Here is a 55,538-nt window from a genome sequence, read left to right as displayed (position 1 = left end):
GGTATGGGCCTGCAAATGCAGGAATATGCGGTTAGTCAGGTGCTGCACTGGTTTCGTCGCTTTGATGATTATCAGGCATTGAAAAATCAGGCGAAATGGCAACCGTTGCCAGAATATACTCGTGAGGAGTTTACCGTCGGGATCATGGGGGCAGGTGTATTGGGCGCAAAAGTTGCCGAAAGCCTGCAAGCATGGGGATTCCCACTGCGCTGCTGGAGCCGTTCGCGTAAATCCTGGTCTGGCGTGGAAAGCTTCGCCGGTACTGAGGAACTGGGCGCGTTTTTGAGCCAAACTCGTGTGCTTATCAACCTCCTGCCTAATACGGCAGAAACCATAGGTATTATTAACGCTGATTTACTTAGCCAATTGCTGGATGGCGCCTACGTACTGAACCTGGCGCGTGGCGTTCATCTCAATGAAGACGATCTTCTGGCATCGCTGGACAGCGGCAAGGTGAAAGGTGCCATGCTGGATGTCTATAGCCGTGAACCGCTGCCGGAAACCAGTCCTCTGTGGAAACATCCGCGTGTGGCAATGACGCCGCATATTGCCGCGGTAACGCGCCCGGCGGAGGCGGTGGACTATATCTCCCGCACGATTTTGGATCTTGAGAGCGGGAAATCCGTTACGGGTCAGGTCGATCGCGTTCGGGGATACTAATGCTAACCCGGCGGATGCCGGGTTTCAGCTAATAAATAGCGGCGATACCTGCTATCCTTGACGAAAAATGACTACAGGAGAGAGTTATGTATCCCGTTGACCTGCATATGCATACCGTCGCCAGCACCCACGCCTACAGCACCTTAAGTGATTACATCGCTGAAGCCCGTCGCAAAGGCATCAAGCTGTTTGCTATTACCGATCATGGACCGGACATGGCGGACGCGCCTCACCACTGGCACTTTATCAATATGCGTATTTGGCCACGTGTTGTAGATGGCGTAGGGATCCTGCGCGGCATTGAGGCGAATATTAAGAATATTGAAGGCGAAATTGACTGTTCAGGTCCGATGTTTACCTCTCTGGACCTCATTATTGCGGGCTTCCATGAGCCAGTTTTTGCACCTCACGATAAAGAAACCAATACCCAGGCAATGATAGCCACGATGGCCAGCGGTAATGTGCACATCATTAGCCATCCGGGAAATCCCAAGTATCCGGTTGATATTACTGCAATTGCCCAAGCGGCGGCAAAGTACCAGGTTGCACTGGAAATCAATAACTCTTCGTTTTTGCATTCGCGTAAGGGCAGTGAGGATAATTGTCGTGCGGTTGCTGCGGCTGTGCGCGATGCTGGCGGCTGGGTGGCGTTAGGGTCGGATTCACATACTGCTTTCACGCTGGGAGAATTTGGCGAATGCCGTAAAATCCTGGATGATGTTAATTTCCCTGAAGACAGAATTTTAAACGTCACACCTAAACGCCTGTTGGCGTTTCTGGAATCGCGAGGCATGGAGCCGATCGCGGAATTTGCTGAACTGTAATTGTTACTAACTGGAATATATCAATGAACGAGTTTTCTATCCTGTGTCGTGTACTGGGCTCGCTGTTTTATCGCCAACCGCAGGACCCTTTACTGGTTCCCCTGTTTACCTTAATTAGTGAAGGTAAACTGTCCGCCAACTGGCCGTTGGAACAGGACGAACTGCTCACTCGTCTGCAGAAGAGCTGCGATATGCCCCAACTGGCTGCAGATTACAACGCGCTGTTTGTCGGTGAAGAGTGTGCTGTGCCGCCTTATCGTAGCGCCTGGGTAGAAGGGGCGAAAGAATCGGATGTTCGTGCATTTCTTTCTGCCCGCGGCATGCCGCTGGCAGATACGCCGGCAGATCACATTGGTACGCTGTTGCTGGCGGCTTCATGGCTTGAAGACCAGTCTGCGGAAGATGAAAGTGAGGCGCTTGATACCTTGTTTGTAGACTACCTGCTGCCCTGGTGTGGTACGTTCCTTGGCAAAGTTGAAGCGCACGCAAACACGCCGTTCTGGCGTACCATGGCGCCGCTAACACGTGATGCTATTAGTGCAATGTGGGACGAATTGCAGGAAGATACTGACGAATAAATGTGATTTAAATCACTTTAAACTGCAACGCAAATTATATGCTTGCATAAATTGTGTGCACGATCTCATTCCTATGCCGTTTTTCTGCTAAGATACGCGGCATGAACATACTTCTCTCAATTGCAATCACAACGGGCATTCTCTCTGGGATCTGGGGATGGGTGGCCGTTTCTCTTGGCTTACTCAGTTGGGCTGGCTTTCTGGGGTGCACGGCCTATTTCGCCTGCCCGCAAGGTGGGCTAAAAGGACTATGGATCTCGGCGTGTACGCTGCTAAGCGGTGTGGTGTGGGCGTTGGTGATTATTAACGGTAGCGCGCTTGCCCCGCATATGGACATTATTGGTTATGTCATGACGGGAATTGTCGCGTTTCTGATGTGTATCCAGGCAAAGCAATGGTTGCTTTCATTTGTACCGGGCACCTTTATTGGCGCATGTGCAACATTTGCAGGGCAGGGCGACTGGCGACTGGTTGTACCGTCACTGGTACTGGGCCTGGTATTCGGCTATGCGATGAAAAACAGTGGTCTGTGGCTGGCGTCTCGCCGTGAAAATCGAATATCGCCGACGCTGACCAGTAAATAAAAAAGCGTGAGGGTTTTCCTCACGCTTTTTATGCAGTAAAGATCCATCAGGATTCTGGCGGTACCGACATATGGCGGTATTTAACCAGAATGTCATTATCAACTTGTTTCTTATCCTGCAAATCCCACAATCCGCGATCGATGCCGTCATTAATTAAGAAGATAACGCCTGTTTCAATCGCTGACATCAGACAAAGCATAACCGGTTCGTTAGAGGTGTAGCCAATTTCACCTTCCAACAGACGCTGGTAGTCAATAAAGCGGAACACTCCAGCCTGTACTTCATAAGACAAAATGGTTTTACTGGTGTTCACTGACGACAGGATCTCACCGGTGCTGACGTTAACTACGCGCAGGTTTACCGCTATCTGGTCGAGCTGGTATTGCGTATCGGCGCCAATACCGAAATAACGCGCACCGACACCACCCGATTTAACGTTGCTTTCATAACCGATAATTGACCCTTCCACCATGACGTTTGCCGCGGTCAGGGACTGTAGCGGGATCCGGTTATTAATCGCAACCGTACCGTTTTCCTGAGCCGCACGAATGATTTTACGTTCGTTCAGCAAGTTCTGTAGCCCCTGACGTTCCAGAGGGACGAACCAACGAGAATCTTTCAATGCGGTGACAAGCATAGCCGTGGCGCTTTGCGGGACGGCGGTAGAGAAGTTACTTGCCGGGTAAGGTTTAAATTGCCCAGTCTCATCCTGAATGTTGTATACCGACACAAAGATCTTACCTGTAGGCATAGGCAGATGCGTCAAATCTTTATAGCTTTGGGCTCGGGGCATTAATGTCGGCTTAGCGGCTTCTTGAGGCGGAGCTGTTAAACATCCGCTGAGTAAAATTACTGCCACCATGATAAGTAAGCGCTGCATGATTTTTTCCTTTCGTGGCTATAATTTAGAAATCGGTCGACTGATTTTGTAAACCCGACACTTCAATAGTCGACGTTCTCCCCGTTTTCCTGTCCGTGACATTCAGTTGCAGTTGCCCATCCCGGTTGGCGATATCAACGATAAAATCGCTGGTTACCATCCTCCCCGGTTTACCGGTATTGATATTGGTGAGCAAGCCACCGAGTATTTGCGACTGTATTGCCTGGGTAAAGTTATCCAGTGCTGATGGGGTTTCAATCCCGTAATCGCCAGCACTCGGATCCTTATACGAGTTTTGCGCCTGAGCGCTGTTCAGTAAAAAAGAGCCGTTATTTGGGTTGCCACCAAAGTTAGGGTTGCGGAACTGGAACGTCATATTTCCGGCCCAACTTAATGGTGAAATCAGCATGAGCAAAACCACTGCATGTTTGACACGCATGAAAGCCTCCGGACAAAATCATGTTTTAGAATTCATCGCGCGCTAAATCGCTCGTACTTAATAGCGTTTGATCTATTTGCCGACGATTTAATGCTTCCTCAGTTTCTGCCAATGCGAAGACCACAATTTTGTCGAAGTCTCTTTTCGTCGGGAATAAAAAAGTCTGGAAGATAACGTCCTGATTGACAGTTATGGTGATCCAACTTCCCCAACGTGCACTGGGTCTTTCATTAATGGTTAAGTTTCCTGTGTACTTACTTTCCCACTTGTCACTAAAGGCACGATAAAAATCATGGCCAATGGAAGAGACAGTGTGGTCAGTCAACAGTCCGGGAACCTCCACCTCTACAGCAGCGTGTAGATTCCCGGCAGCAAGGAACAAATTTGCTGCCACAATCCAGGACAAATAGCTTTTCATGGCTTTATCGCCTGAGGTTATCATTGGCCCACGAGACCGCCTGCGTACGATTTTTGACAGCTATCTTTTTGAAAAGATTATAAAGATGTGTTTTAACCGTATTTTCACTAATAAATAGTGAACGCGCGATTTCAATATTTGAGGCGCCAATACGCAGTTTATTAAGGATCTCTTTTTCACGGTGCGTAAGTAATGCCGACTCCGTGCTGTTATAGCGGTAGTTCCCGGAATGCGTGATCAGGTAGCTGGCGAGCTTTTGTGAAAAGTAGCATTCGCCACGCAACACACCTTGCAATCCGCTGACGACACGCTGCTCATCTTCTGTTGCGTAGAATACGCCATTGATATGCGGCCAGTTTTCAATATCCCGATAAGGATAATCATCTGGGGTATTCAACAATAACGTCTTTATATTGTTGTTTTTTCTGCTCAAATTATCTTGCCAGTAATGGATCAGTTTTTTGTCTGCCTCCATCATGTCCAGTAGAACAATGCAGCTGGAGGAAATATCATCCAGAGAACGTTGAATATTATGTAGTTTTCCGGTTAACGCCAGCGATTGTTTTAAATGCTGTAATAACGCAGTTGCCTGCAGGGATGGTTTAGTGATCAACAATAATGTATGACCATGAATACTATGGACTTCATTAAACATGATGAAACTCCACTTTTTTAGTCGCACACCTGACAGCTGTCTCTACTAAAATAGAGGCACCAGAAGTACTGACAGATGTTGCACTGCTGTGTAGAAATAAAATATCGACCCAACGGGGTGAAAATATTAAAACAAATGGACTTCAACTGATTTCAATCTAGCTATTACAAATCTTAAAGCAAGTGTTAAACATGTTACAGAATGTAAATTTATATATTAAAATGTGATTTTTGGGTTTTTTAGAAGTTTAGATTTGATAGTAAAGTTGTACATTTTGGCGATACTGCATAGATTTAAAAAATCATACAAATTATAATATGGTATTGATTATTAAGAGTTAAATTTATGCTTAGATGGTTTTTGATTTCTAATGAATTCCGATCTTTTTGTCTTACTTTAAGTTGAACAATTTTAGATAGAAAAAAATGACGCTTGTCACGACTTGCACTGCTAACTATCGAAGTACCTCGCTACGAGGCCCAGAAAACGCGGAAAACGCGTTTTTTTTGTTACTGCATAGAAATTCATTCACCGGGTTAAAAAAGAAATGAAATCCAGAGCTGTAACGGTATTGTTCGCTGTTAATTAGTACTTTGGGGTGAATCTGAATATAAAAATACAACTGGCGGGTGAGTTATTTAAAATGTTTCCGCAGACATACTCTTCATCGTAACGTGGCGTTAACAAATGTAAGTCATGTTAACAACAATTTGAGTGGTAATTAATTTAACTTCATGTACGACCAGGTCCAGGGTGACAACATGAAAAACAAGTTGTTATTTATGATGTTTACAATGCTGGGTGTGCCTGGGATTGCAGCCGCGACTACAAGTTATGATTTAGCTAATTCAGAATATAACTTTGCGGTAAATGAATTAAGGAAGGTGCGAATAAGCAGGTCATTTCTTCCCAAGCTGACTCGCTGATTAAAATTTCGCGGATCTGGGCCGATTTTTTTCCCGCAAACACATCGAATCAGCCTATTTAGGCTATTTTTTCCACCATTTCTGGCGTTATTTCCGGTTTTTACTGAGATCTCTCCCACTGACGTATCATTTGGTCCACCCGAAACAGGTTGGCCAGGGTGAATAACATCGCCAGTTGGTTATCGTTTTTCAGCAGCCCCTTGTATCTGGCTTTCACGAAGCCGAACTGCCGCTTGATGATGCGAAACGGGTGCTCCACCCTGGCACGGATGCTGGCTTTCATGTATTCGATGTTGATGGCCGTTTTGTTCTTGCGCGGATGCTGCTTCAAGGTTTTTACCTTGCCGGGACGCTCGGCGATCAGCCAGTCCACATCCACCTCGGCCAGCTCCTCGCGCTGTGGCGCTCCTTGGTAGCCGGCATCGGCTGAGACAAATTGCTCCTCTCCATGAAGCAGATTACCCAGCTGATTGAGGTCATGCTCGTTGGCCGCGGTGGTGACCAGGCTGTGGGTCAGGCCACTCTTGGCATCGACACCAATGTGGGCCTTCATGCCAAAGTGCCACTGATTGCCTTTCTTGGTCTGATGCATCTCCGGATCGCGTTGCTGCTCTTTGTTCTTGGTAGAGCTGGGTGCCTCAATGATGGTGGCATCCACCAAAGTGCCTTGGGTCATCATGACGCCTGCTTCGGCCAGCCAGCGATTGATGGTCTTGAACAATTGACGGGCCAGTTGATGCTGCTCGAGCAGGTGGCGGAAATTCATGATGGTGGTGCGATCCGGCAGGGCGCTATCCAGGGATAATCGGGCAAACAGGCGCATGGAGGCGATTTCGTACAGGGCATCTTCCATGGCACCGTCGCTCAGGTTGTACCAATGCTGCATGCAGTGAATACGCAGCATGGTCTCCAGCGGATAGGGCCGTCGGCCATTGCCCGCCTTGGGATAAAACGGCTCGATGACAGCGGTCATATTCTGCCATGGCAGAATCTGCTCCATGCGGGAGAGGAAAATCTCTTTTCGGGTCTGACGGCGCTTAGTGCTGAATTCACTATCGGCGAAGGTGAGTTGATGGCTCATGATGTCCCTCTGGGATGCGCTCCGGATGAATATGATGATCTCATATCAGGAACTTGTTCGCACCTTCCTTAAGTAAGTCTTCATTTAATCAGGCAGCCATTATTGGTCAGGTTGGCACTGCGAACAGTGCAAATACCCGCCAGGGGGGCTCGAAGTTATTGTCAGTCATTTCGCAAGAAGGTTCTGGTAATCGAGCGAAAACAGACCAGACGGGATCATATAACTTTGCATATATTGATCAAACGGGTAGTTCCAATGATGCGAGTATTAAACAAGGTTCATACGGTAATACGGCGGTAATTATCCAGAAAGGCTCTGGTAATAAAGCCAATATTACCCAGTACGGTACACAAAAAACAGCAGTTGTGGTGCAGAGACAGTCGCAAATGGCAATTCGCGTGACTCAACGCTAATCCATTAACGACGTTTAAATCAATCCGATGGGGGTTTACCATGAAACTTTTAAAAGTGGCAGCATTCGCAGCAATCGTAGTTTCTGGCAGTGCTCTGGCTGGTGTTGTTCCGCAATGGGGCGGCAATCATCATGGTGGTGGCAGTAATTATGGCCCAGACTCTTCACTGAGTATCTACCAATATGGGTCAAACAACTCTGCAAATGCTCTGCAAAGTGATGCGCGTAAATCAGATGTCACCATCACACAACACGGGCGTGGCAACGGAGCTGTTGTTGGCCAGGGTGCTGATGACAGTACCATTAGCCTGAAACAGACCGGCTTCCAGAACAGTGCCACTATCGATCAGTGGAATGCAAAAAATGCTGATATTAGCGTGACCCAGTTCGGTGGCCGCAACGGTGCGTTGGTTAATCAGACAGCCTCTGACTCCAATGTGCTGATTCAGCAGGTTGGCTTTGGTAACAACGCTACAGCTAACCAACACTAATTCAGTTTTCTGACTGATAATAAACAGGGCGTGAGCCCTGTTTTTTTTTCGGGAGAATATGATGCATACGCTATTACTCATTGCCGCGCTGGCAAATCAAATAACATTCAATACAACTCAGCAAGGTGATATGTACACCATTATTCCTCAGGTGACGTTAACTCAACCGTGCGTATGTGAGGTACAAGTCCTCGCCATACGTAAAGGGTCCGGGGGACAAAGCCAATCGCAGCAGAAAACAAGCCTTTCGGTCCCCGCTAATCGGCCGATTGAATTAACTAAACTGAGCTTTAATATTTCACCTGAGGATTCGGTCAAAATTATCGTTACCGTTTCGGATGGGCAGTCTCTGCATCTGTCTCAGCAATGGCCAGACTCAAACAGTCACCAATGATTTTTTTGCTGTATTTGCATTAAGGGTGTGGCTGGGAATGCACTGCTGTTCTATGAATATAGAGACGTTTGAACGTTTTAATTTGATCGTTAATCACAGCGGCGAAGGATCATTTCGATCCCTCAAGGATGGCTAATCATTGAGGAACCCTTATGTGTACATTATTAAAGCGTTTTTTAAGTATCAGCTTGTGCAGCATTTCTCTTTTTACCCTCCCCGCAATGGCGCAACAAATCTCAACCGGCGGGGTTATTCATTTTCGCGGTGCAATAGTTGAATCACCTTGCGATGTTAACGCTCGGCAGCAGCAAATTGAATTGTCATGTATGCGCGACGGCACCACCCGTAATAGTCTCTACAATCAGCAACAGGTCGCGACTGCCCCTCAAAATGTGCAGCAAATTGCCACAGTCAAAATGCACTATCTCAATGAACAGAAAAACATGGCAATTCTTAACATTGAATATAAATGAATCATTCCGGCGTACATATGCACACGTTTGGTTAAAAAGTGAGATTTCCGGGAAAACCCTGCTGTACACTTAACAAATAGTGTTTGGTCAGGGGGAACTTATGCAATCACGTGTTCATGTGTTACATGGCGATATTACGACGATCGCTGTTGATGTGATTGTCAACGCGGCGAATCCATCGCTATTGGGCGGAGGTGGCGTCGATGGAGCGATTCATCGCGCTGCAGGGCCTGCGTTGCTGGCGGCCTGCAAACAGGTTATCCAGCAACAGGGCGAATGCCCAACCGGTCATGCGGTTATCACCCTGGCAGGAAACTTGCCCGCCAGGGCGGTGATCCACACCGTGGGGCCCGTATGGCAGGGTGGCGATCATCATGAAGCTGAACGCCTCGAAGAGGCTTACTTTAATAGCTTGCAACTGGCCTTAGCCAATGGCTATCAGTCCATTGCTTTTCCGGCGATTAGCACCGGGGCTTATGGTTATCCCCGCGCTGCAGCGGCAGAGATCGCGGTTAAAACGGTGTTGAAATTTATCACCCGACGTGCGCTTCCCGATCAAATATACTTCGTGTGCTTTGATGAAGAAAACGCTCGGCTATACAAGAGATTTCTTACCCAGCAAGGCGATGAACGCACGGACTGATATGACGCGACTTGAGCGTGCCATCACGCCACTTTGTGAAAACCACCCGGGAGAATGCGGCATTCTGACGTTGGATGACAGCCTGGATGCATTTGCTGCTCGCTATCGGTTGACGGAAATGGCGGAACGTACCCTGGATGTTCAGTATTACATCTGGGAAAGCGACATGTCCGGGCTATTACTATTTTCCGTTTTGCTGGCCGCGGCGAAGCGGGGCGTCCGGGTGCGTTTGTTGCTGGATGATAACAACACGCCAGGTCTGGATGACACGCTGCGTTTGCTGGACAATCACCCTAATATAGAAATCCGTCTGTTTAATCCCTTTTCCTTTCGTATCCTGCGTGCACTAGGCTATTTAACCGATTTTGCCCGGTTGAATCGACGTATGCACAATAAAAGTTATACCGCTGACGGCGTCGTAACTCTCGTGGGCGGGCGAAATATCGGCGATGCCTATTTTGGCACAGGTGAACAACCGCTGTTTTCCGATCTGGATGTTATGGCTATCGGGCCGGTGGTCCAGGATGTTGCTGACGACTTTGAGCGTTACTGGCACTGCCGCTCGGTTTCAACATTGCAAAATGTACTTGAGGTGGCTGAGCCAGCTTCAACGCAAAAAATCGAACTTCCAGAATCCTGGTATAACGATGACATCACGCGTCGCTATCTACATAAGCTGGAAACCAGCCAGTTTATGACCCACCTCGATCAGAGATCACTACCGCTGATTTGGGCGAGAACGCGCTTGCTGAGTGATGATCCCGCAAAAGGAGAGGGGAAAGCGCCGCGCCACTCACTATTACCGCAGCGTTTGTTTGACGTGATGGGATCTCCCACCGAGCGTATTGATATTATTTCCGCCTACTTTGTACCAACTCGCGCCGGTGTGGCGCAGCTCCTGAGACTGGTGAGAAAAGGCGTTAAGATCGCGATTTTAACTAATTCTCTGGCGGCGAATGATGTCGCAGTCGTTCACGCAGGCTATGCACGCTGGCGAAAAAAGCTCTTGCGCTACGGTGTGGAGTTATACGAGCTCAAACCAACTCGCGATCGCGTTTCAGCAGTACATGACCGGGGGTTAACCGGTAATTCAGGCTCCAGCCTGCATGCGAAAACCTTCAGCATTGACGGTTGTAAAGTGTTTATCGGCTCGCTTAATTTTGATCCTCGTTCAACGCTGCTCAATACGGAAATGGGGTTTGTGATTGAGAGTGAAGTACTGGCCGAGTTGATTCATAAACGTTTTATGCAAAGCCAGCGTGAAATGGCCTGGCAACTACGTCTTGATCGGTGGGGAAGAATCAATTGGGTCGACAGACTTTCTGGCAGTGAACAGGTACTGAAAAAAGAACCCGCCACAGGATTCTGGAAGCGGGTTCTGGTAAAGCTGGCGTCCGTGTTACCCATTGAGTGGTTGCTCTGAACCACACAATGATTGACGGAAAACTAACCGGCCACGGCCTTGTTTTTATCCTGCCTGACGGGTGGTTTACCCGAAAAGAGAAACTTCAGCACCGGGATCCGTAAATGGATTTCGTACAGTATTACCGCAATCCCGACTACAAACAGTAGACCGCAGAGAAAGCCCAGCAAATTCGACTTGATATGCGGTGTGATGTAAGCGCCAAAAAACAGCGTTAACGGATGATGCACCAGATAGATAAACAGAGATGCGTTGACAAAATAGGTCACGCGGGCTGACTGGAAATTCAGCAAACGGTGACCAAGTGAAAAGACGACGTTCACCATCCACAGGCCCATAACCATGGTAATAACATATTCGGTTTCATACATCCAGGCATCGCCGTTGCCGTAACGTTGATTGAGCAGGTATGCGACAAATGCGCATGCGGCCCCCAGCGTGCAGCCGCGCGATGGCGTGGTAAACAGCGCTTTCAGATTAGGATTGATAAACGCCAGCGCACCGAGCATAAAGAAAGGCACATAAAACAACGTTTGCATAACGATAAAATTAAACATGCCATCGCTGAGAATCGAAGGGTAGAGAATTAAAATCGTTCTTCTGACGGCGGCATAACCGAAACCCAGCACTGCAAAAATCAGCGTTAACTTCGTCATTGACACCGCAGGCGCGCTGCCGACGTCGCTTTGCGTCAATCTGTGTTTCATCTGGGTAAACACCCACATGCTTAGGGTCGTTAACACCACGAGAACCAGTAAAAACCACAGATGGGAAATCAGCTCCCAGGCCAGCGCGTTGTATTTATCGTAGCCGCTGAGGGTATGCCAGCTGTCTGCTTTCCCTTTCACGTATTGCAGCATGATAAATTGCGGCAGCGTAAGCAGTGGAATCGCGGTCAGCATAGGGATCCCCACGCGTTCTACACGCACTTTCCACCAGCGCTTTAACGGATAGCGTAGAAATAGCATGTAGGAAAAATAACCCGAAATGACAAAGAAGACTTGCATGCGAAAAGCATGGATAAAGTCATTGAACAAGGTCAACCACCACGATGGTTCTGCGCTGTTCACGTGCCATGTGTGGGTGGAGTAGATCAATGAAATATGAAACGGGATCCCTAACAACATTAGCCAGGCACGGATGGAGTCAAGAAAATATTCGCGTGGTGGTGATACAGAGCTCATAGACAGTTATGTATTCTCAGACTTTTCGTCTTATCCCTAAGACGAATAATGGTTACATTCGAGGGCAACCCTACACGAAGTCTAACAACCTGTCTCCAGGATAAGCACGCAAAGTGAAAACAGGCAGACGAACCTGCTTAAACCATGAGCCAGCGCGCGAACAATACAGGGATTCAGTTGTCGGAATACCCGATTATCCATTAAAATGGATCGGATCAATATAAGCACACAAAGGGGGAAGTGCTTACTAATTATGAAACATAAACTACAAATGATGAAAATGCGTTGGTTGGGTGCAGCAGTCATGTTAACGCTGTACACATCATCAAGCTGGGCATTCAGCATTGATGATGTTGCAAAACAAGCTCAATCCTTAGCCGATAAAGGCTATGAGGCGCCAAAAAGTAACTTGCCCTCCGTTTTCCGCGACATGAAATATGCGGATTATCAGCAGATCCAGTTTAATCGCGATAAAGCCTACTGGAGCAATCTCAAGACCCCATTTAAGCTCGAGTTCTACCACCAGGGTATGTACTTCGACACGCCGGTCAAAATCAACGAAGTGACCGCTACTGCGGTGAAAAGAATCAAATACAGCCCGGATTACTTTAATTTCGGCGATGTTCAGCATGATAAAGACACGGTAAAAGATCTCGGTTTCGCCGGGTTCAAAGTGCTGTATCCGATCAACAGCAAAGATAAAAACGACGAAATCGTCAGCATGCTCGGTGCCAGCTATTTCCGTGTTCTGGGTGCAGGCCAGGTCTACGGCCTTTCTGCGCGCGGTCTCGCGATTGATACCGCTCTGCCTTCTGGTGAAGAATTTCCCCGCTTTCGTGAGTTTTGGATCGAGCGTCCGAAACCAACTGATAAACGTTTAACCATTTATGCCTTACTGGATTCTCCGCGTGCAACAGGAGCGTATCGCTTTGTCATCATTCCTGGTCGTGACACGGTAGTCGATGTTCAGTCCAAAGTTTATCTGCGCGACAAAGTAGGCAAACTTGGCGTAGCACCGTTAACCAGTATGTTCCTGTATGGACCGAACCAGCCTTCTCCGACGACTAACTATCGTCCAGAACTGCATGACTCTAACGGTTTGTCCATCCACGCTGGCAACGGCGAATGGATTTGGCGTCCGCTGAATAACCCGAAACATCTCGCGGTGAGCAGCTTTGCTATGGAAAATCCGCAAGGTTTCGGTCTGTTGCAGCGTGGCCGTCAGTTCTCGCGTTTTGAAGACATCGACGATCGTTACGATCTGCGCCCGAGCGCATGGATCACGCCAAAAGGCGATTGGGGCAAAGGTAAGATTGAGTTAGTTGAAATTCCAACTAACGATGAAACGAACGATAATATCGTTGCGTACTGGACCCCGGATCAACTGCCTGAAGCCGGTAAAGAAATGAACTTTAAATATACCCTGACGTTCACGCGTGATGAAGACAAGCTTCATGCGCCTGATAACGCCTGGGTACAGCAGACACGTCGTTCTACCGGTGATGTTAAACAGTCCAATCTCATTCGTCAGCCTGACGGTACCATCGCGTTTGTGGTGGACTTTTCCGGCACCGATATGAAAAAGCTGCCGCAGGATACGCCGGTTACCGCACAAACCAGTATTGGTGACAACGGTGAAATCGTTGAAAACACCGTGCGCTACAACCCGGTCACTAAAGGTTGGCGTTTGGTATTGCGCGTGAAAGTGAAAGACGTGAAGAAAACCACTGAAATGCGTGCTGCCCTGGTCAATGCCGATCAGACGCTGAGTGAAACCTGGAGCTACCAGTTACCTGCCAATGAATAAGACAACTGAGTATATTGACGCAATGCCGCTTTCGGATATCGAAAAAGCGGCACTGCCGAAAACTGACATCCGCGCCGTTCATCAGGCGCTGGATGCTGAGCATCGTACGTACTCGCGCGAAGATGATTCACCGCAGGGTTCTGTAAAAGCTCGTCTTGAGCAAGCATGGCCGGATTCTCTGGCTAAAGAGCAGTTGGTTAAGGACGATGAGGAGCGCGATCAGTTACAGGCGATGCCAAAAGCAACGCGTACCTCTATGTTCCCCGATCCCTGGCGTACCAACCCGGTTGGGCGTTTTTGGGATCGTCTGCGTGGGCGTGATGTGACACCGCGTTATCTTTCGCGTTTGACGAAAGAAGAACAAGAGAGCGAGCAAAAATGGCGTACCGTAGGCACCATCCGCCGCTATACGCTGTTGATCTTAACGCTGGCGCAAACGGTCGTTGCAACCTGGTATATGAAGACGATCCTTCCTTATCAGGGGTGGGCATTCATTAATCCTGCAGACATGATGGGGCAGGATTTGTGGGTCTCCTTTATGCAACTGCTGCCCTACATGCTCCAGACCGGCATTCTTATTTTGTTTGCCGTACTTTTCTGTTGGGTATCAGCGGGGTTCTGGACCGCGCTGATGGGCTTCCTGCAATTGCTGATTGGACGGGATAAGTACAGTATCTCGGCCTCAACGGTCGGGGATGAACCGTTGAATCCTGAACACCGTACGGCGTTGATTATGCCTATCTGTAACGAGGACGTTGATCGCGTATTCGCGGGACTTCGCGCCACGTGGGAGTCGGTCAAAGCAACGGGCAACGCTGAGCATTTCGATGTTTACATTCTGAGCGACAGCTACAATCCAGATATCTGCGTGGCAGAACAAAAAGCGTGGATGGAGCTGATTGCCGAAGTGCAGGGCGAAGGACAGATTTTCTACCGCCGTCGTCGTCGTCGCGTGAAGCGTAAAAGCGGCAACATTGATGACTTCTGCCGTCGCTGGGGAAATCAGTACAGCTACATGGTTGTGCTGGATGCTGACTCAGTGATGAGCGGTGACTGTCTGAGCGGCCTGGTGCGCCTGATGGAAGCGAATCCGAATGCCGGGATTATCCAGTCTTCACCGAAGGCTTCCGGTATGGATACGCTGTATGCGCGCTGCCAACAGTTTGCGACCCGTGTTTATGGGCCGCTGTTTACCGCCGGGCTTCACTTCTGGCAGTTAGGCGAATCACACTACTGGGGCCACAACGCAATTATCCGCGTGAAGCCGTTTATCGAGCACTGTGCGCTCGCGCCGTTACCGGGCGAAGGTTCGTTTGCGGGCTCGATCCTCTCCCATGACTTTGTCGAAGCGGCGTTGATGCGTCGTGCCGGCTGGGGCGTGTGGATTGCTTACGATCTGCCGGGCTCTTATGAAGAGCTACCGCCGAACCTGCTGGATGAACTCAAGCGCGACCGTCGCTGGTGCCACGGCAACCTGATGAACTTCCGTCTGTTCCTGGTTAAGGGGATGCACCCGGTTCACCGTGCGGTGTTCCTGACTGGTGTGATGTCCTATCTGTCCGCGCCGCTGTGGTTTATGTTCCTCGCGCTCTCTACCGCATTGCAGGTGGTGCATGCGTTGACGGAACCGCAGTACTTCCTGCAACCGCGTCAGCTATTCCCGGTATGGCCGCAATGGCGACCTGAACTGGCGATCGCGCTGTTTGCTTCAACGATGGTGCTGTTGTTCCTGCCGAAGTTGCTGAGTATTTTGCTCATCTGGTGTAAAGGGACGAAAGAGTACGGCGGGTTTATCCGCGTTACGCTGTCGCTGCTGCTGGAGGTTCTGTTCTCCGTGCTGCTGGCACCAGTGCGCATGTTGTTCCATACCGTCTTCGTCGTGAGCGCTTTCCTCGGTTGGGAAGTGGTGTGGAATTCGCCGCAGCGCGATGACGATTCCACCCCGTGGGGTGAAGCATTTATGCGTCACGGTTCTCAGTTACTGTTGGGGCTGGTGTGGGCTGTGGGTATGGCCTGGCTGGATCTGCGTTTCCTGTTCTGGCTGGCACCGATTGTCTTCTCGCTGATCCTGTCGCCGTTTGTTTCAGTGATTTCCAGCCGTTCCACGGTGGGGTTACGTACCAAGCGCTGGAAGCTGTTCCTGATCCCGGAAGAGTATTCCCCGCCGCAGGTGCTGGTGGATACCGATACTTATCTGGTGATGAACCGTAAACGTACGCTGGACGATGGCTTTATGCATGCGGTGTTTAACCCGTCGTTTAACGCACTGGCCACGGCCATGGCGACTGCACGCCACCGCGCCAGCAACGTGCTGGAGATTGCACGCGATCGTCATGTGGAACAGGCGCTGAACGAAACGCCGGAGAAACTGAATCGCGATCGCCGCCTTGTATTGTTGAGCGATCCGGTGACCATGGCACGTTTACATTATCGCGTCTGGAATTCACCTGATAAGTATTCTTCGTGGGTGAACTACTATCAGGGATTGACTCTGAACCCGTTGGCGCTCAGGAAAAAATAAGCGTTCTGTAACGTGAAAATACCGGCCTGGTGCCGGTATTTTTTTGTCACCCCTAAACCACCTCCTAGGGAGGTGGTGATTGATCCTGTAAGGCTATAGCCTGAAGAATGCCCATGCCGGAATATCTCTGCTTACTCACCACAAGTAAAAGGAGACAAACCAACATGGGGCTTTACAGGAGTTCATCACATGTATATTGGCGTTGCAAATACCACATAGTCTGGACACCAAAATATCGATTCAGGATCCTCAAAGACAAGCTGGGCAAGGAGCTTTACAGGACAATCTACATTCTCTGCGGAATCAAGGATTGTGAAGTTCTGGAGTTAAATGTCCAGCCAGATCATGTACATCTAGTCGTCATCGTCCCACCTAAAATCTCAATATCAACGCTAATGGGCCATTTGAAAGGTCGCAGTGCCATCAGGCTCTACAATCGTTTTCCACACATCAGGAAGAAGCTCTGGGGAAACCATTTTTGGTCGCGTGGTTACTTTGTAGATACGGTAGGAGTGAACGAGGAAATTATCAGAAGATATGTGCGGCATCAGGAGAAAACGGAACAAACACATGAACAACAGATGGAATTGCTAGAGTAGTAAGCGAAAGGTGAAAGTAGCCCCCCTTACAGGGGGCATTTTCAAAAGCCACCTTCTAAGAAGGTGGTCTTTTACTATATTGAATAGAATGAGTCGTGAGGTAGCAGGTGCGAATATTGGCTGTAGGAATAATGATCTTCTTCCTGAGCGGATGCGGCAGCATTATTAGTCGTACCATCCCTGGGCAAGGACACGGAAATCAATACTATCCTGGCGTGCAATGGGATGTTCGGGACTCAGCATGGCGCTACGTCACTATCCTCGATCTGCCTTTTTCGCTGGTGTTTGATACGTTGCTGCTACCGCTCGACATACATCATGGACCTTACGAGTAATTATCGCTCATCCCATTCATCGGCTGCGGTCTGCCCCTCTTCGGTATCAAGGGGAGGTTCCAGCTGGAATTCACCTTCATCCCATTCGTGAAGCGTATTTTCTTCCTGCCACTCCTGGCGAATTTCAATTTCATCATAGTCGCCATCAAAAACGCTCTGAGCCGCTTCTCCGCTCAGTATTGGTAGACATTCACCATCTACATCATCCTCGTCAGCAAAGAATTCCGCCTGCCACATAATGTCGCCATCCTGTAGCACGTATTTTTGGATGCTTAGCTGTTGAACGCTGGCGTCGTCTGACTCAAGGTCAGGGTTATCAGCCAGAAACACTTCACGAGCTGCATCAATAGCCTCTTCCAACGTGGCATAAAAATTCATGTCATTCTTTGCCATTTTTCTTCTCCTAAGGCGAACAATAAAGGGGGATGATTCAATCTATAGACGGCGATCCGCAGAGCGTCAAACCCGTTAGCTGCGTGGCTAAGGAAGGTGCGAATAAGCAGGTCATTTCTTCCCAAGCTGACTCGCTGATTAAAATTTCGCGGATCTGGGCCGATTTTTTTCCCGCAAACACATCGAATCAGCCTATTTAGGCTATTTTTTCCACCATTTCTGGCGTTATTTCCGGTTTTTACTGAGATCTCTCCCACTGACGTATCATTTGGTCCACCCGAAACAGGTTGGCCAGGGTGAATAACATCGCCAGTTGGTTATCGTTTTTCAGCAGCCCCTTGTATCTGGCTTTCACGAAGCCGAACTGCCGCTTGATGATGCGAAACGGGTGCTCCACCCTGGCACGGATGCTGGCTTTCATGTATTCGATGTTGATGGCCGTTTTGTTCTTGCGCGGATGCTGCTTCAAGGTTTTTACCTTGCCGGGACGCTCGGCGATCAGCCAGTCCACATCCACCTCGGCCAGCTCCTCGCGCTGTGGCGCTCCTTGGTAGCCGGCATCGGCTGAGACAAATTGCTCCTCTCCATGAAGCAGATTACCCAGCTGATTGAGGTCATGCTCGTTGGCCGCGGTGGTGACCAGGCTGTGGGTCAGGCCACTCTTGGCATCGACACCAATGTGGGCCTTCATGCCAAAGTGCCACTGATTGCCTTTCTTGGTCTGATGCATCTCCGGATCGCGTTGCTGCTCTTTGTTCTTGGTAGAGCTGGGTGCCTCAATGATGGTGGCATCCACCAAAGTGCCTTGGGTCATCATGACGCCTGCTTCGGCCAGCCAGCGATTGATGGTCTTGAACAATTGACGGGCCAGTTGATGCTGCTCGAGCAGGTGGCGGAAATTCATGATGGTGGTGCGATCCGGCAGGGCGCTATCCAGGGATAATCGGGCAAACAGGCGCATGGAGGCGATTTCGTACAGGGCATCTTCCATGGCACCGTCGCTCAGGTTGTACCAATGCTGCATGCAGTGAATACGCAGCATGGTCTCCAGCGGATAGGGCCGTCGGCCATTGCCCGCCTTGGGATAAAACGGCTCGATGACAGCGGTCATATTCTGCCATGGCAGAATCTGCTCCATGCGGGAGAGGAAAATCTCTTTTCGGGTCTGACGGCGCTTAGTGCTGAATTCACTATCGGCGAAGGTGAGTTGATGGCTCATGATGTCCCTCTGGGATGCGCTCCGGATGAATATGATGATCTCATATCAGGAACTTGTTCGCACCTTCCTTAGGCGAAATGTCGAGAATGGTACGACAATACCAAATTCATATGAGTTAAAAGAAAAAATGACGATAAGTATCGGAGTATATTGCAGTAAAATTGATGATGAATCAGCGGATAAAGTTGTTTCATATGCTGATGCCGCTTTGTATGAAGCCAAAAATTCTGGCAGAAATAAAGTGTGTTACTATTATCATTAAGACTGAAATATATGTCATGTGAGATAAATTTTTATTCTGAAGCTGCGAATATAAATATATAAATCATCCCACGACCTCTGTACTCCGACGACGGCGCAGGCTATTCCACGAGTACAGGGCGTTGAACAGTACGACTCCTGCGGTCACACAGAATACAGCACGAAAACCGTAGTTGGCGGATATCGCTGCCCCCATTAGAGGTCCTGTTACGTTACCAATGTCGCGAAATGACTGGTTATAACTGAAAATACGTCCAGCGATTTGATTAGTCGAGTTATAGACCAGCAGCGTTTGTACCGCCGGGAGCAGAGCGCCGTCGGCCGCCCCCAATAAAAAGCGCAGAATACCAAGCTGCCAGGGCGTCTGGACAAATGACATTGGAATTAGCAGTAACACGGAAACGATCAGCGCGACGATCAGGATCTTCTCCGGGCCAATCCGATCGCCTAATTTGCCAAGTTTAGGGGCGCTGATTAATGCCGCAACGCCGGGGACAGAGGCTATCATCCCACTGATAAACGCAATATTGCTGACGTTGCCAGCCAACTCTCGAACGTACAGTGTCAGTATTGGCGCGATAGAACCGGTGGCTACCTGAATGATCAAAGTGGTGACAAACAGGCTCAGCACCAGTTTGGGGTTCCTTAAAGAGGCCACGACTTCACGAATGTGCAGCATTTCCTTCTTGCTCACCGGGTGGAAACGCTCGCGGATAAAAAATAGCGTCAGGATGAAGCAGACCAACAGCACGCTGGCGGTGATGAAAAATACGGGACGCAGTCCGTACTGATCCGCGAGGAGGCCGCCCGCTAGCGGCCCGAGCAGTGCGCCACTAACGCCACCGGTGGAAAGCGTTCCCAGTGCCCAGCCGCTTTTATTGCGTGGAACCTGGGTGGCGATCAGTGCATTCGCATTGGGGATGAATCCACCAAGCAGCCCCAACAAGGCGCGCAGGATCAAGAACTGCCAGATATTTTGCGCCAGTCCCATCAGCAGCATCACAACAGCCATACCCAACGCAGAGCGTAGCAGCATGATTTTTCGCCCCTTGCGATCGGCAAGGCCACCCCAGAAAGGAGAGGCGATGGCGGAAAAAAGAAAGGTGATGCTGAAGACCAGGCCTGACCACATATTCAGTGCGCTATGTCCCGTGACGCCGAGACTCTCGACGTAAAGTGGCAAAAAGGGCATGACCAGGCTAAATGCTGCGCCGGTTAAAAAACAACCTAACCAGGCAACAGTGAGGTTGCGTTTCCAGTTTATGGGAGCATCTGAGGGTGACATAGCGTTCCGCAGTGTGGCGCGCTGTTTGCGCTATCGATTGAATATAAGTAAGCAGGCTAATTATGCGCCTGGTTGATAGTTGCTGCAATGCGGATAGCAGTTAAACCTAAAGCAGGCAGGGAAGGTGTTGCAGCCCACAGGGCTGCAACAGTGTTTTAGTACAGGGAAGGAGAACCTTCAGGGCGCGTCTTGAAGCGACGATGCAGCCACATATACTGCTCTGGCGCCATCATGATGCATTGCTCAACAATTTTGTTCATCCACGCGGCAGTGGTCTCTGCGTCGTCCAAAGGCGGTGAACACTCCGGAGGCAGCATAATCAATTGATACCCTTTACCGTCAGGTTTGCGGCGAGGAACAAACGGTACCAGGCAGGCATTGGACATGCGCGAAAGCATCCAGGTCCCAGAGGTTGTTGCGGCTTGTTCAACGGCAAAAAGTGGTACAAACACACTGGCACGAGGGCCGTAATCGTGATCCGGCGCGTACCAGACCACTTCGCCCTTTTTCAACGCTTTAATCATCCCTTTCAGGTCTTTACGATCGAGCATTGATTTATTCGAGCGCATACGGCCCCAGGTTTGTAGCCAGTCGAGAAGCGGGTTGTCGTTAGGGCGATACACACCAATACCCGGTTCCTGCAAACCAAACTGACGCGCACCCAGTTCCAGAGTCAGAAAGTGCAGACCCACTAACAAGATCCCGCGTTTTTGCGCCTGAACGTCACGGATATGTTCCATCCCGATCACTTCAGTCCAGCGTGAAATACGCTTATCGGACCAAAACCAGGCCATTCCGGTTTCCATTACGCCCATGCCCACGGATTCGAAGTTCTTGACGACCATCTGCTGGCGTTCCTGCTCACTCATCTGCGGGAAGCACAGTTCCAGATTTCGGGAAACAATTTTTGCCCGACGTTTCATCAAACGTAGCGCCAGTCGACCTAATGCACAGCCCAACTTAAAGAGGATGGGGTAGGGTAACTGCACGATTAACCAAAGGATGCCAATACCTAGCCAGGTTAACCAATAACGTGGATGCAGTAATGCAGCCGAAAACTTGGGTAAATTCGTCATGTCTATCCTGTCTTCAAACGACCAATTCCCTGTATTGTCGCATTTTTTCGCGCGTATCAAAAATTTGTGACGGGAGAACGGTGATTAATTCCGCAATTGTTGTTGCAACTTTATAGTGAAGTATGAAATGTAGCGTAAAATGTGTGGATGTAAATTGGCGATGTTTGCTTTATTATGCCGCCGATTTTCATTTATTCCCTATTTGCAGGATACGTACACCATGCCAGTGTTACACAACCGCATTTCGAACGACGCCCTCAAAGCCAAAATGCTGACCGAGACCGAGCCGCGTACGACGATCTCATTCTATAAATATTTCACCATTGCCAATCCTCAGCACACGCGTGATGCACTGTACCAGATGTTCACCGCATTGAACGTCTTCGGGCGAGTATATCTTGCCCATGAAGGAATTAATGCGCAAATCAGCGTACCGCAAAGCAACGTCGAGGCATTTCGCCAGCAACTCTATGCGTTTGATCCTGCATTGAACGATTTACGTCTGAATATTGCGCTGGATGATGACGGTAAATCGTTCTGGGTACTGCGTATGAAAGTCCGTGAACGTATCGTGGCGGATGGTATTGACGATCCAGACTTTGACGCCAGCAACGTGGGGGATTATCTCAAGGCAGCAGAGGTGAATGCCATGCTTGACGATCCTGAAGCGGTATTCATTGATATGCGCAACCATTATGAATATGAGGTGGGTCACTTCGAGAATGCGCTGGAGATCCCGGCAGACACGTTTCGCGATCAGTTGCCGAAAGCGGTTGAAATGATGCAGGCGCATAAAGATAAAAAAATCGTGATGTACTGCACGGGTGGGATCCGCTGTGAGAAAGCTAGCGCCTGGATGAAACACAATGGATTTAGCAAAGTCTGGCACATTGAGGGCGGTATTATTGAGTATGCCCGCAAGGCGCGTGAGCAGGGACTTCCGGTGCGTTTTGTCGGTAAAAACTTTGTCTTTGATGAGCGCATGGGCGAAAGGATCTCTGAAGATGTTATCGCACATTGTCATCAGTGCGGCACGGCGTGCGATAGCCATACTAATTGCAAAAATGATGGCTGCCATCTGTTGTTTATTCAGTGCCCGGCTTGTGCGCAGAAATATAAAGGCTGCTGTAGCGAGCTGTGTAGCGAAGAGAGTGAGTTGCCGGAAGAGGAACAACGGCGTCGTCGCGCGGGGCGTGAAAATGGCAATAAAATCTTTAATAAATCACGTGGTCAACTGAATACCAAACTGGGTATTCCAGACCCTGCACAATAGTCGCTATGCCGGATGGTGGCTTGAGCCCCATCCGGCCATTCATGCGTTACTTCTGTTGCACACCTTCCACTGAGATGATCAAATCGACTTCCTGCGACGCCGGACCGAGATCGGTGGTGATGTTGAAATCCTTCAGCTTAATCTTACCTTGCGCTTCAAAACCAGCGCGCGTACCGCCCCAAGGATCGCCGCCCTGACCGATGAGCTTCGCGTCCAGCGTAACCGGTTTGGTAACGCCGTTCAGGGTCAAATTACCGGTGATATCCAGGTCATTACCTTCTTTCTTCACGCTGGTGGAGCTGAAGGTCGCCTGCGGGAATTTTGCTACGTTAAGGAAATCTGCGCTGCGCAGATGCTTGTCACGTTCGGCGTGATTAGTGTCAACACTGTTGGTGTTGATGGTTACGTTAACCTTATCGGCTGCGGGATTTTTCTCATCAAAGGTAAACGTACCGTCGAAATCTTTAAATGTGCCGTACAGCCAGCTGTAACCCAGATGCTGAATACGGAAATTAACAAAGGCATGCTGTCCTTCCTTGTCAATTTTGTAATCTGCCGCCACGGCCGACCCGGTGGTGAATAACAGAGAGGCGAGTGTAAGTCCCAGCAGGTTTTTTTTCATTTTAAGCTCCATAGTCAGATGACGATTTTCCCAACATGCGATTGAGGGTATCGTCGTTATCGATAAAGTGATGTTTCAGGGCCATCAGTCCGTGCAGTAGGGATAAAATCACCACGGTCCACGCAAGCCACAGGTGCAAGCTACCGGCGAGGTCGGCCTGAGCACCTGCGTTGGCAACGGTGGCTGGAATGTCGAACCAACCAAAGACGCTTATCGCTTTGCCATCTGCGGTGGAAATCAGATATCCGCTGACGACAATCGAAAAGAGCAGCAAATAAAGTGCGAGGTGACCCATTGCTGCTGCGATGCGGGTTAAACGGGAGTAGCTTGCCAACGCAGCAGGCGGAGGGGAGAACAACCGCCAGACAACGCGGATAACCAGTCCCATCATGAGTAGGATGCCGATGCTTTTATGCAGTTCAGGGGCCTGGTGATACCAGCCGTCATAGTAGCTAAGCGTGACCATCCATAAGCCCAACGCGAACATGCCATATACAGCAATTGCAACCAGCCAATGTAATATGGCTGACACTACGCCATAGCGCTGTGGACTATTTTTGAATTGCATAAGCACACCGATTTATATTTCAGAAGTGAATGAAAATGGCGTGTAAAAGACATTAATGCAACTAATAAATAACAATGGTGATGATATTTATTTTTTGTTCAGTAAAATTGACTGATTATTGAATTAATCATCAAGGGATTAGTGTGAGAGTAGGTGATAGTGCTTGGTTTATGGGTGGTTATGATTTTTATTATTGTTCAGTTTATTGCAATGAAAATTAAGCTAATTTCAATTTTTGTCAATTATTGTCAGCGCGCAGGAATCAGAAAAACATAATATATATTACATCCATAATGGCCAGCAGCGACCATAAAATAATGTAGAGCATGAGATGCTCGCGAATATTATTAACCAGATAGTGAAAGATACGACGCATTGACGTTATTCCTGTCATTAAAAATGGCCTCACCATCGAGGCCATTCATTTATTATCACTTAAAACGGCTTAGCCTGAAGGGGGTCAGGTCAAAGTCAGACGGTTTGTCCTGAGCGAAGTTTGCCGCAATCTCTCCCAGAACAGAGGCAAACTTAAAGCCATGTCCGCTCAGCCCGGTAATGATTAGCGTGTTGTCGTGCGCTGGCAGAGTATCGATAATAAAGTCTTCATCCGGTGAATTATCGTAAGTGCAGGACGCGCCGTGCAGGCAGCAGCCAACGCCCGGCAGAATTGTGCGCAGGAATGGGAAGGCTTCAGAACCATCGCTGGCTACAGCGGCAAATGGCTTACGCTCATCAGCAGAGTGAATGACTTGTCCGCCGTTGTGCTTACCAATTTTCAGCTCGTCGTTTTCTGCCGGGAAACCGTAGTATTGATCACCATTTGGCAGCTCGCCGGTAAAGGCTGGGAAGTTATTCTTAACGCTGTAGCGCCCATCGGCCTGATACCAGGCGAACACTTTGCGCACCGGTTGTATCGGTAGTTCAGGGACTAAAGCCTGCACCCAGGTACCGGCGCTGATCACTGCTTTTTTCGCGTGGTAGTCACCGTCAGCCGTTTCTACCGTGATGCCATCATCACCGTGATGAATTGCGCTGACCGGGCATTTAAACAGTTGCGCACAGCCTGCTTCTTCCGCCAGACGGATCCAGGTTTTAATTGCTAACTCACTGCGTAAAAAACCGGACTCCGCTTCAAACAGACCGATATAGTTGTCAGGTACACGAATCTCCGGCCAGCGCGCCATGATGGCTGCCGCATCCAGTTGTTCAACGTTGAGTTGCCACTGTTTGGCGCTTTGCGCTGCAGTCGCTAAGAAGGTGGACTCTGCCGGACCGAGGTTGATAACACCGGAGCGAACAAAAATCGGTTCTTCATTATGGGTGGATAGTTCATCCCACAATGTTTGCGCACGTAGCACTAGCGGAACGTATTTTTCACCTTCGCCATAAGCATGACGAATTAATCGAGTGTCACCGTGGTGGCTGCCCTGCTGATGCGGAGGCATATGTGCATCGATCATCAGAACCTTCAGACCGGCACGTGTGGCATAGTATCCAGCTGCGGCGCCTACTGAGCCGCTGCCAATAATGATTAAGTCGTATTTCATCCGCTTCTCTCTGCAATCGCGATAGTATACCTTAAATAATTCGAGTTGCAGGAAGGCGGCAACGCAGCGAATCCCTGGGAGCGTACATTAGTACGTGACTAGGGTGAGCGAGGAAAGCCAACGCACATGCAACTTGAAGTATGACAGGTATAGCAGGGTAAATAACTGACCCGGAATATTCAACCTGGAAATAAGAAAGGCACCGTTAAGGTGCCTTTTGATGGTTGGATGTATCAGGTTTAATGTCGCTGATACTCATTTACCTGGTAATCGCCAGATTCAATTTTGGCGATTCCTGCTTCTAATATCGAAATAAATTGCCTGGCAACATCAGTGGTTAACCAGAGCGTTTGACCAACTTCAGTCCCATCCGGGTCAGGGCGATTCGGGGTCTGGTAGTGCAAACGCAGCATCAGCGCATCGTAGCTATCAACAGTGCTGATGTCCCACCCTACAAGCGGATGAGTCTGAATGACTTCATTATTCTTTTCCATCATGCCCCCTAATTCGTGTTACTAGACAACGGTTTTCGAGGTTCAATGCGTTTTTTTCTGAAGCAACTTCAGTATATCAATAAATAAGGGTATTCATTGAAAATTTAAAGAGGGAAGGGCATAAATTTTTTGTTTTCAGCGTTATCTGACTAAGAAACCAACATGTTATTCATTTTTTTTTAGTATGTTGCACAATTATTTTGTTGTTTTGGTTAAAAGATAATCGGTGGGTTAATATTAAATTAAATACTCGTCAGAAGAAATGCGCGATTGATTACAGGATAGTGTGTATAAAAAAGCCGGGGCGACCCGGCAAACAAACATCACTGCATATCATTATTTATTCGTTGATGAACCAGTCATCCGCGCTTTCCCAGGTTTCCTGTAGGATCTCGCTGATGCGTTCTTTGTCCTCTTTAGTCGCGCCAATAACCGACAAATTGTTTGCGCCGGCATAACGGACGGTAACGTTACCTTCGTTATCCGGAAAATGGTGCTGAATACGGCGGGAGAGTTCACCTGCCAGTGCATCAATTGCACCGGCAGGTAAAGGTGAAGTTTTGGCAATAGTGACTTCAATACGCATAGTAGCCCCCTGTGGAATATACTGTTTATTTATACAGTCATTCGTGTCAATTGGCTACACTTTTTTTAGCTTTTTACTGACCAGCGTACCGTTTCGCCACCCAGGAAAGGCACCAGCGTATCGTCTTCCAGTGCAATGCTCTCAGGAACCAGGTGCTCCATGCGTTCCAGCTCAATAAAGGTCTCATTTACCGGCAAGCCATAGAACTGTGGGCCGTTGAGTGAGCAGAAGGCTTCGAAATGGTCCAGCGCATTCATCTCTTCAAACACGGTGGCATAACTGCCCAGCGCGGTCGGTGCATTAAAACAGCCCGCACAACCACAGCTTGACTCTTTGCGATGACGCGCGTGCGGCGCTGAGTCGGTACCGAGGAATGCGCGCTTAAACCCGCTGGCAACCAGTTCACGCAGCGCCTGTTGGTGGACGTTACGTTTGAGGATCGGCAGGCAATACAGGTGAGGGCGAATCCCGCCAACCAGCATGTGGTTGCGGTTAAACATCAGGTGCTGTGGCGTAATGGTCGCAGCCAAAAGTTCGTTACCGTCGCGAACGTATTCGGCAGCATCTTTGGTGGTGATATGCTCGAACACCACTTTCAGCGAGGTCAAACGCTGACGCAGCGGCTCCATCACCGTTTCAATAAAGCGCGCTTCGCGATCGAAAATATCGATATCTGCATGCGTGACTTCGCCGTGCACCAGCAGTGGCATACCCAATTTTTCCATCCGCTCCAGCACCGGCATAATGGCGTCAATTGAGGTTACGCCATGCGTCGAGTTGGTGGTGGCATTGGCTGGATAGAGTTTTGCCGCGGTGAATACGCCTTCGTTGAATCCACGTTCCAGCTCGTTGGGATCCAGCGTATCCGTTAAGTAGCAGGTCATTAATGGCGTGAAGTCGTGTCCGGCAGGTACCGCGTCAAGAATGCGCTGGCGATAAGCGATAGCCGCGTCAACCGTGGTGACGGGCGGTACCAGGTTCGGCATGACAATGGCGCGGCCATAAACTTCACTGGTATAGGGCACGACAGTTTTTAACATGTCGCCATCGCGAAAGTGAAGATGCCAGTCGTCTGGGCGGCGGATCTTTAAAACCTGGGATGGTGCAGTCATCAATATGCTCCGGCTGAGGATAGTCTTTTTTGCCGGAAACAAAGGATAAGCGGAAACGTTTTTGTTTGCACGAAAAAAAAGGGCGCATCAGCGCCCTCAGTTTTATTAGTCGGTGAACGGGATGATGATTTCACCCGGTTTCACCTCAATACCTTTCGCCAGTTTTTTCGCCAGCGCTTCACCCTGGCTGCTGTCATCCTTCAGAATGTACGCTGGTTGCTGGTTGAAATAGTTACGCAGTGATTGATTTAAATACGGCATCAGCGTTTGCAGTACTGACTGCATTTTTTCTGGCGTGACGGTGGCGTCGACGACTTCCATCTCTTGCAGATAAATCGCGCCTTTTTCTTTATTGAAAACCGGTAAGGCTTTCAGCTTCAGCTTCATGGTCGCTTTCTGACTGCCAAACAGGGAGTTCATGTCCAGGTTGGCATCGCCGGTCAGGGTTACTTTGTTTGGCTCTTCACGACCAATCTGGCTAGCGAGATTATTCAATACGATATGTGCTTCAGCAACGCCGGGCAAACCGATGTCTTTTGAAAAGTTATTATGCTTTGCCAGGGCTTGATTAATTTCTTGCTCGCTAACAGTGTATTGCGTGAGTTGATTACAACCAACCAACAGGCCGCTGACAATCAGTGCAGCGGCAAAAAAAAACTTTTTCATGGGGTTCCTCAACATGATGCATGTGGCGTAATCGTGACACAAAGCATCATCGAGTACCAGCGCCCCGGACGCCAGCAGAAAAAACTGAAAAGCGCCCGGACGCAGGTTCGGCTATCAGGCGTCTGGTTCCAGCATACCTCGCGTTGGGCGTTTGAGACTGAATTGCCAGCCCAGCGCCAGGAAGGTGATGAAGCCAATAATACCGAGCATCATCCAGGGCAGCTCAGGCTGTGCCAGGGCCTTGCCCATGTCAAACAGCCAGCCGCCGCCGACATAGCCAATTGCGCCGCCGATGGCGAGTCCCAGTCGGCTGAAGCCCATATAGCTTCCTCTGGCCCGCGCATTCGCCAGCGAGGCGCTCAGAGTTTCACGCGCCGGTTCGGCGATGATCGAGCCAATATAGAACGTGCAGATCAGGGTGAACAACTGCTGTAAATTCCCGACCAGGCCAATGGGCATCATACTTAGAGACATCACCAGCAGGCCCGCCATCAGGCGATGTTCAAGGCGAAAGCGTTTTTCACTCCAGCGGGCAATCGGGTACAGCAGCGTTAAAGAGAGACATGCCTCAATGGCATACATCCATTTCACGGCGGCTGGTGAGCCAGCGATGTCGTTCACCATGATGGGCAGCATCAGCATCACCTGTACCGCCAGCATGTAATAGCCCGCCAGCGTCAGCACATAGGTGACAAAGCGCTTGTCATGCATCACGTGGCTCATCCCTTCGCGCACCGGAATTTTCACCGTCGACAGCTTCCATGCCGGGAGCAGCCAGGCGTTAAACGCCGCGCACAGAACGAACAAAATTGCGCCGGTGGCACATACCAGACGGAAATCGTATTGCAATAACCAACTGCCGAGTAACGCGCCGACCACGGCCCCGGCGCTATCCTGCATCATCAGAATAGAGAAAAAACGCCCGCGCTTTTCCGGGCGGATCAGCTTGACTACCAGCGCCGAACGGGGTGGGTCGAACAGCGTGCCACCCAGCCCGGAAAGAAAGCAGGAAAACCACAGCAGCCACGGTTCATGCGCAATGCCCATGGTGGCGAACCCGGCTGCGCGCATCAGCATGCCGGTGACGATCATCGGTTTGGCGCCGAAACGGTCAGCAATAGCACCGCCGAAAATACCCAACCCCTGCTGGATAAATTGACGTAATCCAAGCGCGATACCGACCATCACGGCGGCCCAGCCCATTTGGTCGACGAAACGAATTGAGATCAGCGGGAAAACGACGAAGAAACCCAGCACGACCAGCATATTATCGATGAGAAGGAAGTATTTACCCAGGTTCCTTGCCTGCGAGACTTGCGACATTTCCCCTCCAGGGAAAAACTCGTCACTCTGGATAGAGTTTAAAAGATAAGCACCTCCTATTCTGCGGTGTCGTCATCGCTTTTCCCACCCTTCGCGGGACAATATTTTTTTATCAAAAGTCCGTCTTGATAGAGAGTTTTCATCAAAATGTGTGAATAATTCAAAAAATGGCATTTTGCTCTTTTCACAGGGTGTATTCGCACAGGTATAGTAATGCGAATAGCGTATTGAAGACGTTACGGGAAGGAGTAGGTATAGAATGTTTGGCTATCGCAGTAACGTGCCAAAAGTGCGCTTAACCACGGACCGCCTGGTCGTGCGTTTAGTGCATGAGCGTGATGCCTGGCGTCTGGCAGATTATTACGCAGAAAATCGTCATTTCTTAAAACCCTGGGAACCTATTCGCGATGAAAGCCACTGCTATCCGTCCGGCTGGCAGGCGCGTCTCGGCATGATCTCTGAGTTTCATAAACAGGGCACTGCCTATTATTTTGCGCTGCTCGATCCGGACGAAAAAGAGATTATCGGCGTTGCGAACTTCTCAAACGTAGTGCGGGGATCCTTCCATGCCTGTTATCTCGGCTACTCCATTGCGCAGAAATGGCAGGGGCAGGGGCTAATGTATGAAGCCTTAACTTCGGCCATCCGTTATATGCAGCGCACTCAGCATATTCACCGCATTATGGCTAACTACATGCCACATAATAAGCGCAGCGGTGACCTGTTGGCGCGACTGGGTTTTGAAAAAGAAGGGTATGCCAAAGACTACCTGCTGATTGACGGGCAGTGGCGCGATCACGTGCTGACGGCGTTGACCACATCAGAATGGACCCCCGGCCGCTAAGTTTCAGATGCAGCCATGATTAATGGAGAAGACGATGAAATATGAATTAACCGCCACCGAAGCACGAGTGATTGGCTGTTTATTAGAAAAACAAGTGACAACGCCGGAACAGTACCCACTCTCCGTCAATGGAGTCGTAACAGCCTGCAATCAAAAAACGAATCGTGAACCGGTGATGAACCTGTCGGAATCGGACGTGCAAGAGCAGTTGGATAACCTGGTTAAGCGACATTTTCTGCGCACGGTGAGCGGCTTTGGCAATCGCGTCACGAAATATGAGCAGCGTTTCTGCAACTCTGAATTTGGCAATCTGAAGCTTAGTGCCGCAGAGGTGGCCGTAATCACTACACTGCTGCTGAGGGGCGCTCAGACGCCTGGTGAATTGCGTAGTCGCGCATCCCGTATGTACGAATTCAGCGATATGGCCGAAGTGGAATCGACACTGGAAAATCTGGCAACCCGGGAAGATGGGCCTTATGTGATCCGCCTGGCGCGCGAGCCGGGCAAACGTGAAAGTCGCTATATGCACCTGTTTTGCGGTGAGGTTGATGAAGCCGTTGCCGCAGCAGATCAACTCCCTGCAGCCTCCGGTGATCTGCAGGCACGCGTGGAAGTGCTGGAAACGGAAGTCGCAGAACTTAAGCAGCGACTTGATTCATTGCTGGCGCACCTGGGAGACTAACGTGAATAAATTACGTATCGGCGTAGTCGGCCTTGGCGGTATTGCACAAAAGGCCTGGCTACCCGTGCTGGGCACCTCCGCGGACTGGACGCTGCAAGGCGCCTTTTCACCTTCGCGCGATAAAGCACTGCGTATCTGTGATACCTGGCGGATACCCTACGTGGATTCACTGGTGAATCTGGCGCAAACCTGCGACGCGGTTTTCGTCCATTCCAGCACCGCGACTCACTATGCGGTCGTCAGTGAATTGCTGAATGCCGGAGTTCACGTGTGTGTGGATAAGCCGCTGGCGGAAAACCTGCGTGAGGCTGAGCAACTGGTGGAGCTGGCCGCGCGGAAAAAACTCACGCTGATGGTCGGGTTTAACCGCCGGTTTGCACCGCTGTACCAGGATCTCAAAACCCAGTTGAGCACCGCAGCGTCTGTACGTATGGATAAGCACCGTACGGATAGCGTTGGGCCGCACGATCTGCGTTTCACTTTGCTGGACGACTATCTGCACGTAGTCGATACCGCATTGTGGCTGGCGGGAGGGCAGGCGCAGTTAAATAACGGCACGCTGCTGACCAATGAATCTGGTGCGATGCTTTACGCCGAGCACCATTTTTCTACCGGTCAAATGCAGATAACGACCAGTATGCATCGCCGTGCCGGTAGCCAGCGTGAGAGCGTGCAGGCGGTGACGGACGGTGGCCTGATTGACGTAACTGATATGCGGGAATGGCGGGAAGAGCGTGGGCAAGGTGTTGTTCATAAGCCGATAGCGGGCTGGCAAACGACCTTAGAACAGCGTGGTTTTGCCGGATGTGCGCGTCATTTCATTGAGTGCGTGCAAAATCAGACGGTTCCCCAGACGGCAGGCGAGCAGGCGCTACTGGCCCAGCGTGTTGTTGAAAAGCTGTGGCGGGAGGCGATGGCTGAATAACCCCCTGTAACATCTGGCGGTAGTAATTCATTGTAATCCAGGTACTATATGCCCACTCAAAATAACACCTCTTTTCAACCATAGGCTGATTTGTCGGCCTGATAAGGCGCTACGGTGTCGCCATCAGGTGCAGCAAAAGTGTCGGATGGCGGCGAGAATGCCTTATCCGACCTACGGGCAGGTTTGTCGGGGTTTTGCCTCAGAGTCTGGAATACAACATAGATGAATTTATTAAAGTCGCTGGCAGCCGTCAGCTCGATGACGATGTTTTCACGAGTGCTGGGTTTTGCGCGTGATGCGATTGTCGCCAGAATCTTTGGTGCAGGGATGGCGACAGATGCCTTTTTTGTGGCATTCAAACTTCCTAACCTGCTACGCCGAATTTTTGCCGAAGGCGCATTTTCGCAGGCGTTTGTGCCGATTCTTGCTGAGTACAAAAGCAAGCAGGGGGAAGATGCTACCCGCGTGTTTGTTGCCTACGTTTCCGGACTGTTGACGCTGGCGCTGGCTGTGGTGACGGTAGCCGGGATGTTGGCTGCTCCATGGGTGATTTTAGTTACCGCGCCGGGGTTTGCCGACACAGCGGATAAATTTGCGCTGACCACTCAACTGCTGCGGATCACTTTTCCCTATATTCTACTGATTTCACTGGCCTCACTGGTTGGTGCGATCCTTAACACCTGGAACCGCTTTTCTATTCCTGCGTTTGCCCCGACTTTTCTGAATATCAGCATGATCGGTTTCGCGCTGTTTGCGGCCCCTTATTTTCATCCGCCAGTGCTGGCGCTGGCGTGGGCCGTTACCGTGGGTGGCGTGCTACAGCTGATTTATCAGCTTCCGCATCTGAAGAAAATTGGCATGCTGGTACTGCCGCGTGTGAACTTCCGCGATGCGGGGGCGATGCGCGTCGTCAAGCAGATGGGCCCGGCGATCCTTGGGGTATCAGTCAGCCAGATTTCACTGATCATCAATACGATTTTCGCCTCGTTTCTGGCCTCTGGCTCAGTTTCGTGGATGTACTATGCCGACCGTCTGATGGAGTTTCCGTCCGGTGTGCTTGGCGTAGCGCTGGGGACTATCCTGCTGCCATCGCTGTCAAAAAGCTTTTCCAGCGGTAATCATGATGAGTATTGTCGCCTGATGGACTGGGGCCTGCGCTTGTGTTTCCTGTTGGCATTACCGAGTGCCGTAGCGTTGGGTATTCTGGCCAAACCGCTGACGGTGTCTCTGTTCCAGTACGGTAAATTTACTGCCTTTGATGCTGCGATGACCCAGCGTGCGCTGGTGGCGTATTCGGTAGGTTTGATTGGCTTGATCGTGGTGAAAGTGTTGGCTCCGGGCTTTTACTCGCGCCAGGATATAAAAACGCCAGTGAAGATTGCCATTGTGACGCTGATTATGACCCAGGTGATGAACCTGGCCTTTATCGGGCCGTTAAAGCATGCCGGGCTGTCGCTGTCGATTGGTCTGGCGGCGTGTCTGAACGCTTCACTGCTGTACTGGCAGTTGCGTAAGCAGAAAATCTTCACCCCGCAACCGGGCTGGACCTGGTTCCTGGCGCGACTAGTGATTTCCGTGTTGGTGATGTCGGCGGTGCTGGTTGGGATGCTCTACATCATGCCAGATTGGTCACAGGGAACGATGTTGTGGCGCCTACTGCGTCTGATGGCGGTCGTGGTGGCAGGTATTGCTGCTTACTTCGCAGCACTCGCTGTACTGGGCTTTAAAGTAAAAGAGTTTGTGCGCCGGACGGCATAAAGAATCAATGCCGGATGGCGGCATAACGCCGTATCCGGCCTACAAAAAGTGTAGGCCTGATAAGCAAAACGTTATCAGGCTTGCATCAGATAGAGAATTTTTTCCCGCCGCGGTGCGCAGCTGAAGTTTGACCGTTTGCGCCATACAACGCCGGTTCCTGGTGCGGTTTCAGCACTTGTATTGCTTGTTGATTACGCTCGATCTGCCCTTCCAGCAGCCAACCATTGTGCTGGTTGAGGTCGCGTAAGTGCTGCGTTTTCTTGGTGATAGTCTGCCAGCGTTCAGCAATCTCATCATTGGCGCTGCGCGTGGCGTCATGCTCCAGGCGGCGCTGTTGCTCAAGATAATCAAGGGTTGCCAGCAGCGAGCTTTTTTCTTCTGTAATACGCTGTAGCTGGCTGCCATTGATATGCCCTGCGGAAAGCTGCTGCTGTTCAGCATCCATTACCGTTTTCAGGTCATTGAGGACAGTCGTCATCTGGTCAAGTATTTCTGACAAACGAGTCATACTTTATTTACTCTGTAGGTAGCTCTGCGCCTCGCGAATCAGCGAGTCGGCAATTTTTCCGGTATCCATTTTCAATTCACCGTTACGGATTGCGGTTTTCAGTGCTTCCACGCGTTCCATATTGATGTCATTGGTGCCGGGCTGCATCAGTTTGGCCTGGGCGTCGCTCAGCATGACGCTGGTGCTGGTGGTCGCGGTGGTTTTTTCCTTCTGCGCTTTTTGTACCGGCGCATCGCTGGTTTCACGCGGCTGAACGGTGCTTACTGGCTTCAATGGTGAGGTACGATCAATGCTCATTTTATTTTTCCTCATCGAGGGGTTACGCTATAGCGGCCCGCTGTAATCATTGGTTGTTTATCTATCGGCACACGCTAAAAAATCTTTAACCTATTATAGGTTAATAAGAATATTCCCATCAGAATCGACGACGCCGCTCACCACCTGGCCTGAAATCATCCGCACTCGCGCATTCTGTGCGACAGCGGCGTTGTTCAGCGCTTTACCTTCGGCATTAACCCGAAAGCCATCTCCGTTGGCAATAACCAGCACGCGCTGACCGGCCTTGATCCGCCATGCCTGGCGCAACATCGAAAGCTGTATCGGTTGGCCCGGGACCAGATCGCGCAGGCTCACAGCATCCTGCACCTGACTCATATCCAGCACCGCGCGCGGCGGTAGTTGGTCCAGCCGACCACGTTTCAGCGTTACGCTGGCTGGGGTCAGGGTGCTACCTCGTGCTACAGGCGCGGCGGCTACTACGTAGTTTCCCGTCGCCTGCACGTTCACCTGCAGATAACGTTTTTCGTTGGCGCAGCGAGCCAGCACATTCACATTACCCCACAGTTTCGAGCTACCTGACACGCTTAATGCCGGTTGCTCACAGCTCGGCAATAAGTTTGGTGACGTTCGGATAGTGACCACCACCTCATCGCTAAATCCGGCCAGGCGCTGGGAAAACCATGCCGTTAGCTGCGAATTCAGGTCTTGCGCCAGCGTCATAGGGCTGAACAGCAGTGCTGCCACGACTATTCCACGTTTAAACGTTTGCATCAAAACCTCGCGCTTTTTCAGGTAGTGGCAGGATTTTACCTGTGTGACGCAGTCATCAACGCAACAAATAGCGACGCATTTTGCGTTTATTCCGGCGATAACGCGCGCGTAATGGGATTTAAGCTGTCGGCTGAATTTTGTCATTTGCGGAGGAGATATGCTCGATAAGCTCGACGCCGCCTTACGTTTTCAACAGGAAGCGCTGAATTTGCGCGCCCAACGCCAGGAAATTTTGGCGGCCAACATTGCCAATGCCGACACGCCGGGGTACCAGGCGCGCGACCTGGATTTCGCCAGTGAATTAAAAAAAGTCATGGTGCGAGGACGGGAAGAAACCGGCGGCGTTTCGTTGACGCTGACCTCTGCACAACACATTCCGGCCCAGACCGTTTCTTCGCCGTCTACGGAGCTGCTCTACCGTATTCCTGACCAGCCATCTCTTGATGGCAACACGGTGGATATGGACCGGGAGCGCACGCAATTTGCAGACAACAGCCTCAAGTATCAAATGGGGCTGACCGCGCTGGGTGGGCAAATCAAAGGCATGATGAATGTGCTGCAAGGAGGGAACTAATTCGTGGCGCTGTTAAATATTTTTGATATCGCAGGTTCTGCGCTGACGGCTCAGTCTAAACGCCTGAACGTCGCGGCCAGCAACATGGCGAATGCGGATAGCGTCAGCGGGCCCGACGGTCAGCCGTATCGCGCGAAACAGGTTGTTTTTCAGGTAGATGCTGCGCCAGGTGCGGCAACCGGTGGCGTAAAAGTTGCTGACGTCATTGAAAGTCAGGCACCGGATAAGCTGGTTTATGAACCCGGTAATCCGCTGGCCGATGCGAATGGCTACGTAAAAATGCCGAATGTGGACGTCGTCGGCGAGATGGTCAACACCATGTCAGCTTCGCGTAGCTACCAGGCAAACGTCGAAGTGCTCAACACCGTAAAAAGCTTGATGCTCAAAACGCTTACGTTAGGCCAGTAAAGGAGGCGCGTATGTCTATTGCTGTAACCATGAATGACCCGAGCAATGCAGGCGTTAAAGCTGCCACCGGGAATAGCTCCCTGACGGGCAGCAATGCCGCTGACCTGCAAAGCAGTTTTCTGACGTTGCTGGTCGCACAACTGAAAAACCAGGACCCAACCAATCCGCTGCAAAACAATGAACTGACCACCCAACTGGCGCAAATCAGTACCGTGAGCGGGATTGAGAAACTGAACACCACGTTAGGGTCGATCTCCGGGCAGATCGACAACAGTCAGTCGCTGCAGGCCAGTACGCTGATTGGCCACGGGGTCATGATCCCGGGTACCACCATCCTGACCGGTAAAGGGACGGAAGAGGGTGCCAAAACCACGACAACACCTTTTGGCGTTGAGCTGCAGCAACCGGCAGATAAGGTTACCGCAACCATTACCGATAAAGACGGCAAAGTGGTACGCACCATTGACATTGGTGGATTGAAAGCGGGCGTTCATACCTTTACCTGGGACGGCACCATGACCGATGGCACGGATGCACCAAGCGGTTCTTACAACGTGTCAATTGCTGCCAGCAATGGCGGAACGCAACTGGTGGCACAGCCGCTTCAGTTTGCGCTGGTGCAGGGCGTTATTCGCAGTAACGGCGGTAATACGCTGGATCTTGGCACCTATGGAACCACCACCCTCGACGAAGTACGGCAGATAATTTAAGCCTTCACACTTATCAGGAGTAAGTCATGGCCTTTTCTCAAGCGGTCAGCGGTCTGAACGCTGCAGCGACCAACCTCGATGTCATTGGTAACAACATCGCCAACTCCGCCACCTACGGTTTTAAATCCGGTACGGCATCTTTTGCCGATATGTTTGCCGGTTCGAAAGTCGGTTTGGGCGTTAAAGTTGCGGGTATTACTCAGGACTTTACCGACGGTACTACCACCAACACCGGACGTGGTCTGGATGTTGCTATCAGCCAGAACGGTTTTTTCCGTATGGTAGACAGCAACGGTTCCGTTTTCTACAGCCGTAACGGTCAGTTCAAGCTCGATGAAAATCGCAATATCGTTAACATGCAGGGGCTGCAGCTGACGGGCTATCCGGCTACCGGTACCCCACCGACAATACAGCAAGGTGCTAACCCGGCACCGATCACTATTCCGAATACGCTGATGGCGGCGAAAACCACGACTACCGCGTCAATGCAGATCAACCTGAACTCCACTGACAAAGTGCCAAGCAAAACTCCGTTTAGTCCAAGCGACGCGGACTCCTACAACAAAAAAGGCACCGTTACCGTTTTCGATAGCCAGGGTAACGCCCATGACATGAACATTTTTTATGTCAAAAACGCAGAGAGCAACACTTGGGAAGTCTTCACTCAAGATGCTTCTACTGGTGATGCTGAGAAATCAGCAGGTTTTATGAAGTTTAACAACAATGGTGCGTTTTTAGGGATTAGCACCACGGCAACTGGTACGCCAGGAGCAACGGACATCAACATCGAAACAGGGCAGATTAATGGTGCAACTAAAGCCACCTTTTCCCTGAGTTTCCTGAACTCCATGCAGCAGAACACCGGTGCCAACAACATCGTTGCCACGAATCAGAACGGCTACAAGCCGGGCGATCTGGTGAGCTACCAGATTAACAATGACGGTACGGTGGTCGGTAACTACTCCAACGAACAGCAACAGGTTCTGGGGCAGATCGTGCTGGCAAACTTTGCCAATAACGAAGGTCTGGCGTCTCAGGGCGATAACGTCTGGGCCGCGACTCAGGCCTCCGGCGTGGCGCTGCTGGGTACCGCAGGCGAAGGTAACTTTGGCAAACTGACCAACGGCGCGCTGGAAGCGTCAAACGTGGATTTGAGTAAAGAACTGGTGAATATGATTGTCGCCCAGCGTAACTATCAGTCGAACGCGCAGACCATCAAAACCCAGGATCAGATCCTCAACACGCTGGTCAACCTGCGCTAAGCGCCTGACGGGATGGCTTAATGGATCACGCAATTTATACCGCCATGGGCGCGGCCAGTCAGACGCTGAATCAACAGTCGGTGACGGCCAGCAACCTGGCAAACGCCTCCACGCCAGGGTTTCGTGCGCAGCTCAATGCACTGCGCGCGGTTCCTGTAGAAGGATTGTCTTTACCGACACGTACGCTGGTCGTGGCCTCCACGCCGGGGGCCGATATGACGCCGGGTCAGATGGACTATACCTCCCGCCCGCTGGATGTGGCGCTGCAACAGGATGGCTGGTTAGCTGTGCAGACCGCAGATGGTAGCGAAGGATATACCCGTAACGGCGCTATTCAGGTAAGCCCAACGGGTGAACTGACAATTCAGGGACACCCGGTAATTGGCGAAGCCGGACCGATAGCCGTACCGGAAGGTTCAGAAGTCACCATTGCGGCGGACGGGACAATTTCTGCACTTAACCCTGGCGATCCGGCTAATACGGTCGCGCCAGTGGGGCGGCTGAAGCTGGTGAAGGCAACAGGAATCGAAGTGCAACGTGGCGATGACGGTATGTTCCGTCTGACCCAGGCCGCACAGGCTACCCGTGGTGCGACGTTACAGGCCGACCCCAGCATCCGTGTGATGTCGGGCGTGCTGGAAGGCAGTAACGTTAAACCGGTTGCTGCGATGAGCGACATGATCGCCAACGCCCGCCGCTTTGAAATGCAGATGAAAATTATCAGTAGCGTGGATGATAACGCGGGCCGCGCCAACCAACTGCTGTCGATGAGTTAATACAGGACATTTTATGATCAGTTCATTATGGATCGCCAAAACCGGCCTGGATGCGCAGCAAACCAACATGGATGTGATTGCCAACAACCTGGCAAACGTCAGCACCAACGGATTTAAGCGCCAGCGCGCCGTGTTCGAAGATCTGTTGTACCAGACGATTCGTCAGCCTGGCGCACAGTCTTCTGAACAAACCACGCTGCCGTCTGGTTTGCAGATTGGTACCGGTGTACGTCCGGTTGCAACCGAGCGTTTACACAGCCAGGGTAACCTGTCGCAGACCAACAACAGTAAAGATGTGGCGATTAAAGGCCAAGGCTTTTTCCAGGTCATGTTGCCCGATGGTACGTCCGCTTATACCCGCGACGGTTCTTTCCAGGTGGATCAGAACGGTCAGTTGGTGACTGCGGGTGGTTTTCAGGTTCAGCCTGCCATCACCATTCCGGCTAACTCGCTCAGTATCACCATTGGACGCGACGGGATTGTCAGCGTGACCCAACAGGGACAGGCGGCGCCTGTTCAGGTCGGGCAGCTTAACCTGACAACCTTTATGAACGATACCGGTCTGGAAAGTATTGGTGAGAATCTGTACACCGAAACGCAGTCATCCGGTGCGCCGAACGAGAGCACGCCGGGGCTGAACGGCGCGGGTCTGCTGTATCAGGGCTATGTTGAAACCTCTAACGTCAACGTGGCGGAAGAGCTGGTAAACATGATCCAGGTTCAGCGCGCTTACGAAATCAACAGTAAAGCGGTATCGACCACCGATCAGATGCTGCAAAAACTGACGCAACTCTAAAGTGGAGTCCGGTGGGGTGAAAACCTCACCGGCACACTGATTTTGAAGATGACCGCAATGCGAAAACACGCGCTTCACCCATACCCTATTTTAGCCCTGCTGGTGGTTTCACTAACAGGATGTGCCTGGATCCCGGCCACGCCCCTCGTGCAGGGCGCGACGACTGCCCAGCCCGTTCCAGGTCCAACGCCGGTGGCGAATGGCTCAATCTTCCAGTCGGCACAACCGATTAACTATGGTTATCAGCCACTCTTTGAAGACCGTCGTCCACGCAATATTGGCGATACGCTGACCATCGTATTGCAGGAAAACGTCAGCGCGAGCAAAAGCTCTTCGGCGAATGCCAGTCGCGACGGCAAGACAAACTTTGGCTTTGATACCGTACCGCGCTATCTGCAAGGTCTGTTCGGTAACGAACGTGCCGACGTAGAAGCCTCAGGCGGTAACTCCTTTAACGGTAAAGGCGGCGCGAACGCCAGAAATACCTTCAGCGGTACGCTGACCGTAACGGTCGATCAGGTACTGGTGAATGGCAACTTACATGTCGTGGGTGAAAAACAGATCGCCATAAATCAGGGCACTGAATTCATTCGCTTCTCCGGGGTCGTTAACCCGCGCACCATCAGTGGCAGCAACTCCGTACCGTCAACCCAGGTTGCGGACGCGCGTATTGAGTACGTCGGCAACGGCTACATCAATGAAGCGCAAAATATGGGCTGGTTGCAGCGTTTCTTCCTTAACTTGTCGCCGATGTAAGCGAGGTACCCCGTGTTTAAATTTTTTGTTGGAATGGCACTGGTGCTGGTAACCGCCTTCGCGCATGCCGACCGTATTCGTGACCTGACCAGCGTGCAGGGCGTGCGGGAAAACTCGCTGATTGGTTATGGGTTGGTGGTAGGTCTGGATGGCACAGGTGACCAGACCACCCAGACGCCGTTTACCACGCAAACGCTCAACAACATGCTGTCGCAGTTGGGGATCACCGTGCCAACCGGCACCAATATGCAGTTGAAAAACGTGGCAGCGGTAATGGTCACCGCGCAGTTCCCGGCCTTTGGTCGTCAGGGGCAAACTATTGACGTTGTGGTCTCTTCCATGGGTAACGCTAAAAGCCTGCGCGGCGGAACGCTGCTGATGACCCCGCTGAAAGGGGTCGATAGCCAGGTATATGCGTTGGCGCAAGGGAATATTCTGGTTGGCGGTGCGGGCGCGGCTGCGGGTGGCAGCAGCGTGCAGGTAAACCAGCTCAATGGCGGACGCATTACCAACGGCGCGACCATCGAACGTGAATTACCCAGCCAGTTCGGCGGCGGTAACACCATTAATCTGCAGCTGAATAATGAAGATTTCACGATGGCGCAGCAAATTACCGACACTATTAACCGCTCGCGTGGCTTTGGCAGCGCAACGGCGTTGGATGCCCGCACTATTCAGGTGCGGGTGCCAAGCGGCAACAGCTCGCAGGTGCGTTTCCTTGCTGATATCCAGAATATGGAGGTGAACGTCACGCCGCAGGATGCGAAAGTGATTATCAACTCACGCACCGGATCTGTCGTCATGAACCGCGAAGTAACGCTGGATAGCTGTGCCGTGGCACAAGGCAACTTGTCGATCACGGTGAACCGCCAGGCGAACGTCAGCCAGCCGGACACACCGTTTGGCGGTGGACAAACCGTAGTGACGCCACAAACCCAGATTGACCTGCGCCAAAGCGGTGGTTCGCTGCAAAGCGTACGTTCCAGCGCCAACCTGAACAACGTTGTGCGTGCGCTGAATGCGCTGGGAGCGACGCCGATGGATCTGATGTCCATTCTGCAATCGATGCAGAGCGCGGGTTGCTTACGCGCCAAACTGGAAATCATCTAATGATTGGTGACAGCAAACTGCTGACCAGTGCCGCCTGGGATGCGCAATCTCTGAACGAACTGAAAGCGAAAGCGGGTCAGGACCCGGCGGCGAATATCCGCCCGGTCGCCCGTCAGGTTGAAGGGATGTTCGTGCAAATGATGTTGAAAAGCATGCGTGAAGCGCTGCCGAAAGATGGCGTGTTTAGCAGCGATTCAACGCGCTTGTATACCAGCATGTATGACCAACAAATTGCGCAGCAGATGACCGCAGGCAAAGGTCTGGGGCTGGCTGAAATGATGGTCAAGCAGATGACTGAAGGGCAAGCGCAACCTGCGGATGACGCGCCGCAGGTGCCGATGAAGTTTTCACTGGAAACGGTGACCAGCTATCAAAATCAGGCACTGACGCAACTGGTCCGCAAAGCCATCCCCCGGGCGACAGAAAGCAATGATGAGCCGCTGTCAGGTGACAGCAAAGACTTCCTCGCCCAGCTGTCACTGCCGGCTAAGCTGGCCAGTCAGCAGAGCGGGGTCCCGCATCATCTGATTTTGGCGCAGGCGGCGCTGGAGTCCGGATGGGGGCAGCGACAAATTCGTCGCGAGAATGGCGAACCGAGTTTCAACATTTTTGGCGTGAAGGCTTCGGGAAGCTGGAAAGGTCCAACCACTGAAATCACCACCACTGAATATGAGAATGGTGAGGCGAAAAAGGTGAAAGCCAGATTCCGCGTCTATAGCTCTTACCTTGAGGCGTTGTCGGATTATGTCGGTCTGATATCTCGTAACCCGCGCTATGCGGCGGTGACCGCTGCCGCGACCGCCGAACAGGGGGCGCAGGCATTGCAAAATGCGGGCTACGCCACAGACCCTAACTATGCACGTAAATTAACCAGCATGATCCAGCAGTTGAAATCGATGAGTGAAAAAGTGAGCAAAACCTACAGCACGAACATCGATAATCTCTTTTAAATAGCTCAAGTCTACCGACCTGCTGCCGATAATAACGAGTATTGAAGGATTACAAGGAACCTCCATGTCCAGCTTGATTAATAACGCGATGAGTGGACTCAGCGCAGCGCAGGCCGCGTTGAATACTGCCAGTAATAACATCTCCAGCTATAACGTTGCCGGATATACCCGACAAACAACAATTATGGCGCAAGCGAACAGCACGCTGGGTGCGGGGGGCTGGGTAGGCAATGGCGTCTATGTTTCTGGTGTACAACGTGAATATGACTCCTTTATCACTAACCAGTTGCGAGCAGCGCAGAACCAGAGCAGCGGTCTGACGACGCGTTATGAGCAAATGTCAAAGATAGACAATTTGCTCTCCAGCAAAACCAGTTCTATTTCGACCTCAATGCAGGACTTTTTTACCAGCCTGCAAACGCTGGTCAGCAACGCTGAAGATCCGGCGGCACGCCAGGCGCTGATCGGTAAAGCTGATGGATTGGTAAATCAGTTTAAAACGACCGACCAGTATCTGCGCGATCAGGATAAGCAGGTTAATACCGCGATTAAAGCCAGCGTTGATCAGATCAACAACTATTCGAAACAAATTGCCAGCCTCAACGACCAGATTTCTCGTATGACAGGCGTCGGCGCAGGTGCATCTCCTAACGACCTGCTTGACCAACGCGATCAGCTGGTCAGTGAACTGAATCAGATTGTCGGTGTTGAAGTCAGCGTTCAGGATGGTGGCACCTACAACCTGACAATGGCCAACGGCTATTCGCTGGTGCAGGGTAGCAATGCACGTCAACTGGCGGCAGTGCCTTCCAGCGATGATCCTAATCGTACAACGGTGGCCTACGTTGATGGCGTTGCCGGAGCTGTTGAAATTCCTGAGAAACTGTTGAATACCGGTTCACTGGGCGGACTGCTCACCTTCCGTTCTCAGGAGCTGGATCAGACGCGTAATACCCTAGGCCAACTGGCGCTTGCATTTGCCAGTGCATTTAACGCCCAGCATAAAGAAGGTTTTGATGCCAACGGCGATAAGGGTGAGAATTTCTTCGATATCGGCAGCCCGTCTGTACTGAGTAATGCTAAAAATACTGGCAAAGCGGAATTAACTGCAGAAGTTGGTGACAGTTCGAAAGTACAGGCTACCGACTATAAGATTGTGTTCAGTGGCGGTAAGTGGCAGGTGACGCGTCTGGCAGATAACACAACGTTTGAAGCTAAACCTGGTACAGACGGAAAACTGGATATTGATGGTCTGAAAGTAACGGTTAAGGCTAATCCAACCGGAGCTAATGATAACGACAGCTTTATTCTGAAACCGGTAGAAAACGTTATCGTCGATATGAAAGTCAAGGTGACCGACGAGTCGAAAATCGCCATGGCGTCAGAGAAAAACACTGATCCTGCTGCGGATACAGGTGCAAGCGATAACCGTAACGGTCAGAAACTGCTGGATCTGCAAACCAAAGAAACTGTTGGTAAAAAAACCTTTAATGACGCTTACGCCACACTGGTGAGCGACGTGGGCAACAAAACGGCGACGCTGAAGACTAGCAGTACCACGCAAAATAATGTGGTCAAGCAGCTTTATAACCAACAGCAGTCTATTTCCGGCGTTAACCTCGACGAAGAGTACGGTAATTTACAGCGTTTTCAGCAGTATTACCTGGCTAACGCTCAAGTGCTGCAGACCGCGAATGCGCTGTTTGATGCACTGATTAATATCCGCTAAGGGAGAGGGACACAATGCGTATCAGCACCCAGATGATGTACCAGCAGAATATGCGTGGCATCACTAACTCTCAGGCTGAATGGATGAAGTTCGGCGAGCAAATGTCAACGGGTAAACGCGTGATCAACCCATCAGACGATCCGATTGCCGCCTCGCAGGCCGTGGTACTTTCTCAGGCTCAGGCGCAGAACAGCCAATATACGCTGGCACGCTCGTTCGCGACGCAAAAGGTGTCGCTGGAAGAGAACGTTCTGAGCCAGGTGACGACGGCAATTCAGGCTGCGCAGGAAAAAATTGTTTATGCCGGGAACGGAACGTTAAGCGATGACGACCGTGCATCGCTGGCCACCGACCTGCAAGGGATCCGCGATCAACTGATGAACCTGGCAAACAGTACCGACGGTAATGGTCGCTATATTTTCGGTGGATATAAAACAGAATCCGCACCGTTTGCCCAGGCAGATGGCGCTTACAGCGGCGGTACGACAAATGTGACCCAGCAGGTTGATGCCTCCCGTACCATGGTCATTGGCCATACGGGCGATAAAATCTTCGCCAGCCTGACCAGCAACGCCGTACCGGAACCACCGGGTAGCACTCAGGAAAAGAACCTGTTCAAAATGCTGGATAGCGCGATTGATGCGCTTAACACACCGATTGCGGGCAATGATGCGGCAAAAGATATCGCCGCAGCAGCTATCGATAAAACCAATCGTGGTCTGAAAAACTCACTGAATAACGTGCTTTCCGTTCGTGCAGAATTAGGTACGCAACTTAGTGAATTAAGCTCGCTGGATTCACTGGGCGCCGATCGCGCATTAGGGCAAACCCAACAGATGAGTAACCTGGTGGATGTCGACTGGAATGCGGCGATTTCGTCTTACGTCATGCAGCAGGCCGCACTTCAGGCTTCTTATAAAGCGTTTACCGATATGCAGGGAATGTCGTTGTTCCAGCTTAATCGGTAATATCCCTTTTTGAACATATCTTGAAACTGGGTATGTTTGTCTGCCCGCTCCTTTAACACCCCGGAGCGGGCATTTTTTTAGGCAACCGACGCCTTACTAAGCGACGGGTTCCCCGTCAGTCTTATGACCAACGCGATCGCACTGCTGAAGGTTGCCAGCGTCACCACACCTTCCCAGTTGGCAAGCGCATAGACCTGACTCCCGAGAACGGAACCCAGCGCCATACCGATAAACACCATCGTAAACAGCAGAGCGTTCAATCGTCCTCGTGCCTGAGGCTCCAGGCTATAGACCAGGTTTTGGTGGGCAACCAGGCTGGATTGCAATCCGAGATCAAAACCTACCGCAGAAAGGGCGATAAGCAGCCACTGCCCCTGAACGGGCAGGGCGGGTAACAAAAACATCAGTGCGAAAGATACCGTTACCAGCAAAGCACCCAATTGCGTCACTTTTGCTGCACCCACTTTATCGGCAAGATGGCCCGCCATGGGTGCAGCAAGGGCTCCGGCTGCTCCCGCGATACCAAAAGCACCCGCTATAGCGCTACCCAGGTGGTAATGCTCAGATAACATCACCGCCAGCGTAGACCAGAAGGCGCTAAAAGCAATGGACAGAAAGCCTTGTGCCAGTGCTGCGCGGCGCAAGGTGGAATATCGTTGCCAAAGTTGCACCATCGAGAGCATTAATGATGGATAGCTCAACGTGGAATGGACCGTAAAACGAGGCAGTGCTTTCCACAAAATCGCGGTAATTACGGCAATACTGACGGCAGCAAGTTGGTACATCTCACGCCAGCCAAACGCCTCACCGACCAGTCCACTGACGGTACGTGAGAGCAAAATTCCCAGCAGAAGGCCCGTCATTACGGTGCCCACCGTTTTTCCCTGTTTGCCTTCGGGCGCCAGTATTGCCGCCGCAGGCACAATATCTTGTGCCATGGTTGCCGCCATGCCCATCAACAGGCTCACTATTAACAGTGAATGCAACTGCCCGGTAAAGCTGCATGCCAGAAGCAGCACAGCAAGAGAGATACTTTTCAACAGGATTAATGTCCTGCGGTCATAACGATCGCCCAATGGCAATAAAAACAAAATACCCAGCGCGTATCCCGCTTGGGTCAGCGTCGGGACCAACCCCATGCCGGTAATACTTAAGTTCAGATCCTGACCCATTAAAGGCAGAAGGGGTTGAGCATAGTAGATAGCAGCGACACTGAATCCGGCACCTACTGCCAGAACGAAAGTGACCCAACGGGAAAGTGCGATATATGTGTTCACAAATGATTCCTCAATCACAGGATGTGCGGCTATTTTTATCCTTCAGCGAGTGGCGTGGTAGCGAGCGCAGTGGTAAAACAGTTATACGTCAGACGTATGATGAAACTGAAAATGATAAAAAATGAGCGTATAGATAGGGTGGAGCTGATGCGTACGTTTGTGCGTATTGTCGAAGCAGGATCGCTTTCGGCAGCGGCAAAACAGATGGGGACAACGCAAGCGACCGTAAGCCGACGGTTGCAATCCCTGGAAACTCTGCTGGGTGTGAAACTGATCATGCGTACCACGCATGCGATGAAATTGACCGACGACGGCGAAAGAGGCTACCAGCATGCCAAGAAGATTATTGATGCCTGGCTGGCGCTGGAAGATGGACTTAATGTCACGGAAGATGAACCGGTGGGGACGTTGCGAGTCCGTGCACCGCATGCGTTCGGGCAACAACAACTGCTTGAGCCGCTTTTGCAGTTTCTTTCGCGCTATCCCCAGGTAGCAGTAGAGTGGATGCTCAACGATAAAACCGTTGATTTTCTGAGCGATAATATTGACTGCGCTATCAGGGTTGGTGCCGAGGTGGATCCGGCCACGGTTGCCGTTTTACTGGCTGAAGTTCCCCGTAGTATGGTGGCGAGCCCTGGGCTGTTGGAGCAATACGGCGAGCTTTCTCATCCTGAGCAGTTATCAGCGCTGCCCTGGATTGCCGTGAACACGTTTTATCAACATAGCGTTTCGTTGTTGCACCAATTGCGTAATGAGCCAGTCACGTTGAATATTTCACCCAGATTAAGTACCGACAGTATTTATGTCGCAAGGAGTGCCGCGCTGGCGGGGTTGGGAGTGACTATTGTTTCAAGTTGGATGGTGGCGGAGGATATTGCCAACGGACGTCTGGTTGCGTTGCTACCTGAGTGGCATGCGGCGCCGTTGCCTGTACATTTGGTTTATCCGTGGGCGCGTTACTATCCGATTCGCTTACGCAAGTTTCTGGCCTTAATGAAGGATGTTATGCCGCAGCTGACGGGGATGAAAGGCGTAGATCAGATATAAAAAAGCCGACCCGAAGGCCGGCTTTGATATTGATTATGGCTTACTCGACAGGCTGAGGACGTGTTGCTGGCGCAGTCGCTTGATGCGTTGCACTGTGTCCACCTGCGGCACCTTTGCCTTCAAAGGCGAATGCCGGACGCTGCCAGTCGCTATGACGCGGCGCTTCTGGTACATATTCCGGTGCCGGGGCGCGGGTCATCGGTGCGGTCGCATGGCTGTGAAGGTGTTCAGCATCAACACTGGCTGCGACAACTACAGGCTTAACGACAGTCGCTTCTACAATTGGCGCTGCAACAACTTCCTGCGGTGCAGCAACTTCTTCAACAACTGGCGCTGTTTCCACAACTTCGGCAATCTCTTCAACCACTTCTGGCTGGGAAATAACAACCTCTGCAGGCTCTTCGACAACCGGCGCAGTCACAACGTCAGCCACAGGTTCGGCTTCAGCGGCGATTTCTTCTGCAACGGGCGCATCAGATGCAGCGATAATTTGTGGTTGTTCCTCGACCGGGGTCGCAATGACTTCCGGATGCGTGGTTTCAACCTGTGTGGTTTCAACAACGGGGGCCTGAGGCTCAGCTACGACAATCTCTGGCTGCACGGCTTCAACTGGCGCAGGGGCATCCACAATGTGTTCCACGGCAGCTGCAGCAACCTGAGGCTCTACAGCGACAGGTGCGGCTTGCTGCTGGACCATTTCTTGTTCGCGCTGTTCTTCAACCTGCTGATCCTGAGGACGTGCGACAGGGTAGCGGATCCAAACTTTACCGGACGCTAATTCAGGAGATGCACAGGCGACCGTTAACGGCATCGGTGACTGAACCGGATAACGCTCGTCACGGTAACGACGACGACGCTGTCCACTGACGCGCAAATGGCGAGGGGAGCGACGGGAACGACGCGGCATACCATTGGAGTCACGCGCGTCGCTGTTGTCTTCCTGCTCAGTCGCAACGACGGCTGGCAGATCAACTTTCGCCAGTTCGGTGCGTTGTGCTGGTGCAGGCTGTTCTGTTGGCTGAGCGGCAGCGGTTTCAGCAACTACTGCGGCAGTTGCTACTTCGGCTTCAACCGCCGGGCTGTCAGTGAAACGCACTTTCTGAGTCAACTGACGCTGTTTACGGCGAGTCTGAGGCTGACGTACGCGCTCTTCTTGCTCGGCATCCTGCACTGGTTGTTCAACCTGGTTCAGCTCTTTAACTTCCTGCTGAGCCTGACGCTTGTCATCGTTACGACGGCGGTTGCGTTCGCGACGCGGAGCCTGCTGCTCATCGCCAGATTTCGCTTTGTCTGCAACGTCAGTAGTTTGCTGGCGGTTATCGCGAGCTTCCGCATTTTGCTGCTGTGACTGACGACGGTTACGGCGGTTATCTTCACGGTTTTCGCCGTTTTCTGAACGTTCGTTACGGTTGTCACGGTCGCCGCGATTATCACGGTTATCACGACGATCGTTACGGTCGCGACGATTGTTCTGACGCGGTTTACGACGATCCTGCTGGCGTTCGGTTTTCTCTTCAGCTTTCGGTGCAGGCTGTTCAACCGGTTTCACTTCTTCGCTACCACCGAAGATGGACTTCAGTGCGCCAAAGAAACGGCTAATCAAACCGGGCTGTGCGGCAACGGCTGCGGTCGCTGCCGCAGCTTTAGGCGCGGCGGCTTTCGCGGCAGGTTCCTGCAGAGCAGGGGCTGGCGGAACGTCTGGCATGGCGAAGGTGGCCAGCGCCGGTTGCTCAGGCTGTTTACGCTCGACGTACTCTTCTTCCGTCGGCAATGCCATTGCCTCTTCATGCAGTTTCGGCAGTAGATAGCTCAGGGTCGGCGTTTCTTCCCCTTTACGTACGCGCAGCACAGAATAGTGCGGGGTTTCCATCTGATCGTTTGGCACGATCACACAGCGCACGCCATTCTGACGCGTCTCGATTGCATTTACCGCGGTACGCTTTTCGTTGAGCAGGTAGGAAGCGATCGGCACAGGAACAATAGCGTGTACTTCCTGCGTATTTTCTTTCAGTGCTTCTTCTTCGATCAGACGCAGAATAGACAGCGACAGTGATTCGTTATCACGTACAGTACCGGTACCGGAGCAGCGCGGGCACACGTGATGGCTGGATTCACCCAGTGACGGGCTCAGACGCTGACGGGACATTTCCAGCAGACCGAAGCGAGAAATATGGCTGATCTGAATACGCGCTCTGTCCTGGCGTACGGCCTCGCGCAGACGGTTTTCAACCGCGCGCTGGTGACGAACCGGCGTCATATCAATGAAGTCGATTACAATCAGACCGCCGAGGTCGCGCAGACGCAGCTGACGTGCAATTTCATCGGCTGCTTCAAGGTTGGTGTTGAACGCTGTTTCTTCGATGTCGCCGCCGCGGGTTGCGCGTGCGGAGTTGATATCGATAGCGGTCAGTGCTTCAGTGCTGTCGATAACGATTGAGCCGCCGGACGGCAGACGCACTTCGCGTTGGAACGCGGACTCAATCTGAGACTCGATCTGATAGTGGCTGAACAGCGGGATTTCGCCGGTGTACAGTTTGATTTTGCTGCTGAAATCCGGACGACCCAGCGCCGCGATGTGCTGACGCGCCATCTCCATGACTTTTGGGTTGTCGATGAGGATTTCGCCGATGTCCTGGCGCAGATAGTCGCGGAAGGCACGCACGATTACGTTGCTTTCCTGATGGATCAGGAACGGAGCAGGGCGGCTGTCAGCGGCTTTTTGAATCGCTTCCCAGTGCTTCAGGCGGAAGCTCAGGTCCCACTGCAGCGCTTCGGCGGATTTGCCTACACCTGCGGTACGCACGATAAGCCCCATGCCATCAGGCAGTTCCAGGCTTGCCAGCGCTTCTTTTAATTCGGTACGGTCGTCGCCTTCAATGCGACGGGAGATGCCGCCCGCGCGCGGGTTGTTCGGCATCAGAACCAGATAGCTACCCGCCAGGCTGATAAAGGTAGTCAGCGCAGCGCCTTTGTTGCCGCGTTCTTCTTTATCGATCTGAACGATGACTTCCTGACCTTCACGCAACACGTCTTTAATGTTGGGGCGACCATGGGAGTTGTAGTTAGCGGGAAAGTATTCGCGGGCAATTTCTTTTAACGGGAGGAAACCGTGACGTTCAGCGCCGTAATCAACAAAAGCAGCTTCCAGACTCGGTTCAATACGGGTAATTTTGCCTTTATAGATGTTGGCTTTTTTCTGTTCGTGTCCAGGACTTTCGATATCCAGATCGTACAGACGTTGCCCATCTACAAGGGCGACACGCAACTCTTCCTGCTGAGTCGCGTTAATTAACATTCTTTTCATCGTAACTTACTCATTATTCTTACATTGACGACTAAGCTGCGGGCAGAGTAATGCCTTTCCGGGTGTGAACCGATGGCCTCGTGTCTATTCGCGTCGCCAACCTCACGGTTATCGTCAGCTCAAAGAGGCGCAGAGTGTCGGTTGCCTGTATTTCATACGGAAACACAGCGCAATTATCAGGGGAACAGTCTGGGTGTTACTCTCCAGAGAAGCTTCCATTGTGCTTGTCGTCTTTCACGCTGTCGGTGCGTTGGCTTTATCTTCTCACCCTGGTCGCTTACAGGAGTAAGAACCTGGGGGTATCCAGACTTGCCGCCTTCCTACAATGTGAAATCCATAGAGCACTTACCGGTAAGGACTGCAACCCGCAGCCCGCTAACTGCCTGAAAGATCAATACGTCTTACGCCATTGCTGCGTTGATGATCGGTCGGGCAAAATTGGGTCATTCCGGAAAAGTTCTTGTTTTAACAAGATTCAACACGGAAACAACCGCATTATTCCACTGCTAACCTTGTTATAGCAAGATGACTTTTGCCATTTATCGCCCGGTTACTCACAGTTTTTTCACTTCCGCGTAGTGATTGCTTTAATAACCACCAAATCGGCTATGTCAAACTTAAGTAATAAGGTATAGCAGTTAATATAAGCATAGAAAAATGTGTGGCGCGAATCTTGATGGCTATTTAAAATCGGCCCCCATGAAAACAGAGACTCCAGCCGTAAAAACAGTTGCCATTACTGCCGACGAAGCAGGGCAACGCATCGACAACTTTTTGCGCACCCAGCTTAAGGGCGTGCCGAAAAGTATGATTTATCGCATTTTGCGTAAAGGCGAAGTGCGGGTGAATAAAAAACGCATTAAACCCGAGTACAAACTCGAAGATGGGGATATTGTGCGTATTCCACCTGTGCGTGTCGCTGAACGTGAAGAAGAGGCCATTTCGCCAAACCTGCAGAAGGTTGCGGCGCTGACCGATGTCATTTTATATGAAGATGACCACATTCTGGTGCTTAACAAACCTTCAGGTACGGCCGTGCATGGCGGAAGCGGGTTAAGCTTTGGCGTCATTGAAGGATTACGTGCGTTGCGTCCGGAAGCGCGATTCCTTGAGCTGGTGCATCGCCTCGACCGGGATACCTCCGGTGTGCTGCTGGTTGCCAAAAAACGCTCAGCCTTGCGTTCATTGCATGAACAACTGCGTGAAAAAGGCATGCAGAAAGATTACCTCGCGCTGGTTCGAGGCCAATGGCAGTCGCATGTCAAAACCGTGCAGGCGCCGCTGTTAAAGAACATTCTGCAAAGCGGTGAGCGTATCGTGCGGGTGAATCAGGAAGGCAAACCGTCAGAAACACGTTTTAAAGTGGAAGAGCGCTATGCGTTTGCCACGCTTGTGCGCTGTAGCCCGGTGACCGGACGTACGCACCAGATCCGTGTGCATACCCAGTATGCCGGTCATCCAATTGCTTTTGACGATCGCTACGGTGACCGTGAGTTCGATAAGCAACTGGCGGATACGGGGTTGAACCGACTTTTCCTGCATGCCGCAGCGTTGAAGTTTACTCATCCGGGAACGGGGGAAGTGATACGTATTGAAGCACCAATGGATAAGCAGTTGAAGCGCTGCCTCGAGGTATTACGCAGCAAAGCCTGATGCGCGTTGCTTATCAGGCCTACAATCGAGTGATGGACCGTAGGCCTGATAAGACGCATCGCGTCGACATCATGCAGATTAATCAGGCATTCAACGGGTTCATTTCTTCCCGCCGCAGCATTTGACACAACGCGATCAGCGGCAAACCTACCAAGGTATTTGGGTCACGACCCTCCAGGCGTTCAAAGAGTGCAATACCTAACCCTTCACTTTTGAAACTACCTGCACAATGGAGCGGACGCTCTTTGCGCAGATAATCATCAATTTCCGCCTCGCTTAAATGACGGAAATGGACGTCAAAAGGTTCTACTTCAGTTTGTAAATGTCCGGTCGCAGAATTATACAACGCCAGTCCGGTGTAAAACGTCACAATATTGCCACGGGCTTTGAGTAACTGTTGGCGCGCATTTTCTTCTGTTAATGGTTTGCCGGTTATTTCACCATCAAGAACACAAATTTGATCGGAGCCAATAATCAGATGCGAGGGATAACGGTGGGCGAGTGATTGTGCTTTTTGCTGCGCCAGTCGCAACACCAGATGACGCGGCGCCTCGCCTGGTAATGGTGTTTCATCAACCTCTGGTGCTGCGCATTCGAACGGAATTGCCAGTTTTTCGAGTAAAGCGCGACGCCAGGGAGAGGTGGAAGCAAGAATAAGTTGAGGCATATTTTTTCCCTCGCATATAGCGTATTGATGAGAGCCATTTTAAACTATGGACTTCGACCTACAAGCTGGCTGTAGTGGCTTGTCTTGAGCGATTTTAAGTCGATGACCCGCAATGTGTGCGAATTATTGGCAAAAGGCAACCACAGGCTGCCTTTTTCTTTGACTATATGACGTTACAAAGTTAATATGCGCGCCCTATGCAAAAGGTAAAATTACCCCTGACTCTTGATCCGGTTCGTACGGCTCAAAAACGCCTCGATTATGAAGGTATCTATACTTCTGATCTGGTTGAGCGCGTCGCCGATTCTGTAGTCAGTGTGGACAGTGATGTGGAATGCTCCATGTCGTTCGCTATCGATAACCAGCGTCTCGCCGTTATAACCGGTGATGCGAAGGTATCGGTTACGCTCGAATGTCAGCGTTGCGGGAAACCGTTCCCACTTCATGTTCACACAACATATTGTTTTAGTCCTGTCCGTTCTGACGAGCAGGCTGAAGCACTCCCGGAAGCGTATGAGCCGATTGAGGTTAACGAATTCGGTGAAATCGATCTGCTTGCAATGGTTGAAGATGAGATTATCCTCTCCTTGCCGGTAGTTCCGGTGCATGATTCTGAACACTGTGAAGTGTCCGAGGCGGACATGGTCTTTGGCGAATTGCCTGATGAAGCGCAAAAACCAAACCCATTTGCCGTATTAGCCAGCTTAAAGCGTAAGTAATTGAGGAGTAAGGTCCATGGCCGTACAACAGAATAAACCAACCCGTTCCAAACGTGGCATGCGTCGTTCTCATGACGCTCTGACCGCAGTCACCAGCCTGTCTGTAGACAAAACTTCTGGTGAACAACACCTGCGTCACCACATCACTGCCGACGGTTTCTACCGTGGCCGTAAGGTAATCGCTAAGTAATCACGCATGACTCAATGGCTTTCCCACCCCTGGTGAGAAAGACAAAGAGTGAACGCGTGATGAAGCTTAGTGAGGCTTTCCCCGGGTAACTGGGGAAACACCTAACCGGGCAGCGACGATACCTTGACACGTCTAACCCTGGCGTTAGATGTCATGGGGGGAGATTTTGGCCCTACCGTGACAGTGCCTGCAGCATTGCAGGCACTGAATTCTAATTCGCAACTCACACTTCTTTTAGTCGGGGATCCCGATACAATCACGCCATTACTTGCCAAAGCTGACTTCGAACAACGTTCGCGTCTGCAGATTATCCCTGCTCAGTCAGTTATTGCCAGTGATGCCCGGCCCTCGCAAGCTATTCGCGCCAGTCGTGGAAGCTCAATGCGTGTTGCCCTGGAGCTCGTGAAAGAAGGTCAGGCACAAGCTTGTGTCAGCGCCGGTAATACGGGCGCACTGATGGGACTTGCGAAGTTATTGCTCAAACCCCTTGAGGGGATTGAGCGTCCGGCGTTGGTGACGGTTTTACCGCATCAGCAAAAGGGCAAAACGGTGGTGCTGGATTTGGGCGCCAACGTAGATTGTGATAGCACGATGTTGGTGCAATTTGCCGTCATGGGTTCCGTGCTGGCAGAAGAGGTTGTTGGCATTGCCAATCCTCGCGTAGCGTTACTCAACATCGGCGAAGAAGAAACGAAAGGTCTCGACAGTATTCGAGATGCTTCAGCTGTGCTAAAAACAATCCCTTCCATTAATTATATCGGCTATCTTGAAGCCAATGAGTTACTGACTGGCAAAACCGATGTGTTGGTCTGTGACGGCTTTACAGGTAATGTCACATTAAAGACGATGGAAGGTGTTGTCAGAATGTTCCTTTCACTGCTGAAATCTCAGGGTGAGGGCAAAAAACGGTCGTGGTGGCTTCTGTTATTAAAACGTTGGTTACAAAAAAGCCTGACAAGGCGATTTAGTCACCTCAACCCCGACCAGTATAATGGCGCCTGTCTGTTAGGATTGCGCGGCACGGTGATTAAGAGTCATGGTGCGGCCAATCAGCGAGCATTTGAAGTCGCGATTGAACAGGCAGTGCAGGCGGTGCAGCGACAAGTTCCTCAGCGAATTGCCG

60 protein-coding genes and 3 pseudogenes (2 of these 63 cut by a window edge) are annotated in these 55,538 nt (G+C 51.1%); 37 read left to right on the top strand and 26 right to left on the bottom strand.

Translation table 11 applies throughout. From position 1 onward, the window contains the following. The 4 genes from ghrA to SK33_RS14770 form a co-directional block, all read left to right on the top strand. Positions 1-660: the 3' portion of a glyoxylate/hydroxypyruvate reductase GhrA gene (gene ghrA / locus SK33_RS14785; protein WP_032948969.1), read on the top strand. Its footprint begins 279 nt before the window's first position; the window shows 660 of its 939 coding nt (coding positions 280-939); its start codon lies off the left edge, out of view; its stop codon occupies positions 658-660. 86 nt (positions 661-746) lie between these two features. Beyond that, complete coding sequence (locus SK33_RS14780; protein WP_003836800.1) at positions 747-1,484, top strand: phosphatase; 738 nt, start codon at positions 747-749, stop codon at positions 1,482-1,484. 23 nt (positions 1,485-1,507) lie between these two features. Next, on the top strand, positions 1,508-2,062 hold the full coding sequence (locus SK33_RS14775) for a TorD/DmsD family molecular chaperone (protein ID WP_003036073.1): 555 nt from the start codon (positions 1,508-1,510) through the stop codon (positions 2,060-2,062). A 101-nt stretch (positions 2,063-2,163) separates the two neighbouring features. Then, positions 2,164-2,646 (top strand): DUF1097 domain-containing protein, encoded by a 483-nt coding sequence (locus SK33_RS14770; RefSeq protein ID WP_008320293.1) that lies wholly within the window; start codon positions 2,164-2,166, stop codon positions 2,644-2,646. Positions 2,647-2,692: 46 nt separating this feature from the next. On the opposite strand, the gene csgG is transcribed toward SK33_RS14770, so the two are convergent. From csgG to csgD, 4 genes are read right to left on the bottom strand one after another with little or no spacing between them, the layout of a single operon-like run. Further along, positions 2,693-3,526: a curli production assembly/transport protein CsgG gene (csgG, locus tag SK33_RS14765; protein WP_003036082.1), complete on the bottom strand. Its 834-nt coding sequence runs from the start codon at positions 3,524-3,526 to the stop codon at positions 2,693-2,695. Between the two features lie 25 nt (positions 3,527-3,551). Then, positions 3,552-3,965, bottom strand: a complete 414-nt coding sequence (gene csgF / locus SK33_RS14760) for a curli production assembly/transport protein CsgF (RefSeq protein WP_003036084.1) — start codon at positions 3,963-3,965, stop codon at positions 3,552-3,554. 25 nt (positions 3,966-3,990) lie between these two features. Continuing rightward, complete coding sequence (csgE, locus tag SK33_RS14755; protein ID WP_003036087.1) at positions 3,991-4,383, bottom strand: curli production assembly/transport protein CsgE; 393 nt, start codon at positions 4,381-4,383, stop codon at positions 3,991-3,993. A gap of 4 nt (positions 4,384-4,387) precedes the next feature. Beyond that, the gene (gene csgD, locus SK33_RS14750) at positions 4,388-5,038 is read right to left on the bottom strand and encodes a biofilm master transcriptional regulator CsgD (protein ID WP_003036091.1); all 651 of its coding nucleotides are present in this window, start codon (positions 5,036-5,038) and stop codon (positions 4,388-4,390) included. A gap of 761 nt (positions 5,039-5,799) precedes the next feature. Here csgD and csgB (SK33_RS14745) point away from each other — a divergent pair. Then, positions 5,800-5,922, top strand: a pseudogene (csgB, locus tag SK33_RS14745) (curli minor subunit CsgB); the annotation flags it as partial. Here the strand turns inward: csgB (SK33_RS14745) and SK33_RS26765 are convergent. After that, positions 5,871-6,083, bottom strand: coding sequence for a hypothetical protein (locus SK33_RS26765; RefSeq protein ID WP_442781387.1), 213 nt, complete (start codon positions 6,081-6,083; stop codon positions 5,871-5,873). The pseudogene csgB (SK33_RS14745) and the gene SK33_RS26765 sit on opposite strands and share 52 nt — an antisense overlap. Continuing rightward, positions 6,065-7,045 carry an IS5-like element ISKpn26 family transposase gene (locus SK33_RS14740; RefSeq protein ID WP_000019445.1) on the bottom strand — a complete coding sequence of 327 codons (981 nt, stop codon included), beginning with the start codon at positions 7,043-7,045 and terminating at the stop codon, positions 6,065-6,067. The genes SK33_RS26765 and SK33_RS14740 overlap by 19 nt, the downstream gene beginning before the upstream one ends. 65 nt (positions 7,046-7,110) lie before the next feature. Between SK33_RS14740 and csgB (SK33_RS14735) the strand changes: the two are divergent. From csgB (SK33_RS14735) to SK33_RS14710, 6 genes and pseudogenes are all read left to right on the top strand, one after another. Next, positions 7,111-7,458: pseudogene (gene csgB, locus SK33_RS14735) on the top strand (curli minor subunit CsgB); the annotation flags it as partial. A gap of 40 nt (positions 7,459-7,498) precedes the next feature. Next, positions 7,499-7,948: a curli major subunit CsgA gene (gene csgA, locus SK33_RS14730; RefSeq protein WP_003036098.1), complete on the top strand. Its 450-nt coding sequence runs from the start codon at positions 7,499-7,501 to the stop codon at positions 7,946-7,948. Positions 7,949-8,009: 61 nt separating this feature from the next. After that, positions 8,010-8,342: a curli assembly chaperone CsgC gene (gene csgC, locus SK33_RS14725; protein ID WP_003036101.1), complete on the top strand. Its 333-nt coding sequence runs from the start codon at positions 8,010-8,012 to the stop codon at positions 8,340-8,342. A 152-nt stretch (positions 8,343-8,494) separates the two neighbouring features. Beyond that, positions 8,495-8,815 carry a type 1 fimbrial protein gene (locus SK33_RS14720; protein ID WP_003836793.1) on the top strand — a complete coding sequence of 107 codons (321 nt, stop codon included), beginning with the start codon at positions 8,495-8,497 and terminating at the stop codon, positions 8,813-8,815. Positions 8,816-8,915: 100 nt separating this feature from the next. Next, on the top strand, positions 8,916-9,458 hold the full coding sequence (gene ymdB, locus SK33_RS14715) for an O-acetyl-ADP-ribose deacetylase (RefSeq protein WP_048219124.1): 543 nt from the start codon (positions 8,916-8,918) through the stop codon (positions 9,456-9,458). Continuing rightward, on the top strand, positions 9,394-10,881 hold the full coding sequence (locus SK33_RS14710; protein WP_113772695.1) for a phospholipase D family protein: 1,488 nt from the start codon (positions 9,394-9,396) through the stop codon (positions 10,879-10,881). The genes ymdB and SK33_RS14710 overlap by 65 nt, the downstream gene beginning before the upstream one ends. A 23-nt stretch (positions 10,882-10,904) precedes the next feature. On the opposite strand, the gene mdoC is transcribed toward SK33_RS14710, so the two are convergent. Continuing rightward, positions 10,905-12,065: a glucans biosynthesis protein MdoC gene (gene mdoC / locus SK33_RS14705; protein WP_048219123.1), complete on the bottom strand. Its 1,161-nt coding sequence runs from the start codon at positions 12,063-12,065 to the stop codon at positions 10,905-10,907. Positions 12,066-12,336: 271 nt separating this feature from the next. Here mdoC and mdoG point away from each other — a divergent pair, with 271 nt between their 5' ends. The 4 genes from mdoG to SK33_RS14685 all read left to right on the top strand — a co-directional run bounded on the left by mdoG (position 12,337) and on the right by SK33_RS14685 (position 17,327). Beyond that, complete coding sequence (mdoG, locus tag SK33_RS14700) at positions 12,337-13,872, top strand: glucans biosynthesis protein MdoG (protein WP_003836790.1); 1,536 nt, start codon at positions 12,337-12,339, stop codon at positions 13,870-13,872. After that, positions 13,865-16,393 carry a glucans biosynthesis glucosyltransferase MdoH gene (gene mdoH, locus SK33_RS14695; RefSeq protein WP_046670457.1) on the top strand — a complete coding sequence of 843 codons (2,529 nt, stop codon included), beginning with the start codon at positions 13,865-13,867 and terminating at the stop codon, positions 16,391-16,393. The genes mdoG and mdoH overlap by 8 nt, the downstream gene beginning before the upstream one ends. Positions 16,394-16,557: 164 nt before the next feature. Then, positions 16,558-16,992 (top strand): IS200/IS605 family transposase, encoded by a 435-nt coding sequence (gene tnpA, locus SK33_RS14690; protein WP_041162689.1) that lies wholly within the window; start codon positions 16,558-16,560, stop codon positions 16,990-16,992. Positions 16,993-17,123: 131 nt separating this feature from the next. Next, complete coding sequence (locus tag SK33_RS14685; RefSeq protein WP_003036125.1) at positions 17,124-17,327, top strand: YceK/YidQ family lipoprotein; 204 nt, start codon at positions 17,124-17,126, stop codon at positions 17,325-17,327. On the opposite strand, the gene SK33_RS14680 is transcribed toward SK33_RS14685, so the two are convergent. Together SK33_RS14680 and SK33_RS14675 are read right to left on the bottom strand one after the other, a co-directional pair. Next, positions 17,328-17,705 (bottom strand): MysB family protein, encoded by a 378-nt coding sequence (locus SK33_RS14680; protein WP_003036128.1) that lies wholly within the window; start codon positions 17,703-17,705, stop codon positions 17,328-17,330. Between the two features lie 253 nt (positions 17,706-17,958). Continuing rightward, positions 17,959-18,939 carry an IS5-like element ISKpn26 family transposase gene (locus SK33_RS14675; RefSeq protein WP_000019445.1) on the bottom strand — a complete coding sequence of 327 codons (981 nt, stop codon included), beginning with the start codon at positions 18,937-18,939 and terminating at the stop codon, positions 17,959-17,961. 67 nt (positions 18,940-19,006) lie between these two features. Here SK33_RS14675 and SK33_RS14670 point away from each other — a divergent pair. After that, positions 19,007-19,201, top strand: a pseudogene (locus tag SK33_RS14670) (diguanylate cyclase); the annotation flags it as partial. 63 nt (positions 19,202-19,264) lie between these two features. Here SK33_RS14670 and mdtG read toward each other — a convergent pair. Both mdtG and SK33_RS14660 read right to left on the bottom strand, forming a co-directional pair. Further along, positions 19,265-20,485, bottom strand: coding sequence for a multidrug efflux MFS transporter MdtG (gene mdtG / locus SK33_RS14665; protein WP_048219120.1), 1,221 nt, complete (start codon positions 20,483-20,485; stop codon positions 19,265-19,267). A gap of 155 nt (positions 20,486-20,640) precedes the next feature. Then, positions 20,641-21,561, bottom strand: coding sequence for a Kdo(2)-lipid IV(A) acyltransferase (locus SK33_RS14660; protein ID WP_003036136.1), 921 nt, complete (start codon positions 21,559-21,561; stop codon positions 20,641-20,643). A gap of 220 nt (positions 21,562-21,781) precedes the next feature. Here SK33_RS14660 and trhO point away from each other — a divergent pair, with 220 nt between their 5' ends. Beyond that, complete coding sequence (trhO, locus tag SK33_RS14655; RefSeq protein WP_048219118.1) at positions 21,782-22,834, top strand: oxygen-dependent tRNA uridine(34) hydroxylase TrhO; 1,053 nt, start codon at positions 21,782-21,784, stop codon at positions 22,832-22,834. A 46-nt stretch (positions 22,835-22,880) separates the two neighbouring features. Here the strand turns inward: trhO and SK33_RS14650 are convergent, their stop codons facing one another. The 9 genes from SK33_RS14650 to mdtH all read right to left on the bottom strand — a co-directional run bounded on the left by SK33_RS14650 (position 22,881) and on the right by mdtH (position 29,752). Then, positions 22,881-23,456, bottom strand: a complete 576-nt coding sequence (locus tag SK33_RS14650) for a YceI family protein (RefSeq protein ID WP_003832130.1) — start codon at positions 23,454-23,456, stop codon at positions 22,881-22,883. Between the two features lies 1 nt (position 23,457). Then, entirely contained in the window at positions 23,458-24,024 is a 567-nt protein-coding gene (locus SK33_RS14645; protein ID WP_003036146.1) for a cytochrome b, read from the bottom strand. 262 nt (positions 24,025-24,286) lie between these two features. Beyond that, the gene (locus tag SK33_RS14640; protein ID WP_003036148.1) at positions 24,287-24,400 is read right to left on the bottom strand and encodes a YceO family protein; all 114 of its coding nucleotides are present in this window, start codon (positions 24,398-24,400) and stop codon (positions 24,287-24,289) included. Between the two features lie 55 nt (positions 24,401-24,455). Further along, complete coding sequence (gene solA, locus SK33_RS14635) at positions 24,456-25,571, bottom strand: N-methyl-L-tryptophan oxidase (RefSeq protein WP_003836779.1); 1,116 nt, start codon at positions 25,569-25,571, stop codon at positions 24,456-24,458. Positions 25,572-25,810: 239 nt separating this feature from the next. Next, on the bottom strand, positions 25,811-26,065 hold the full coding sequence (bssS, locus tag SK33_RS14630) for a biofilm formation regulator BssS (RefSeq protein WP_003036154.1): 255 nt from the start codon (positions 26,063-26,065) through the stop codon (positions 25,811-25,813). 340 nt (positions 26,066-26,405) lie between these two features. Next, positions 26,406-26,651, bottom strand: coding sequence for a DNA damage-inducible protein I (dinI, locus tag SK33_RS14625; RefSeq protein WP_003036157.1), 246 nt, complete (start codon positions 26,649-26,651; stop codon positions 26,406-26,408). Positions 26,652-26,716: 65 nt separating this feature from the next. Continuing rightward, positions 26,717-27,763: a dihydroorotase gene (pyrC, locus tag SK33_RS14620; RefSeq protein WP_003036160.1), complete on the bottom strand. Its 1,047-nt coding sequence runs from the start codon at positions 27,761-27,763 to the stop codon at positions 26,717-26,719. Positions 27,764-27,868: 105 nt separating this feature from the next. After that, positions 27,869-28,429: a lipoprotein gene (locus SK33_RS14615; protein ID WP_003036163.1), complete on the bottom strand. Its 561-nt coding sequence runs from the start codon at positions 28,427-28,429 to the stop codon at positions 27,869-27,871. 114 nt (positions 28,430-28,543) lie between these two features. Beyond that, on the bottom strand, positions 28,544-29,752 hold the full coding sequence (gene mdtH, locus SK33_RS14610) for a multidrug efflux MFS transporter MdtH (protein WP_003036166.1): 1,209 nt from the start codon (positions 29,750-29,752) through the stop codon (positions 28,544-28,546). 259 nt (positions 29,753-30,011) lie between these two features. Between mdtH and rimJ the strand changes: the two genes are divergently transcribed. From rimJ to murJ, 4 genes are all read left to right on the top strand, one after another. Then, entirely contained in the window at positions 30,012-30,596 is a 585-nt protein-coding gene (rimJ, locus tag SK33_RS14605; protein ID WP_016149925.1) for a ribosomal protein S5-alanine N-acetyltransferase, read from the top strand. A 34-nt stretch (positions 30,597-30,630) separates the two neighbouring features. After that, complete coding sequence (locus tag SK33_RS14600) at positions 30,631-31,278, top strand: YceH family protein (protein WP_003036171.1); 648 nt, start codon at positions 30,631-30,633, stop codon at positions 31,276-31,278. A gap of 1 nt (position 31,279) precedes the next feature. Next, positions 31,280-32,203: a Gfo/Idh/MocA family protein gene (locus SK33_RS14595; RefSeq protein ID WP_003036174.1), complete on the top strand. Its 924-nt coding sequence runs from the start codon at positions 31,280-31,282 to the stop codon at positions 32,201-32,203. 222 nt (positions 32,204-32,425) lie between these two features. Beyond that, on the top strand, positions 32,426-33,961 hold the full coding sequence (gene murJ / locus SK33_RS14590; protein WP_003036176.1) for a murein biosynthesis integral membrane protein MurJ: 1,536 nt from the start codon (positions 32,426-32,428) through the stop codon (positions 33,959-33,961). A gap of 85 nt (positions 33,962-34,046) precedes the next feature. Here the strand turns inward: murJ and flgN are convergent, their stop codons facing one another. The 3 genes from flgN to flgA form a co-directional block, all read right to left on the bottom strand. Next, on the bottom strand, positions 34,047-34,469 hold the full coding sequence (flgN, locus tag SK33_RS14585) for a flagella biosynthesis chaperone FlgN (protein WP_003036178.1): 423 nt from the start codon (positions 34,467-34,469) through the stop codon (positions 34,047-34,049). Between the two features lie 3 nt (positions 34,470-34,472). Then, positions 34,473-34,766 (bottom strand): flagellar biosynthesis anti-sigma factor FlgM, encoded by a 294-nt coding sequence (flgM, locus tag SK33_RS14580; RefSeq protein ID WP_003036183.1) that lies wholly within the window; start codon positions 34,764-34,766, stop codon positions 34,473-34,475. A 93-nt stretch (positions 34,767-34,859) separates the two neighbouring features. Beyond that, positions 34,860-35,519 carry a flagellar basal body P-ring formation chaperone FlgA gene (gene flgA, locus SK33_RS14575; protein WP_048219947.1) on the bottom strand — a complete coding sequence of 220 codons (660 nt, stop codon included), beginning with the start codon at positions 35,517-35,519 and terminating at the stop codon, positions 34,860-34,862. A 157-nt stretch (positions 35,520-35,676) separates the two neighbouring features. Between flgA and flgB the strand changes: the two genes are divergently transcribed. The 11 genes from flgB to flgL all read left to right on the top strand — a co-directional run bounded on the left by flgB (position 35,677) and on the right by flgL (position 45,558). After that, entirely contained in the window at positions 35,677-36,093 is a 417-nt protein-coding gene (flgB, locus tag SK33_RS14570) for a flagellar basal body rod protein FlgB (protein WP_003846806.1), read from the top strand. Between the two features lie 3 nt (positions 36,094-36,096). Further along, positions 36,097-36,501, top strand: coding sequence for a flagellar basal body rod protein FlgC (gene flgC / locus SK33_RS14565; protein WP_003036191.1), 405 nt, complete (start codon positions 36,097-36,099; stop codon positions 36,499-36,501). Positions 36,502-36,512: 11 nt separating this feature from the next. Then, the gene (gene flgD / locus SK33_RS14560) at positions 36,513-37,211 is read left to right on the top strand and encodes a flagellar hook assembly protein FlgD (protein WP_003836761.1); all 699 of its coding nucleotides are present in this window, start codon (positions 36,513-36,515) and stop codon (positions 37,209-37,211) included. 26 nt (positions 37,212-37,237) lie between these two features. Next, positions 37,238-38,473 carry a flagellar hook protein FlgE gene (gene flgE, locus SK33_RS14555; RefSeq protein WP_048219117.1) on the top strand — a complete coding sequence of 412 codons (1,236 nt, stop codon included), beginning with the start codon at positions 37,238-37,240 and terminating at the stop codon, positions 38,471-38,473. Positions 38,474-38,493: 20 nt separating this feature from the next. Next, positions 38,494-39,249: a flagellar basal body rod protein FlgF gene (locus SK33_RS14550; protein ID WP_048219116.1), complete on the top strand. Its 756-nt coding sequence runs from the start codon at positions 38,494-38,496 to the stop codon at positions 39,247-39,249. Positions 39,250-39,262: 13 nt separating this feature from the next. Then, complete coding sequence (gene flgG, locus SK33_RS14545; RefSeq protein ID WP_003036202.1) at positions 39,263-40,045, top strand: flagellar basal-body rod protein FlgG; 783 nt, start codon at positions 39,263-39,265, stop codon at positions 40,043-40,045. A gap of 57 nt (positions 40,046-40,102) precedes the next feature. Next, positions 40,103-40,801 carry a flagellar basal body L-ring protein FlgH gene (gene flgH / locus SK33_RS14540; protein WP_003036206.1) on the top strand — a complete coding sequence of 233 codons (699 nt, stop codon included), beginning with the start codon at positions 40,103-40,105 and terminating at the stop codon, positions 40,799-40,801. A 33-nt stretch (positions 40,802-40,834) separates the two neighbouring features. Further along, positions 40,835-41,911 (top strand): flagellar basal body P-ring protein FlgI, encoded by a 1,077-nt coding sequence (locus tag SK33_RS14535; RefSeq protein WP_057063917.1) that lies wholly within the window; start codon positions 40,835-40,837, stop codon positions 41,909-41,911. Beyond that, positions 41,911-42,861, top strand: a complete 951-nt coding sequence (gene flgJ, locus SK33_RS14530) for a flagellar assembly peptidoglycan hydrolase FlgJ (RefSeq protein WP_016152632.1) — start codon at positions 41,911-41,913, stop codon at positions 42,859-42,861. The genes SK33_RS14535 and flgJ overlap by 1 nt, the downstream gene beginning before the upstream one ends. 64 nt (positions 42,862-42,925) lie before the next feature. Beyond that, entirely contained in the window at positions 42,926-44,590 is a 1,665-nt protein-coding gene (gene flgK / locus SK33_RS14525) for a flagellar hook-associated protein FlgK (protein ID WP_003036215.1), read from the top strand. Positions 44,591-44,604: 14 nt separating this feature from the next. Continuing rightward, positions 44,605-45,558, top strand: a complete 954-nt coding sequence (gene flgL, locus SK33_RS14520; protein ID WP_048219115.1) for a flagellar hook-associated protein FlgL — start codon at positions 44,605-44,607, stop codon at positions 45,556-45,558. Between the two features lie 77 nt (positions 45,559-45,635). Here the strand turns inward: flgL and SK33_RS14515 are convergent, their stop codons facing one another. Continuing rightward, positions 45,636-46,835 (bottom strand): MFS transporter, encoded by a 1,200-nt coding sequence (locus SK33_RS14515; protein ID WP_048219945.1) that lies wholly within the window; start codon positions 46,833-46,835, stop codon positions 45,636-45,638. Positions 46,836-46,856: 21 nt separating this feature from the next. Here SK33_RS14515 and SK33_RS14510 point away from each other — a divergent pair, with 21 nt between their 5' ends. Beyond that, complete coding sequence (locus SK33_RS14510; RefSeq protein ID WP_075262488.1) at positions 46,857-47,882, top strand: LysR family transcriptional regulator; 1,026 nt, start codon at positions 46,857-46,859, stop codon at positions 47,880-47,882. A 40-nt stretch (positions 47,883-47,922) separates the two neighbouring features. Here SK33_RS14510 and rne read toward each other — a convergent pair whose 3' ends face one another. After that, a complete protein-coding gene (rne, locus tag SK33_RS14505) occupies positions 47,923-51,186 on the bottom strand; it encodes a ribonuclease E (RefSeq protein WP_048219114.1) in 3,264 nt (1,087 codons plus the stop codon). A gap of 699 nt (positions 51,187-51,885) precedes the next feature. Between rne and rluC the strand changes: the two genes are divergently transcribed. Then, positions 51,886-52,839 (top strand): 23S rRNA pseudouridine(955/2504/2580) synthase RluC, encoded by a 954-nt coding sequence (rluC, locus tag SK33_RS14500; protein WP_178317606.1) that lies wholly within the window; start codon positions 51,886-51,888, stop codon positions 52,837-52,839. An 82-nt stretch (positions 52,840-52,921) separates the two neighbouring features. On the opposite strand, the gene SK33_RS14495 is transcribed toward rluC, so the two are convergent. Then, the gene (locus SK33_RS14495) at positions 52,922-53,506 is read right to left on the bottom strand and encodes a Maf family protein (protein WP_003836743.1); all 585 of its coding nucleotides are present in this window, start codon (positions 53,504-53,506) and stop codon (positions 52,922-52,924) included. 197 nt (positions 53,507-53,703) lie between these two features. Here SK33_RS14495 and yceD point away from each other — a divergent pair, with 197 nt between their 5' ends. From yceD to plsX, 3 genes are all read left to right on the top strand, one after another. After that, a complete protein-coding gene (gene yceD, locus SK33_RS14490; protein WP_003036239.1) occupies positions 53,704-54,225 on the top strand; it encodes a 23S rRNA accumulation protein YceD in 522 nt (173 codons plus the stop codon). Between the two features lie 16 nt (positions 54,226-54,241). Next, positions 54,242-54,415, top strand: coding sequence for a 50S ribosomal protein L32 (gene rpmF / locus SK33_RS14485; protein WP_003036242.1), 174 nt, complete (start codon positions 54,242-54,244; stop codon positions 54,413-54,415). Between the two features lie 123 nt (positions 54,416-54,538). Next, positions 54,539-55,538, top strand: the 5' portion of a protein-coding gene (plsX, locus tag SK33_RS14480; RefSeq protein ID WP_003846798.1) for a phosphate acyltransferase PlsX. The gene runs 80 nt beyond the window's last position; 1,000 of the gene's 1,080 nt are visible here — the first part of the coding sequence; it begins with the start codon at positions 54,539-54,541; its stop codon lies off the right edge, out of view.

It is taken from the genome of Citrobacter sp. MGH103 (genome assembly GCF_001034475.2).
Lineage (GTDB): Bacteria > Pseudomonadota > Gammaproteobacteria > Enterobacterales > Enterobacteriaceae > Citrobacter > Citrobacter freundii.
Note: the sequence above shows the minus strand (reverse complement) of the source record. Positions and strands in the feature narration are given on the sequence as shown.

What these genes read in the sequence shown, in the direction of transcription:
- trhO (WP_048219118.1), top strand. Translation starts at nt 21,782, where the DNA reads ATGCCAGTGTTACACAACCGCATTTCGAACGACGCCCTCAAAGCCAAA.
- SK33_RS14775 (WP_003036073.1), top strand. Translation starts at nt 1,508, where the DNA reads ATGAACGAGTTTTCTATCCTGTGTCGTGTACTGGGCTCGCTGTTTTAT.
- mdoG (WP_003836790.1), top strand. Translation starts at nt 12,337, where the DNA reads ATGATGAAAATGCGTTGGTTGGGTGCAGCAGTCATGTTAACGCTGTAC.
- SK33_RS14650 (WP_003832130.1), bottom strand. Translation starts at nt 23,456, where the DNA reads ATGAAAAAAAACCTGCTGGGACTTACACTCGCCTCTCTGTTATTCACC.
- rimJ (WP_016149925.1), top strand. Translation starts at nt 30,012, where the DNA reads ATGTTTGGCTATCGCAGTAACGTGCCAAAAGTGCGCTTAACCACGGAC.
- murJ (WP_003036176.1), top strand. Translation starts at nt 32,426, where the DNA reads ATGAATTTATTAAAGTCGCTGGCAGCCGTCAGCTCGATGACGATGTTT.
- SK33_RS14615 (WP_003036163.1), bottom strand. Translation starts at nt 28,429, where the DNA reads ATGAAAAAGTTTTTTTTTGCCGCTGCACTGATTGTCAGCGGCCTGTTG.
- dinI (WP_003036157.1), bottom strand. Translation starts at nt 26,651, where the DNA reads ATGCGTATTGAAGTCACTATTGCCAAAACTTCACCTTTACCTGCCGGT.
- flgB (WP_003846806.1), top strand. Translation starts at nt 35,677, where the DNA reads ATGCTCGATAAGCTCGACGCCGCCTTACGTTTTCAACAGGAAGCGCTG.
- tnpA (WP_041162689.1), top strand. Translation starts at nt 16,558, where the DNA reads ATGGGGCTTTACAGGAGTTCATCACATGTATATTGGCGTTGCAAATAC.
- solA (WP_003836779.1), bottom strand. Translation starts at nt 25,571, where the DNA reads ATGAAATACGACTTAATCATTATTGGCAGCGGCTCAGTAGGCGCCGCA.
- csgG (WP_003036082.1), bottom strand. Translation starts at nt 3,526, where the DNA reads ATGCAGCGCTTACTTATCATGGTGGCAGTAATTTTACTCAGCGGATGT.
- rpmF (WP_003036242.1), top strand. Translation starts at nt 54,242, where the DNA reads ATGGCCGTACAACAGAATAAACCAACCCGTTCCAAACGTGGCATGCGT.
- rluC (WP_178317606.1), top strand. Translation starts at nt 51,886, where the DNA reads ATGAAAACAGAGACTCCAGCCGTAAAAACAGTTGCCATTACTGCCGAC.
- mdtG (WP_048219120.1), bottom strand. Translation starts at nt 20,485, where the DNA reads ATGTCACCCTCAGATGCTCCCATAAACTGGAAACGCAACCTCACTGTT.
- SK33_RS14600 (WP_003036171.1), top strand. Translation starts at nt 30,631, where the DNA reads ATGAAATATGAATTAACCGCCACCGAAGCACGAGTGATTGGCTGTTTA.
- csgF (WP_003036084.1), bottom strand. Translation starts at nt 3,965, where the DNA reads ATGCGTGTCAAACATGCAGTGGTTTTGCTCATGCTGATTTCACCATTA.
- mdoH (WP_046670457.1), top strand. Translation starts at nt 13,865, where the DNA reads ATGAATAAGACAACTGAGTATATTGACGCAATGCCGCTTTCGGATATC.
- rne (WP_048219114.1), bottom strand. Translation starts at nt 51,186, where the DNA reads ATGAAAAGAATGTTAATTAACGCGACTCAGCAGGAAGAGTTGCGTGTC.
- flgD (WP_003836761.1), top strand. Translation starts at nt 36,513, where the DNA reads ATGTCTATTGCTGTAACCATGAATGACCCGAGCAATGCAGGCGTTAAA.
- bssS (WP_003036154.1), bottom strand. Translation starts at nt 26,065, where the DNA reads ATGGAAAAGAATAATGAAGTCATTCAGACTCATCCGCTTGTAGGGTGG.
- flgA (WP_048219947.1), bottom strand. Translation starts at nt 35,519, where the DNA reads ATGCAAACGTTTAAACGTGGAATAGTCGTGGCAGCACTGCTGTTCAGC.
- ymdB (WP_048219124.1), top strand. Translation starts at nt 8,916, where the DNA reads ATGCAATCACGTGTTCATGTGTTACATGGCGATATTACGACGATCGCT.
- SK33_RS14770 (WP_008320293.1), top strand. Translation starts at nt 2,164, where the DNA reads ATGAACATACTTCTCTCAATTGCAATCACAACGGGCATTCTCTCTGGG.
- SK33_RS14685 (WP_003036125.1), top strand. Translation starts at nt 17,124, where the DNA reads ATGATCTTCTTCCTGAGCGGATGCGGCAGCATTATTAGTCGTACCATC.
- csgC (WP_003036101.1), top strand. Translation starts at nt 8,010, where the DNA reads ATGCATACGCTATTACTCATTGCCGCGCTGGCAAATCAAATAACATTC.
- flgH (WP_003036206.1), top strand. Translation starts at nt 40,103, where the DNA reads ATGCGAAAACACGCGCTTCACCCATACCCTATTTTAGCCCTGCTGGTG.
- csgA (WP_003036098.1), top strand. Translation starts at nt 7,499, where the DNA reads ATGAAACTTTTAAAAGTGGCAGCATTCGCAGCAATCGTAGTTTCTGGC.
- flgG (WP_003036202.1), top strand. Translation starts at nt 39,263, where the DNA reads ATGATCAGTTCATTATGGATCGCCAAAACCGGCCTGGATGCGCAGCAA.
- SK33_RS14680 (WP_003036128.1), bottom strand. Translation starts at nt 17,705, where the DNA reads ATGAATTTTTATGCCACGTTGGAAGAGGCTATTGATGCAGCTCGTGAA.
- flgK (WP_003036215.1), top strand. Translation starts at nt 42,926, where the DNA reads ATGTCCAGCTTGATTAATAACGCGATGAGTGGACTCAGCGCAGCGCAG.
- SK33_RS14640 (WP_003036148.1), bottom strand. Translation starts at nt 24,400, where the DNA reads ATGCGTCGTATCTTTCACTATCTGGTTAATAATATTCGCGAGCATCTC.
- SK33_RS14495 (WP_003836743.1), bottom strand. Translation starts at nt 53,506, where the DNA reads ATGCCTCAACTTATTCTTGCTTCCACCTCTCCCTGGCGTCGCGCTTTA.
- flgL (WP_048219115.1), top strand. Translation starts at nt 44,605, where the DNA reads ATGCGTATCAGCACCCAGATGATGTACCAGCAGAATATGCGTGGCATC.
- flgM (WP_003036183.1), bottom strand. Translation starts at nt 34,766, where the DNA reads ATGAGCATTGATCGTACCTCACCATTGAAGCCAGTAAGCACCGTTCAG.
- flgE (WP_048219117.1), top strand. Translation starts at nt 37,238, where the DNA reads ATGGCCTTTTCTCAAGCGGTCAGCGGTCTGAACGCTGCAGCGACCAAC.
- SK33_RS14510 (WP_075262488.1), top strand. Translation starts at nt 46,857, where the DNA reads ATGTGCGGCTATTTTTATCCTTCAGCGAGTGGCGTGGTAGCGAGCGCA.
- mdtH (WP_003036166.1), bottom strand. Translation starts at nt 29,752, where the DNA reads ATGTCGCAAGTCTCGCAGGCAAGGAACCTGGGTAAATACTTCCTTCTC.
- SK33_RS14720 (WP_003836793.1), top strand. Translation starts at nt 8,495, where the DNA reads ATGTGTACATTATTAAAGCGTTTTTTAAGTATCAGCTTGTGCAGCATT.
- flgJ (WP_016152632.1), top strand. Translation starts at nt 41,911, where the DNA reads ATGATTGGTGACAGCAAACTGCTGACCAGTGCCGCCTGGGATGCGCAA.
- SK33_RS14645 (WP_003036146.1), bottom strand. Translation starts at nt 24,024, where the DNA reads ATGCAATTCAAAAATAGTCCACAGCGCTATGGCGTAGTGTCAGCCATA.
- SK33_RS14780 (WP_003836800.1), top strand. Translation starts at nt 747, where the DNA reads ATGTATCCCGTTGACCTGCATATGCATACCGTCGCCAGCACCCACGCC.
- mdoC (WP_048219123.1), bottom strand. Translation starts at nt 12,065, where the DNA reads ATGAGCTCTGTATCACCACCACGCGAATATTTTCTTGACTCCATCCGT.
- SK33_RS14660 (WP_003036136.1), bottom strand. Translation starts at nt 21,561, where the DNA reads ATGACGAATTTACCCAAGTTTTCGGCTGCATTACTGCATCCACGTTAT.
- pyrC (WP_003036160.1), bottom strand. Translation starts at nt 27,763, where the DNA reads ATGACTGCACCATCCCAGGTTTTAAAGATCCGCCGCCCAGACGACTGG.
- SK33_RS14710 (WP_113772695.1), top strand. Translation starts at nt 9,394, where the DNA reads ATGAAGAAAACGCTCGGCTATACAAGAGATTTCTTACCCAGCAAGGCG.
- flgN (WP_003036178.1), bottom strand. Translation starts at nt 34,469, where the DNA reads ATGACTCGTTTGTCAGAAATACTTGACCAGATGACGACTGTCCTCAAT.
- SK33_RS14535 (WP_057063917.1), top strand. Translation starts at nt 40,835, where the DNA reads ATGGCACTGGTGCTGGTAACCGCCTTCGCGCATGCCGACCGTATTCGT.
- csgE (WP_003036087.1), bottom strand. Translation starts at nt 4,383, where the DNA reads ATGAAAAGCTATTTGTCCTGGATTGTGGCAGCAAATTTGTTCCTTGCT.
- yceD (WP_003036239.1), top strand. Translation starts at nt 53,704, where the DNA reads ATGCAAAAGGTAAAATTACCCCTGACTCTTGATCCGGTTCGTACGGCT.
- SK33_RS14740 (WP_000019445.1), bottom strand. Translation starts at nt 7,045, where the DNA reads ATGAGCCATCAACTCACCTTCGCCGATAGTGAATTCAGCACTAAGCGC.
- SK33_RS14550 (WP_048219116.1), top strand. Translation starts at nt 38,494, where the DNA reads ATGGATCACGCAATTTATACCGCCATGGGCGCGGCCAGTCAGACGCTG.
- SK33_RS14675 (WP_000019445.1), bottom strand. Translation starts at nt 18,939, where the DNA reads ATGAGCCATCAACTCACCTTCGCCGATAGTGAATTCAGCACTAAGCGC.
- csgD (WP_003036091.1), bottom strand. Translation starts at nt 5,038, where the DNA reads ATGTTTAATGAAGTCCATAGTATTCATGGTCATACATTATTGTTGATC.